This is a genomic window from Megasphaera geminata F0357, from assembly GCF_000239275.1.
Lineage (GTDB): Bacteria > Bacillota > Negativicutes > Veillonellales > Megasphaeraceae > Megasphaera > Megasphaera geminata.
On the sequence record NZ_JH417567.1, the window covers coordinates 6,510 to 64,180 of the forward strand.

Sequence of the window (57,671 nt, forward strand, 5' to 3'; positions counted from 1 at the left end):
CATTTCTTTTTATCGTGCAACATAATTGACTATAGTCCAAAGAAAATTAGATCCACCTTGCGCAATTATGATAGATACTTCGCATATCACCTTCATTGAAGGTTTATCTAAAACAGTCTGCCGTTTCCGTTTTTCTATCTATAGTATACCGATCATGCTCTGCTTTACTGCGTGCAACACACGCAGGATTTCTGTCAAACATACAAAAATTTTCCCACAAGTTTTCTAATTTTCACTTTTCCCATTGCAAACTCTATTGCAACATAGCCGTTCCTGACCCGGCAACACTCCTATCTTTTATCAATAACGTCCAATATTTCGCCGATAAAGACGATATGCGGCTGCCAGCCGCCTTCTCCGTCCGGATAGACGGCGGCGCCGGACGCATAATATGCTTGAACGTCGGATACAATATCTTCTTTTGTAAATTGATGCTGATATAACTTTCTGCAAACAAAGGTTAACTCCGCTTCTTCATAGGTCACTGAATTTCTTACGGCAACGGGCGTAAGGCCTGCCGCTTCCGCCTTATTTTCCGTCCGTCCCGAATGGGTCCCCATATAGGCCAAGGCGCTTTTTTGCGACTTAGGGAAAAAGCTGACCGTAAATTCTTCATTTTCTTTGAGAAATTCACTTGTATACCGGGCCGGATGCACGTATACAGTCACCGTCGACCTGCCGTCTCCCCATATATTGCCCAAACTCCCCCAACCGACGGTACAAGAATTAAACCGCTCTATCGTACCGGCCGTAACCAGAGCCCAGTCCTTTTCAAACATTGCAAACACGCGATAATCTTTTTCTTTATACGTCATGATGCTTCCCCTTACACTGCAACTATAATATACGCTCATCAATCATAAAAGCTCACGATCTCATAACCGCATTTAGTGCCGAAAAACACACTTTATTTACCGATAACCGACTACCGAGTCTGTCGCTTTACTTCTACCGGCAAGGCAGGCAACTCATATGTATATAGACTCTTCATCCAGCAAAAACTGTTCCACCCCTATATACAATATGCCGTTTTCATCCTTCCACGGTTTGATATAGTCACGGACCGCAACGATCTTACCGAAAGAATCAGGTATACGAATGAGGGAAGCTATCTCCTGCATTCGCTTTTCAGGTTCCGAAACAGACAGCGCCGACTGAATATAAAACCGCTGATTACCGCGGTTTACAACGAAGTCGACTTCAAGATGTTTTCGAACCTTTTTACCTTCTTCTGTTTTTATGTTCTGCTCGACAACTCCCACATCCACATCATAACCGCGACGAATCAAATCACAGTAAAGAATATTCTCCATAATATGCGATTCTTCCTGCTGTCGAAAACCGAGTCTGGCATTCCTCAGTCCTACATCCGTATAGTAATACTTCAGCGGCGTCTGCATGTACCTTTTTCCCTTTACGTCGTATCGGTGGGCTTCGCTAATTAAAAACGCCTGTGTGAAATAGTTAAGATACAATTCAATCGTCGCGGGACTGATACGAATCTGCTTTTCACTTAGAAATGTACGAGAAAGTTTCGTCGGATTCGTAAGGGACCCGACATTTGAAGCAATGATATGCAAAAGGTCTTCGAGGATACCCGTACCGTTTTGAATATTGTGCCGTTCAACCACATCTTTCAGATAGGTGCGCGTAAACAAATCTTTCAAATACCTGCTCTTCTCTTCATGGGAAGGAAGAGTCGGAACAACAGGCATTCCTCCATACGTATAATAATCAATCCACGCATTCCTCTGCTCACCTTCATACACCTCATAAAATTCAGCAAACGAAAGGGGATACACTCTGACTCATCGCCCCGATCCCGAAATTGCGTGAGAATATCCGAAGAGAGCATTTTCGAATTGCTGCCCGTAACATAAATATCCGCATTTTTTATTTTCATTAAACCGAGAATAACATCAATAAAAGTCAATTTCGCGTCATCATTCGGCACATACGGATTTTGAATTTCCGTAACAAACTGTATCTCATCCATCAACACATAATACTGCTTAGACTTATCAGTAATTTTTCCCCGGACATACTTGTCGAGCTCCAACGGATTTCTATACCTTGCATTCGCCAAGTCATCAAGGGCAAGGCTTATAATCTGAGCATCGTCAATGCCGTTTTTACGAAGATATTTGGTGAATAATTCAAACAAAAGATACGATTTCCCGCTTCGCCGTATTCCCGTGATAATTTTTACCCTGCCATTATGCATTTTGGTAAGCAATTTTTGCATATATTGATTTCGGTTAAATTCCATTTTATATTACCTCGAACTTTTTTTGCGGATTCCGCATTTATTTTTCGAGTTAATCATATCAAGTGAATAATTTTATTGCAAGTATGGTCAAATAGTTTTCGCGGATTCCGCACTTTTAATTTGGAACGGGAAATGCAGGTTTACAGGCTGTCCTGACATGAGCAGTCCCGTTGTCACCTCAGTCGCTTTGCTTCTACCGGCAAGGCAGGCGACTCACCCTACCGAACTCATGACCCTGCCGATGTAGTAAATGCCTCCTATGATGCCGACTGTAATCAACAGCCCTGCCAGAGAGGATAATGTCTTTAGAAACAATTTTTTATCTTTACGAAAGGTTAAAACAAGGACCGTAAGTTTTAATATTACGCCGACTGTCGCTATAGGCAAGCCACAGATGAATACAAATGAAATCATATAAAAGCCGATCTTCACACTTCCCATTCCCAGTGAAAAGCCTATGACAAAGGTTAAAATAAGAAACGTATCCAACCCTCTTGATACCCAGTACCTTCGTTTACTTTTATCCGCACCATTCCAGATTCGTTTTCCTGTATCTATCAGACATCTCATGAACTTCAAGTCGGGCACCTCCCTGCTTGAGCCGGCGCTTAGAGGAAATAAGGCCGAATTCCCATCTCTCAACACGGCAGGATTACTCGTTGATCTGCCGGCGGCCGTAACATTTTCCTCCAATACGGACTATGCAACCGGAGTCCTTCAGCGTATTGGTATATTTCTGAACAATTCTCCGTATTGTCCCAAGTCTTTCTCCCAAGGCTTCCTGTGAAATATCCGGTTCTTCTCTTAATATTTCTATAAGCCTAAGTATCATTGTACATTCCAAAGCACTGTCATTATCAGTGCTTCGGTGCATCGGGCTAAGCAATTAGCGCACTTTTAAGTGCCTTAAAACACAAGTGGATGCCATTTCCCAAATCCTCATAGCCAAGCAAGTCCGTCCCAAGTGCGCGACACTCATCGCAAATCTTCTGAATTCCGCGCCCCTATCTCTCTATGTAATCCATTCGGTAACATACATTCGCAATGTCAGGCAGTTCAATTTTGTCTCCGTCTTACCTATGTGTCAGCATTTTGAACCTGACGGCCAATTCCTGCGGATACAGCGGCACCATACTGCCATGTCCGCAATTCCTTATCTTTATTAATTTTGTACCGGAAAAATGCCTTTTTACGTATTGGATATCCCATGCGCGGTCTTTCTCTTCTTTATCCCCGTACCAATATTCCAGATGGCCGGAAATTTCCGGCACCGGGTCCGGCATCTTGTAATTATTGCAGGATTCAAAAGTACGCCAGATTGTCTTATAGCTCATAAAACGAAGCACCCCGGACAAGTACTCCAAATCTTCTTTACTGTACTCATCTGCGGAGAACGCCTTTTCCAGAATCTTCAGCCCGCCCGCTTTAGCCACGGATACCATCATAAAATCTCTGACGGCGATAAGACGGGTGATGAGCCATGGCAGCTGATAAGGCGTGATGGCTCCATCTGCAATCGCATTCTTAACGCGGACCTTGTGATCCGCCAGCATCCTGAGTACTACGCTGCCTCCCATAGAGCAGCCATACAGTATATCAACATCTTCTATTCCTTTTAATACAAGATAGTCCGATATCCGGGCGGAAATATCCTCAACGCTTGTAAAATCTTCATTCGGCGCTTCCCTGTCATAGCCGGGAAGCGCCGGAATAATCAGATGAAAATCTTCGCAAAGAAGCGGGCAGACGCGAGAAAAATAATCCCATGTGACTACAGAAGGATGAATCAACACTATGTTTCGATTATTTTGCTTGCCGTATTCATGAAACGTCATGTCATCCCCCCTTTTCTCATCTTTTAGACCCTATTCCTCATAACATAGAAAAATTATCCTGATAAACTTAATTACAGCAAAGTACATATTCCGGCGATTCCGAGAGAAAGCAGAAGAAATATAACGAGCCATTTCAAAAGCCAACCGAAAATTGTTTTCTGCGAGGGTAACCCGCTCTTATGTTTCGTTTTACGATTCAGACAATAAACCTTATCAGCAAAATGCTTCCTGTCTGCGCAAGTGAGAAAAGTGTACCCATGACGAACGGCCGCCGCAGAAAGTGTTCAAAATGTCCAATATGTTATGAGTATATGAGTCAGTCAGAATGTAGGATTACAATTGAAGGATCACGCTGCATATGTTACACCGGGGACTTTACTTTGTTTCCATTTATTGAACTGCCGCCGTTCTGTTTTATCACTACTTACTTCAGCCAGCGAATACATCTGGTCGGATAAAAAATCAATTCTATTACGGCTATTTTCTTCGTGAGATAACAGGCAATAACTGAAATTAACCAGGCAAGAAGGGTGACACCGACTATCATCAAGAAATAATCGGCAATCCCCGCTTTGACAAATACTGCCCTTATAGCAGATACGGCGGGAGCATGCACCAGGTAAATGATTAGAGAATCACGGCCGTACTTTCTAAAATAATTATGTATACGATTCTCCCTGAAATTAGAATAGATGTAGAAAAACACAGGAATGCTGGCCATTTTTGAAACAAATGTAACAAAAGTTAAGCCGTTTGTATCATACCGGTTTTCCCCACCGAATTGAATTTGCATGAGCCAGGATATTAACATAATCGTGAGTGCCGCGATAAAACTTTTGTTATAGGAAAAAGTTTTATGTTCCTTTATCAAGCGGCCGAAATTAAAAGTTACCGCCCATGTAAACATCAAATGCAAAAAAGCGGGAAATTCAATTAAGGAAGCCGCGACAAAGAGAATCAAACTGATACCGAATTGAACTTGCACATTGAACTTACACAGATCCAGAAAGTCGCTCAGTATATAAATTAAGACCAAAGCATATATATACCACAAATAGCTGATTGGGTGAGCAAAGATACCTAATAAGTCAGACCACGGATGAACAGCGTGTGTTGAACTTTCCGGAGAAAGATTTTGCATAAACACATACGCTGCTGAAAATATAATATAAGGAACAGCCAGGCTTACAATTCGTTTGAGCATATTTTTCCCATATTCCTCCCGGTTCTTAACTTCTTTATAAACAAGACCGGATAACGCAAAAAATATAGGCATAATGAAAGTAGCCAATAAAAATATCGTCCATTCTCCTACTTGCTGCTCTCCCCGGGCGAACACATTAGCATCATGCACACTTTTAAAGGCATGATAGATAACTACAAAAAGGATAGTCCATCCTTTCGCCCAGTCAATCCAGTCTATGCGGCCTTGTTTATCTGTTAAGACTGTACTTTTATTCATGAATATCCTCAACCTTTTATAGGAAATTTACCGATTTCATCACATCTGATGTGTAGTTTATCATGCCTGTCCCCCTCCTTAAAACCCTTCACCACGGAAGGCTGTATCAATCAACAACTGCACTATCGTCTTTTCCTGAGTGTTCCCTAATCAGTACGAGCCGTTTTTCCATACTGAGAGTATTTCCTTCTTTCCAAGAAACCACAGGTAATTCTTAAACCAATTTTACTTCATCCGCGACATCAAGGCCACGCACTCGACATGTGATTCATTGTCCAAACTCAATTCATACCCCTATCCAAAAAGAGTTCCTCTTCAACTTCACCATTCACATAAGAACATCTTTTCCCTGTCAAATTTTACCTTTTTTCTTCATTGTATTATGAATGTTTTTAATGTTTTACAAATATTCCTTTTCTACCGGCGCCAAGTTCTGTACCTGATATTCCCTTATATTCTTCAGTTGCTTTTTCGATTGCCTGCTTATGATTAATCGTCCCAGGACTCTGCAACACTTTTTCACCTGTAGTTTTTAAAACATTATCAAGGTACTTCACATAATCTGATATATACTACATATAGGCATGGCGCATAGCCTGAATTTCCGCAAAATCAAAGCGACCTGATACAACAATAGACTCACTACTCTTGAGAGCATAGTCAGCACTTGTTGCATAAAGGTTAAATACTTGTCGATACATAACTTTTTCTGACGAGCGGATATCTCGAATGCGGTCTAATAACTCTTTCCAGTAATTATCACCACCCAGATTTTTCAGTCTCTCATCATCCATTGTAAAGACTTTTACCATGTACTCTTTTAAGCGTTTAGTAGCTCATCACCGAAAATTTGTAGAAATTTTAGATTTTACTCTAATCACCTTTGAATTCTTTGTGTTGCAAGTTACTGCAACTTAAATTTTCTATTGTAAAGCTTCATTCTATGGTATTCACGAAAAATTTCTACCCATAAAAATCATATTTTGCAACTTACTACTCATTAAGTTCCCAAGATCCATCATTTCCAGTGCCTACATAAGATCAGTACCTTGAATCTATACTTTTCAAACACATAATTTTGAATTTGTTTATAAATAGCTTTACTCTCTGCACTTGTTAAGTCCATTTCATCAATCGGAAACTCTGCACTTATATGCTTTTTGAGTCCAGTTTGGAGAGTAGCGCCACGCACTCCACATGCCTTGAGACCCCATTATGAATGTCAAAAGTAAACGGAAATATATCTAAAATTATGCAGTAACAGCAAAAATATCATTATGTATATTTTATCATAGAAATACAAAAAGGCCCGTAGTTTTATCCTATAGGCTCTAAAAAATATTCGCTCTATATCTCCACTTTCAGATTGAAGTCCAGATTTAAATTCAACAACCGCTTTATTATCATATATGGTTATTTTTTCAATAAGCCTTCTAACCAGCGTATCTGAATACTCTGTAATGGCTCGTGTCTGCTCTTCAAAAAAAGAAAACATATCATTTATTCTTTTCTGAAGTTCTATGTTTTTTCTTTTCTAAGAGCTATGATTTCCTCTCCGATTTCATCAATTATTTTTTGTTCTTCACCTGCCTCAAGAAGTTTTATCTGTAGGGTCCTTTATCTTCATTTCCAACTTTTCCAAGCTTTCCTGTGCATCTTCATTTATAACCTCCCGAATACTCTCCATCAATATAGGAATGGTTTCATCTTTTTATTAAATGTATCATTTATTGCCGTAAGCACTGCTGCCTGCAAATCTTCCTCCCTTATCGTTTTAGCTGAACAAATCAATCCCAATTGTTTTATTAACCCGGCACACACACCTCCAAACCGTTGATTTGCATCCTCTGTTATTCCATTTTATTCTGCGGAATATATCTCCACAGTGACCACAAAAGACTATACTGGACAAAGCGTACTTTGAACCATAAATTCTTTTCTTTCCACCACTAAGTATATTTGCTCTTCTGTTAATCTCAGCTTGAATTCTTAAAAACACATCTCTATCAATAATTGCATCATGACCGCCTACTTTTGAATAATCCACTTAATATTCCCATTCACATTCCTCCTAATTTTTTGCAAAGAAAAGCACCTACCTTTCTTAGTAGATGCCTTAATCTAGTTAACATATTTTTATACGGTTACAGTTTTTCCAACTGTCTTGCCTGATCCATTTTTACATAGATAACAGCAATAATTTGGACTTCTTTCTTGTTATTATCAATCCAAAAGTAAATATAATGATTTTTTACTCGAATTTTTCGAAACCCTAAATCTTGCCACGGTTTTTCATCAATACACTTAATACGATGTGGCATAGTTTCCAAAGAGCGCATCTCGGATTTCAACAATTCAAGCATGTTCTTCGCAATACCGGGTTCTTTTAATTCTGTAGCAATATATTCTCGTATAAGTGTAAGATGCTCTTTTGCTTGTTTTGTAAGCTTTATCTTATACTTATCCATCACAGCTCTTTCTCAAGTTCTTCAAAGACATCATCTATATCATAAGAATCTCCTTGAATTGCCTGTGCGTAGCCATTTGCCATTAGTGAATTAAAAGCTTTTTCATCCATATTTTCTCTTACCAGTAAATTTTTAGGTATCTTCAAAGAAAATGGAATTCCATTATTTAAGATTATCTGTCTATAAAACATATCAATTGCTGTAGCTCTGGGAATGCCTATGGTATCTAAAATTTGTTCAGCCTGTTGTTTTATATTTTCCTGTATTCTCACATTTATATTTGCGGTTTTAGTAAGTGCCATGTCAATCACCCTCCTTTGAGGATATTATGCAATATTGTATCGCGTTTTGCAATACATACCGCTCATATAAAAAGTATCTCTCTGCTATCATAGACATTCTCTGTATTTTGATTACCACATTTAACGGCTCTTTTATATGGAAGTAACGATTCTATATAATTAGTAGTAGGCATATGAGATCGCATCCTTTCTTTAGGACTTAGACACTTTTATTGTAAAGCATGCGAGTCTCATATGCTTTTCTTTGCAAAAAAAGAATGCTGAAGTCAGCATCTTTCGATGCCGACCCCAACATTTATTATAGAACCTAAATTCTTCAAAATTTCAAGCCTTGGCTTCATCAATGACAACCAAGTGCTATGCTCTAAATTATCATCGTAATGCTCAAATGCTGATACCGTATTATACGGCGGATCGATATAGATACACTTAACCTGTCCTGCATACTTGCTCTCCAATGCTTTCAAGGCAAGCAGTTATCTCCGTGAATAATCATATTTTCCGTATTCCGGTCATTTGTGCAGTTGGATTTTTCTTTGTCTTCAATCAAAATCCTCGGCTCTATTTTTATTTCTTTCTCTTTACCAAGCCAGGTAAGCTCTAACTTGTTTCCCATTTTTTCTTATCCCTCCTGCACTATCATCCCAAAATGCTTCAGTGCATCCATGATAGCCTCTTCTTTTTCTTTCGGACACACCGGCACTACATAATTGTCCTTCTTGGATTTATTGTAATTTTCTCCAAGCTCAAGTCCACACTTCCTCTTAATTTGAGCTATATAAAGCGTTGAAACCTTAAAGCCATATTTGCCAAGGATATAATTCTTTGGTATTCTCATAAGTTCCTTTATTTTCCGCCTTGGTAACATCTTCCTCGTCAAGCTCCAATTTTACCTCAATACGGCTGTCGATATCTTTCCTGCACAAAAGTGCTACCGCCTCCACATGATGGGTCTGGGGGAACATGTCAACAGGCCGGATTTTTTCGGTTTTGTAGCCTCTTGTTCTCATGTAGGCCAGGTCTCTTGCCAGGGTCGCCGGGTTGCACGATACGTAGACAACGCGCTTCGGTTTGACGCTTGCAATGGCGTTCAGGACTTTTTCTTCACAGCCGGCTCTGGGCGGATCGATGACAATGACATCGGGTTTTATGCCGCTTTGCAGGAGTTCCGGCAGTTTGTATGCCGCATCGCCGCACGTGAAATGGGCATTGCGGATGCCGTTGTCTTTCGCGTTTTTAACGGCATCGCGAACGGCCGGCTCGACGATTTCTATGCCGTATACGTACCTGGCCTGTTTTGCCAGGAAGAGGGTGATCGTCCCCGTGCCGCAGTAGACGTCGACAACCGTTTCTTTGCCGGTCAAATTCGCATAGGACAGGGCCGTTTCGTAGAGTTTTTGTGCCTGTTCACTGTTGACCTGGAAGAAGGATTGAGCCGATATGCGGAAATTCAGGTCACCGATGGAGTCGGAAATGGTCAGGCTTCCGTATATGACCTTCGTCTTATTACCCAAGATAACGTTCGTATGGCGCGTATTAATGTTTTGCATGACGCTCGTAAGGCCCGGCACTTCTTTGCGCAGCATGTGTACGAGGTCCTTCATATGCGGTACGACGGGCACGGCCGTGACGATACAGACCATGATTTCTCCCGAATGGACGCCCGTTCGTCCCATAATATGGCGGACAATACCCGTTCTCCTGTCTTCATCATAGGCGGGAATCTTATAGTCCTTCATCCACTGCCGCACGACGGGAATGATTTGATTATTTCCGTCTTTTTGTATGGGACAGGCATCGATATCAATAATACGATGAGACTTTTCAGCAAAGCAGCCGATGTGAACGGTCTTCTTTTCGCCCCCTACGGGAAGCTGCATTTTATTTCTATAGTTCCACGGCCGATCGGAACCCAAGGTCGGTAAGACGGGAATATCTTTCAGCTTACCGATATGCTCTACGGCATCCTTCACCTGCCTCTGTTTTTCCACCAGCTGCCCTTCATAAGAAAGGTGCTGCAACTGACAGCCGCCGCAATCGGCATAGACCGGACAAGAAGGCTTCACGCGATGAGGTGAAGCCTTCTGTATGCGCTCCGGCCGGCCGACGGCATACTGCTTTTTTACATACGTAATACGTGCCGTCACGGTTTCTCCCGGCAGGGTCCCGTCGACAAAGACCGTGAAATTTTCCACCCGTCCTACACCTTCGCCGCCTGCACCGAGCCTTACTATATCAATGGTATATGTTTTCCCCTTTTCCACAGGGATCTTGAATTTCTCCGCCATGACAACTCCCGTCTATCCTTCTATGACTTCCCCGATTACAGACTCTTCTTCTACGTTTTTGCCCGCTTCAATGTGAAAGGCCTTACGAATGCGTTCCTCATAAGGCCTTATATCCGTACGTGCCGCAGCATAGACCGTACAGAGCGGGTCTCCTTCCGCTACGGTATCGTAAATCTCCTTATGAAGGGCAAGACCCGTATACAGCTCGATAGGGTCTTCCTTGCGGGCCCTGCCGGCGCCCAATTCCATGGCAATGGCTCCCAGGCCGCGTCCGTCGACGGCTGTAACGACACCGCTCTTTTCGGCTCGTATTTCACGCGTATTGACAGGCTCCGTCAGAGAGCGTACGCCTATAAAGGACGCATCGCCCCCCTGGGCTTCCAAAAAATCTTTGAATTTTTTAAGTCCCGAGCCGTCGTCGACATGAGCCTGTAAGATAGCCTTGCCTTCTTCTACGTTAGCCGCTTTTCCGGCGGCCTTCAGCATGTAGGCACCTATAGTGAGGACCACTGCCGTCAGCCTCTTACCGCCCGTCCCCGAAAGGACCTGAACGGCTTCGTCGATTTCCAGGCTGTTGCCGATACTCATGCCCAAGGGCGCATCCATGGACGTAAGGACGGCCGTCGTCGGTTTTCCGGCAAGTTTACCGATGCGCACCATGGCCCGGGCCAGTTCTTCAGCTTTCTTGCGAGTTTTCATAAAAGCGCCGTCGCCGTATTTTACGTCCAGGACGATGGCCTGTGCTCCGCCGGCCAGTTTTTTGCTCATTACGGAACTTGCAATAAGGGGAATGCTCTCTACCGTTCCCGTTGTATCACGAAGAGCGTACAAGAGCTTGTCCGCCGGCGCCAGTTCCGCCGACTGGCCGATGACGGCGATGCCGATTCGATTTACTTGGTTAAAAAATTCGCCTTTTGTCAAGGATATGCGAAAGCCCGGCACGGATTCCAGTTTATCCAGAGTCCCGCCCGTAAAACCCAGGCCTCGGCCGCTCATCTTGGCCCCCTTTACGCCTGCCGCCGCCACGAGAGGCGCCGTAATGAGGGTCGTCGTATCGGCGATGCCTCCCGTGCTGTGTTTATCTACTGTAATGCCCTTTATGGGCGACAGATCGACGACTTCCCCCGAATCGCGCATGGCCGTCGTCAATGCCGCCGTTTCTTCATCATTCATGCCCTTAAGATACACGGCCATGAGCCACGCCGCCGCCTGATAATCCGTCACGTTTCCCTGCGTATACTCTTTTATAAAGCGGTTGATTCGAAACGCGCTGTGCTCTTTACCGTCCCTTTTTTCTTCTATAAAGTCTACAGGCCACATAGTCTACCTCAGTTCTGCCAAAAACGACGTGCCGAATGCCAGCGTCCCCGCGTCAAAATTATCCATAACGGTCTGTCCCAGATCCGCATAGGTTTTGCGCGTTCCCAAGTCCGTACTTTGCGTAAGGCCCGGGCTGTACACGACGAGGGGGACTTCTTCACGCGTATGGTCCGTGCCCGCCGCCGTCGGGTCGTTGCCGTGGTCGGACGTGATCAGGAGCAGTTCATCTTCCCGTAGCTGCGGCAAAAATCCACCCAACATGGCGTCGAAGTCTTCAAGGCATTGCGCATACCCGGCGGGATCGCGGCGATGACCGTACATGCTGTCAAAATCGACGAAATTGGCCATGAGAAGTCCTTCCGTGTCTCTGTGACGCAGGAGTTCACGTGTCAAAACCTCCATGTCTTCCCGATTGTTCGCCGTGTGGTAACTTTCGGTCAAATCGATATGAGCATAAATATCGCCGATTTTACCGACGCCTACGACAGCATACCCCTTTTCTTTTAAATACGAAAAGACCATCTTTCTGTCGGGCAGGCGGCTGTAGTCCTGTCTGTCGCCGGTACGGACAAATTTTCCCGGCGCGCCCACGAAGGGACGGGCAATGACGCGGCCCACTTCATACGGGCCGACGCATACTTCCTTACGCGTCACTTCGCAAATGTGATAGAGCTCGTCCAGCGGGATGACGTCCGTATGAGCGGCAATCTGAAAAACGCTGTCCGCCGACGTATAGACGATAGGATTACCCGTCTTTATGTGTTCGGGCCCGAGGCGTTCAATGATTTCCGTTCCCGACGCCACTTCATTGCCGAGCCAGTCGCAGCCGGTCTTTTCCGTAAAGGTGTCGAGCAGCTCCTGCGGAAAGGCGTCATAAAATACGGGAAAGGGATTTTCCACGGGATTACCCATAAATTCCCAGTGTCCGCTCGTCGTATCCTTGCCGTTGGAAATTTCCCGCATTCTGCCGTATGAGCCGACGACGGCCGTACCGGTCGGGCGGATATGGGCCGCCTTTTCCCAGCCGAGACGGCGCAGGTTCGGCACCTTGAGTCCGCCCGGTACAGCTTCATCAATATGTTTCAGCGTGTCCGCACCGGCATCGCCGAAGCGGTCCGCATCAGGCGCGCCGCCGGCGCCGACACTGTCCGTAACGATAACGACAATCCGTTTAAATTTCATTGTCCCGCCTCCTTCAAAACAATCCGGGTATATCGAAATATTCAAATTAAGCAGCTACTGCCGACGATCCCCGCCGCCGTCTTCTTTTTTAACAATGCCGTTATCTACACAGGACACTGTTAAAGAGATATTTTAATATGTTAAATCCTTTCTCCAGCTCTTCCACACTGTCCGGCGAACAGACGGCCACGCGCAGGGCGGATTGTTTTATCATGCCGCCTACGAAAAAGCGTTCCGCGCAAAGCACTTCCAGTCCATGTTCTCCGGCAAGCCTTTCAAATTCATACCCGCTCCGTCCTTCCGGCAACGGTATCCATTGAAACAAAGCATGCGGATTGTCGGACGTATATTCAGGAAAAAACGTATAATAAAGAGCGTTGCGTTCTTTTGACAATTCATTTTTCCGTTTAATGATTTCTTCCGCATCCCCGCTCAAAATAAGTTCATCGGCAATTTCAGCATTAAACGGCGGGATGTGGACATTTATACTGTTGAAAGCGAGCAAAATCTCTTTAATAAAACGATCCGGCACAACCATATAGGCAACGCGCAGCCCTGTAAATAAAGCTTTTGACAGCCCGTGCACGTAAACCGTGTTCTCAGGGATCAGCGTAACTAACGGAGGCAACGGACTGCCGCCTGTAAACGCATATGTATCATCTTCAATTAAAAGAAGCCGATACTTCACGATAATTTCAACCAGAGCGGCCCGCCGCTTCGGGCTTAATGTGACGCCGGTCGGGTTATTGGACACGGGAATGAGGTAGATACCCTTAATCCGGCACTGCCCGCACTTTTTCAGCAGATCATCGGGACGTATTCCTTCATTATCGGACAGTAAGGGCACAAGCTCAATCTTGAACCGATGAGCCAAGGCAATAAAATTTATATACGTGAACGAATCCACAGCGATTTTATCGCCCGCCTGAAATACGGTCAAAAAAAGAAGTACCAAGGCATTCTGCGTTCCGTAAGTTAAAAAAATATTTTTTTCAGAGACGTTAAGAAAATATTTCTTCAACCAATACTGGGCCGTTTCTTTAAACCGCCCGCCGTCGGCAACAGTATTACCTCTCAACAGTTTATCAACAGACTGTCTTTGCAAAAGCCGTCCGGCCGCGTCGGATACTATGGAATTTAATTGCCTATACGGCCGCAGATTCCCGAAAGGAATAAGCGACCTGTTTTTCAGTAATCCCAGCGGCGTTACTTTATTGGGAGCTACAAAAGTCCCCTTCCCGATAACCGCATAAATAAGGCCTTTTCGCTCACAGATCTTAAACGCTCTTGTAACGGTGCTTAAATTAATATCCAGGAAATCCGCCAATTCCCGCTGCGGCGGCAATTGCGTCCCGGCACTCAAGTATCCTCCGGCAATATCTGTCTCCAAGAGCGTAGCCAGGCTAAGATACAGCGGCGCCTGCAACCGTTTTTTATCAGGTTTCCAGGTCATGGGATAATATTCAAACGAATTGACCGGCATGAATCTTTCCTCTAAATTGTCCTGCCTACAATTTTACGGGCACGGAAAAAACAATTTCTCTTTATAATAACAGTAATAGAATTGTACGCCTAAATTGTATCATACCGAAAAGGGGAAAATAAATGACCGATTTAACCGAAGGAAATGAATTAAAGACCATACTGTACTTTTCCGTCCCTATCTTTCTGGGAAACATATTTGAACAGTTATACAATGTAACGGATGCCGCCATTGTCGGGAATTTTATAGGTACGGAAGGTCTTGCCGCTGTCGGCGCCGGCGCTCAAATAGTCACGTTAACCGTATTTCTTTCCACAGGTATTTCAATCGGGGCAAGCGTGTTTATTTCCCGGCTCTACGGCTCGAAGCAATTTGAGGATATGAAGGAAGTGCTTGACACAAATTTGATCTTTACGGTACTGTTGGCCTTTATTCTGACCGTTTTGGGGATCCGCTGTTCCACGATCTTTTTAAAATGGTTAAGTGTCCCTCCGTCTCTGTTGTCCGATGCGGATACGTACTTAAAAATTATTTTTTCAGGACTGGTCCCGCTTTTTGCGTATAATACGCTGGCTAACAGTTTAAGAGGGGTCGGCGACTCCAAAACACCGACTTATATTCTAATAAGCTCCGTCTGCTTAAACGCTTTTTTAGACATCATTTTTATTGCCGTGTTCCGTTACGGCACTGCCGGCGCCGCCATAGCGACCGTACTGGCCCAGCTCTTTTCTTTTATCACTTGTTTACTCTATATGAATCGAAAATATCCGGAACTGGCGCTCCATATATTTCACTTAAAATGGAACCTGAGGAAATTATGCTCATCGTTAGCTGTCGGCATACCCGCCATGCTGCAGCAAACTTTTATCGGTTTCGGCTTTCTCGTCATTCAATTTCTGGTCAACAGTTTCGGAACAACGGCTATCGCGGCGTATACGGCGGCCTCTAAAGTAGATACTATCGCGGAAATGCCGGCCGTAAACCTCGGGCAGGCTCTGATGAATTTTACGGCGCAGAACAACGGCGCGGGAAAACCCGAGCGAATCCAAAAAGGAGGGAAGAACACCTTAGTTCTTTCAGTCATTATATCCGTTTGCACTTCGATTATCGTTTATATTTTTTCACCGCTGTTCATCTCTATTTTCGACCGGAATGCGGCAGTTATACAAATCGGCCGGCAATATTTGCATATCGTGTCCGTCTTTTACTTAATTTTCGGCGCGATGCAGGTGCTTAACGGATTATTACTGGGTTACGGGAAATCGGTACTGCCTTTGATCGCCTCCATCACCACATTCTGTCTTCTCCAGGTTCCCCTGGCCGTCCTGTTATCCCGCACCTCACTGGGTTTTAACGGCATCTGGCTGGCCACGCCGTTCGGCTGGACGGCAGGGTTTCTGATGCGTTTAATTTATTTCCGCTATATTTCAAAAAAATAAGCCGTTTATTTTACCGCCAGTTATGATACAAAGCCGTAACACGACTGTCCGGCGTTTTCCGCCTTTTATAATCCGGGTAAATACTTACGCGCCTTCTGAAAGCAGGCAATGGTCTTGGCATCGATGATTTCGTCGGCGTCGATCATGGCTTCCACTTCCTGTGGCGTATAGTATTCGATATTCATAAATTCATCTTCATCAAGATGCTGCATTCCCTTTTTCAAATTCCGGGCAAGATAGAAATAAATTTTTTCATTACAGAACCCGGGTGATGTGTAACTGTAGCCGAGTGAGATGAGTTCTCCCGTAACGCCGGCTTCTTCTTCCAGTTCACGGGCGGCGCAACAATCGGGCGATTCACCGTCCCGGTCGATTTTTCCGGCCGGGATTTCCAGCATGACCGTACCGGCGGCATAGCGATATTGGCGCACAAGGATAATTTTACCGTCCTCCGTTACCGGCATGATCGCACAAGCTCCTTTGTGCCAGACCACCTCACGCGTCGAGGTCCTGTCCGTACCGTTAATGCGGACCGTATCCACTGTCACATGCAGGATATTCCCGTCCATAATTTCCTTACGCTCTATCATTTTTTCACTGCTGATACTCATTTTTTTATTCTCCCCCTGTAAAAAAAGACGCCTGCCGCAGTACACATCATACTGCAGCGCGCCTTTTTCAGCTCTCCTATTTTCCCGTGCTGCCGATGCCGCCGGTACGTATCCCCGCGGCACTGTCATCGTCAACAGTAAGGTATTTCATGAAAATGCCCTGGCCGATACGTTCCCCCTTTTCAACGTGGTACGGTGTATCTGCCGTATTGTAATACGCAATCATATGTGCCCTTCATTGTCGGGATTGTTGTAGTAATCGCTGTCTACGATACCCGTACCGTTTGCCAGCATAAGCCCCTGCTTGAAGGCCAGTCCGGAGCGGATGAAAATCGACAGGTACTCGTCTTCTTCCATATACGCTTTCAATCCCGTCGGCACGACCGTAACCGCATGCGGTACGAGGACGACGGAAGCGGCCGCTTCCAGGTCATAACCGGCGCTGGCTTTTGTCTTACGCTGAGGAACGGTAATCCCCCGGCCGGCATAAGCCGTAACGATTTCAAATCCTCTTTGTCTCATAGCTTATCTCCGATGCCCGTTCCTGCGGTCACCGCGATCATTGCGGTCGCGGCTCTTGAAATCACCGTCTTCACCGGTAAGCACAACCTTGCGGGAAAGATTGATACGGCCCTGGCTGTCGATTTCAACGCATTTAACCATGATCTCGTCGCCGATGCTGACGACATCCTCCACTTTTTCGACCCGCTCAACGGCAAGCTGCGAAATATGCACAAGCCCTTCCTTCCCCGGCAATACTTCAACAAATGCGCCGAACGTCATAAGGCGTGTAACCTTACCGAGATATGTCTGTCCGACTTCAACATCTTTCGTCAGGCTTTCAATCCAGGCCTGTGCCTTTTGACCGCTTTCGCCGTCAACGGAAGCAATATATACGAGGCCCGAATCGTCGATATCTATTTTCGCACCCGTTTCTTCCGTAATCTGCTTGATTATCTTGCCGCCGGGCCCGATGACATCACGAATCTTGTCGGGGTTAATGTACATTGTAATAATACGCGGGGCATAAGGAGACAATTCCTTGCGCGGAGCATCAAGGACCTCCAGCATCTTATCCATAATATGGAGACGGCCTTCATGAGCCTGTTTGAGCGCCGTATCCAGAATTTCACGGCTGAGGCCTTTAATCTTGATGTCCATCTGGATGGCCGTCACGCCCCGTTTAGTGCCGGCAACTTTAAAGTCCATATCGCCGAGAGCGTCTTCCATACCCTGGATATCCGTCAGGATCGTAAAATCGTCGTCTTTCGTAACAAGTCCCATAGCCACCCCCGCGACGGGAGCCTTGATAGGGACGCCCGCATCCATGAGCGCCAGGGTCGAACCGCAGACACTGCCCATGGAACTGGAACCGTTCGATTCAAGGACCTCCGAAACGACACGGACGGCATAGGGAAATTCTTCTTCCGACGGCATAACCTGTACAAGCGCGCGTTCAGCCAGCTTGCCGTGGCCGATTTCACGGCGTCCCGGTCCGCGGGAAGACCGTGTTTCGCCGACACTGAAAGAAGGGAAATTATAGTGATGCATGTAACGGCGGTCCGTTTCCAGGCCTACGCCGTCGATATGCTGTGATTCCGACAGGGGCGCGAGCGTGGCAAAACTCAAAATCTGCGTCTGCCCGCGTGTAAAAAGGCCCGTGCCGTGCGTACGCCTGAAGAGACCGGCTTCACAGGAAACGGGACGCACTTCATTGACTTTACGGCCGTCCGGACGTATTTTATCAACAGCTATCATGTGGCGGACGATTTCCTTGATCATCTTTTGCGTAACCGCGGCCACATCGTTTTGATTATCGGGATATATGGAGGCGAAGTGCTCATAAATGTCCGTCTCAACGGCATTCATTTTTTCTTCCCGTTCCATCTTATCCGGCTCAAAGACAGCGTCCTTCATCTTTGCTTCGCCGTATGCATGTACCGCTTCCGCAATATCGGCGGGAACTTCTTTTTCAATAAATTCCTGTTTCGGTACGCTGATCTCGCCTAAGAAGGACAGCTGGAATTCGACAACCTTTTTGATTTCTTCATGAGCAAACATGATGGCGTCGAGGATGTCCGCCTCGGGAACCTCTTTGGCACCCCCTTCAACCATGAGGATAGCGTCCTTTGTGCCGGCTACGACGATGTCCATATCGCTGGCTTCACTCTGTGCGACTGTCGGGTTAATAACGAGCCGGCCGTCCACGCGGCCTACGCGTACGCCGGCGATCGGGCCGGCAAAGGGAATATGCGACATGCAAAGAGCAACGGAAGCGCCGATCATGGCGGCGATTTCCGGCGCGTTGTCGTGGTCGACGGCAAAGTCATAGGCCACGACGTGCACATCGTAACGATATGTCTTCGGGAAAAGCGGCCGGATCGGACGGTCGATGAGACGAGCAAACAATGTTGCCGATTCGGGCGGCTTGCCTTCCCGTTTGATAAAACCGCCGGGGATTTTACCGACAGCGTATAATTTTTCTTCATAGTCCACTGTCAACGGGAAAAAGTCCGCATCTTCACGCGCTTCTTTTGCCCCCGTAGCCGATACGAATACGGCCGTGTCACCGTAGCGGACCAACGCGGCACCGCTCGACTGTTTTGCCAGTTTGCCCACTTCAACGGTGAGCGGCCGGCCGGCAAAATCCATTTGGAATTTCTTTTCTTCCATTCCCTTTCCTCCTTAGAGCTTCTATCCAAAAAAGAGGCTGATGGTCTATACATCAGCCTCATTTCGTGCAATTATTTACGCAAATTGAGTTTTTCGAGAATAGCGCGGTAACGTTCCAAATTATGTTTTTGCAAGTATGCGAGCAAGTTACGGCGCTGACCGACGAGTTTCAATAAGCCGCGGCGGGATGCATGATCCTTTTTGTGGCTGCGGAGATGTTCCGTCAGATAAAGGATACGGCTCGTAAGGAGCGCGATCTGTACTTCCGGAGAACCCGTATCATTTTCATCCGCACCGAATTTGGTAACGATAGCCTTTTTTTCTTCTGCACTTAACATTATAATTCCTCCTATTAAAACAGAACCTTCACAAAGTACTGCGTGTTCGTCGGAGTGATCGACCCACCCGGTACCCGTATGACAGGAATCATTATAACACTACAGGCCTCTCCTGTAAAGAAAGAACCTTGTTTTCGCACGGTCAACGCAGCTTTGCGCCTAATTTCTCCTGTAATTCATCAAGGATCCCCTGAATCGGTTCCTGAATATCCTCATCCGATAACGTCCCTTCCGCCGAGCGGAACGTCAAGGCGAAGGCAAGGCTTACGTAACCGCGCGGCACCTGTTCTCCCGCATACATATCAAAGAGGTGTACGCCTTCCAGGTTTTTGCCGCCCTTTTTGCGAATAACGGCAAGTATATCTTCATGTCTTGTGCTGATCGGCACAAGGACCGCCAGATCGCGTGTAAGCGCCGGGAATTTGCCGACTTTATGGTAATCCGGGATAAGGTTGACGAGAGGCAGTATATTCTTCAAATACATTTCAAAAATATATACGGGGCCGGCAACATCATAGTTGTCGACAGCTTCGGGATGAAGTTCGCCGAAACGGCAGAGAACCTTTCCGTCTTTCACGTATTCCGCAGCCTTGCCGGGATGAAGGGGCGCATAGTCGGAAATCTGAAGTCCCGCTTCAATGCCCAGGCTGTCTAAAACGACTTCAACAAGGCCTTTCACATCGTAAAAATCGTAGTCTTCCGCCGTATACGGCCAGTTTGCACGGTGGCGTTTACCGTAAATAAGGCCGGCTACTTCCGTTTCTTCAGCCGGGAGTTCCGTAATCGGCAACGCTTTCGGACGATACGTCGCGGCAATTTCATAAATACCGACGGCATCATTCTTCACCGCCTGGTTACGGACGAGTACCTCCATAAGGGACGGCAACAGCGTCGTACGCATGAGCGGGAATTCTTCCGTAATGGGATTTAAAATGGGAACGGCCGTATAGTGCGCGTCCCCTTCCTCAAAAAGGAGTTTTTGCAATGATTCGTTGTTCATAAAGCTGAAAGTAACGGTTTCATTAAGGCCGCTGCGGCTGAGGACCGACGAAATATGCTCACGGACGGCATGTTCAAATCCTTCCTGCCCTTCAGAAATATTGCTGAGCGGACGGGTTGATTTAATGCGTTCATAGCCGTAAATACGAGCCACTTCTTCGGCAATATCGGGCATTTCCGCACAGTCCACACGCCAGGTCGGGACTGTTGCCGTCACGCTCTCACCCTGCACTTGCGTCGTAAAGCCGAGTGTTTCCAGAACGGCAATCATTTCTTTTTCTGAAATATCCGTGCCGAGGAAGGCATTGACCTGTTCGGCCGTAAACGGGATCCGGCGCACCTCCTGCGGGCGTACGTATTCATCGACGACGCCGGCGGCCACTTCACAGGCGCCCGTTTCCTGCAAGAGCTGAGCTGCCCGGTCCAGGGAGTGCACGCACCCTTCCGAATCGAGGCCGCGTTCGAAACGGGCCGAAGCTTCCGAACGAAGGCCGAGCGCGCGGCCGGTTTTACGGATGCCCGAACCTTTGAAAGAAGCGCATTCCAGGACAACCGTCGTCGTATTCTCCGTCACTTCCGAATCAAGGCCGCCCATAATACCGGCTACACAGGCAGCTTTTTCAGCGTCCGCAATGACAAGCATATCTTCCGTCAGCTCACGCGTTACATTATCCAACGTCGTAATTTTTTCACCCTTCCCGGCACGGCGGACAATGAGTTCATGTTCCGCCAGTTTATCATAATCGTACGCATGAAGCGGAATGCCGAATTCAAGCATCGTGTAGTTCGTGACATCAACGATGTTATTAATCGGACGCACGCCCGCCTTACGCAGGCGCTGCTGCATCCAGAAAGGCGACTTGCCCACTTTCACATGATAAAGAAGACGCGCCGCGTAACGGGCGCATAATTCGGGGGCGGCGACAGAAACCTTGAGTTTGCCGTCGATTTTTTCACGGCCTTCGGCAACGCGGGTCTTCGGCACGTGCGCTTTTCTGCCGCTCAAAACGGCGAATTCACGACTCAGGCCGACCATGCTGAAACAATCGGCACGGTTCGGCGTCAGTTCATATTCATAAACGATGTCGCGCAGGCCGGTCTGTTCGACGGCATCCGCCCCGAGAGGCGTGTCTTCCGGGAGGATCCAAATGCCCGTACGTTCTTCCGGCAAAAGCAGGCTGTCGTCAAGCCCCAATTCATGGGCAGAACAGAGCATGCCTTCCGACAATTCACCGCGGAGCCTGGATTTTTTTATTTTCACGCCGCCGGGCAGCACCGCACCGTGTACGGCAACGGGAACAACCTGCCCTTCGCGGACATTCGTCGCACCCGTTACGACGGTCAGTGCTTCAGTCCCCATATCAAGAGTGCAAATAACGAGCTTATCCGCATTGGGATGAGGCATGATTTTCGTAATCCTGCCGGTAATAATATTTTGAATGTCCCTGCCCCAGTATTCCACCCGTTCGACGGGAATCCCGGAGACGGTCAGCACGTCCGCGAATTCCTGAGGCGTGCGGCTCCTATCTATTTCTACATAGTCCTGCATCCATTCAAGTGAACTCTTCATCTTCCGTACCTCCTAAAACTGATTCAAGAAACGCATATCATTTTCGTAGAACAGGCGCAGGTCATCAATACCGTATTTGAGCATGGCAATGCGTTCCACTCCCATACCGAAGGCAAAGCCGTTCACCTTATCCGGATCATAGCCGTTCAAACGCAATACATTCGGGTGCACCATACCGCAGCCGAGGATTTCGAGCCAGCCCGTATGTGAGCACACACGACAGCCTTCACCGCCGCACATGACGCAGGAAATATCAACTTCCGCACTCGGTTCCGTAAAAGGGAAGAAACTGGCACGGAACCGGACATGTGTCTGCTGTCCGAAAATTTCTCTGAGAAAGTCTTCCAGCATGCCTTTCAAGTCGGAGAAACGGATATTTTCATCGACAATAAGCCCTTCCATCTGATGGAATACGGGCGAGTGAGTCGCATCATAATCCCAACGATAGACTTTGCCGGGAACGATGACCTTGACCGGTTCATTCGGGGTATGAGCCTGCAGTGTACGGGCCTGCATCGGCGACGTATGCGTCCGAAGGAGGATTTTTTCCGTAATGTACATGGAATCCTGCATATCCCGCGCCGGATGGTCATCAGGAAAATTGAGGCACCGGAAATTGTAGTAATCATCTTCGATTTCAGGGCCTTCGGCAATGGAGAAGCCCATGTGCAGGAAGGCCTGCTCCATTTCCCGGCGGATCAGATGCAGCGGATGTTCATGCCCTATGACAGGTTTCCTGCCGGGCAACGTGATATCGACTGTCTCCGCTTCGATCTTTGCCGCCATGGCCGCAGCTTTTAATTCTTCCATCTTTTTGTCCAGACATTCTTCAATAGCCTCCCGTGCCGTATTGACCATCTGGCCCACCTGCGGCCGTTCTTCCGGCGAGAGGTCCTTGAGTGTCTTCATAAGGGATGTGAGTTCGCCTTTTTTCCCTAAATACCTGACGCGAATATTCTGAACGTCCTGCAAGACGGTGCTGTCATTAAGTTGTTCATTAACGGCCGCTTTAATCGCTTCAATCGTATCCTTAATCATACAATACCTCCTGAAAAAATAACGGACCTCCGCCCGGAAAGGGGCGAAGGTCTCGCGGTACCACCCTAATTGTATCTCTTCTCTTCTATAACGGGAAGACCCGCTCCGCCTACTGGTCGGTTCAGCAAAGAGCTCAAAAGGGAATCATACGACCTATCGCGCGGCACTCTCAATCATTGATGCCGCTTCCTGTAAACGATATTCCGTCATATGCTGTCTTTCTCATAGCCGTTTATTCAAATTAATATATGTATTGTATCAATAGAGCGTTTTATTTGCAATAACCAATCGTTGAATCTGGTTCGTGCCTTCATAAATCTGCATGATTTTTGCATCGCGCATATATTTTTCTACAGGATATTCTTTCATATATCCGTAGCCGCCCATAACCTGCACGGCATCGACGGTAACCTGCATAGCCACATCGGAAGCATTGCACTTGGCAATAGCGGCTTCACGGCTGAAATCCAGTCCCTCGTCTTTCATCCAGCAGGCACGTTGCACAAGCAGGCGCGCACCTTCAATCTTCATAGCCATATCGGCAATCATGGCCTGAACCATCTGGAAGGAGGCAATCGGTTTATCGAACTGTACACGTACTTTCGCATATTCCGAGCAAGCGCGGAAAGCCGCTTCGGCAATACCGACAGATACGGCACCGACGAAAGGACGGGCCGCATCAAGCGTGTTCATGGCGATACGGAACCCCTGGCCTTCACGGCCGAGCCGGTTTGCCACAGGCACGAAGCAATCCTGAAAAATAAGTTCCGTCGTGTTGGAAGCGCGAATTCCCATTTTATTTTCAGCTTTGCCTATTGTAAAACCGGGCGTTCCCTTCCTGACAATAAAAGCCGTCAAGCCCCGGATACCGCCGCCTTTGCGCGTATTGGCGAAAACCACGAACACTTCGGCAAGAGCGCCGTTGGTAATAAAGCACTTCGTACCGTTTAACAGGTACCCGCCGCCGTCCTCCGTCTTACGGGCCTGCGTCGACACGGAGCCCGCATCGGAGCCCGTACCCGGTTCAGTCAACGCAAAAGCGGCCAGGTGATCGTTGTTGATGATGTCAAAATAACGTTTTTTCAGGCCATGATTGCCGGCAATAATAACGGGATACGAAGCAAGCGCATTGGCGGCGACAGTCGTTGCCGTGCCGGCACAGCCCTTGCCCAACTCTTCATAAATGGCGGCAATAGTAACCGCGTCAAGGCCGGAACCGCCGAATTCTTCGGGGATAGCAACGCCGAGCAAACCCTGGGCTGCCAGTTTATCCAGCAAGCCTTCGCGAAGCGCTTCCGTTTCGTCCATTTCCAAGGCGTACGGTTTGATTTCCTTTTCCACCAAATCACGCACGACTTTGATAATTTCCTTTTGTTCGTCGTTATAAGCAAAATCCATGTCGTTACCCAACCTTCCGTTTTAAATACTACTGTTCACCCGGTTTCTTCAAGATGTAAAACGATGCGCGCCCTTTGACGACAATCCGGCCGTCAGCGTCATAAATGACCGCTTCCGTCAGATTGGTATCGTCGCCTTCCCGCACGACAGTCCCTACACCGCGGATACATTCACCGGCACGTACATGCCGCACGTAATTCATGTTAATTTCCAATGTCGTTACACTGTATCCCAGGGTACGGCAGCTAAATCCCATGAGCGTATCACAAAAAGCCATCATCAATCCCGGTGCGGCGACGCCTTTGGCATCACAAAAGCGCTGCTCGACAGGGAAATCTATCGTTACTTCACCGCCGTTTAAATCCGCGACCTGACAGGGCAAATTCTGAAAATACGGAGTCCCGTCGTATATTTGTTTGAGCGTTGCCAACAGGATACGTTTCTCTTCGGCAGTCAATGTTTTTAAGGCCATTTTCCATTTCCTGTTCTTCCGGTGACGAGAAATGTTCCCTTGCCGTGTGCCAAATAGCGATTTTTATTGTCATAAAAATCGCAGAGGAGCACCGCTGTCGTACGGCCGCAGTGAATCGCCGCCGCCCTGACGATTATATCCGTACCGGCAATCCCCGGCCGCAAATGATTTAAGGACATATCAAGCAATCTGACCTTCCGGCCTGCCATGAGACACGCTTTTTCCATAGCCGACGCGGCCATGCCGTAAAAAACGCCGCCGTAAAGGGTGCCGTTCGGATTATCCCATGCGGAGCCGTTATTATGAAAAACAAGAGTTACGGCCGTCTCGTCGGCTTCTTCAATATGAAATTCCATATAGCGGTCAAAAAAGCTTTGCTGCCGGTCGTATTCCGCCGCATTTAGTGGGCGAGTCATAAAAAAACATTGCCGCCTTCCTGCAAATATTATAAATACGTTTATTATTTTACTATAGCCTTCTTTGTTCGTCAAACACGAAAAAGGCTTAACTGTCCCGATTATGACACAAAAAAGAACTGCCGGAGCAGTTCTTTTCGTAAAACACGCCTGACCTGGTTTTTACCCCCACACTCGCCTGCCGGAGGGTTCGCTCGTAAACTGCCGTTCCCCACTACTGCCTCTCTCGCTTTTCGCGGCAGGTCTTACTTCTAGGCCGCACTATGATCAGGCCCGTATCGGAGCCCTTACGTGGATCGCTTTGCCTGCGGCTGGCATCGACTTTCAACCACAGCACGTGTCAGTTTATTATAACACATTTATACTCATGCCCGGAAAGAAATATATTTCTAAAACTTATCCCATAATGAAAGGCCTGTTGCCCTTTACAAAAGAACAACATACAGAACCGCTCTCAAAACAATCGCACGGACCAGATTGGCGGAACCGTTACAGCAGATTTTCATTTACAAAAATCCCCCTGCCGTATATAGCAAGGGGACAGTTCTTTCAAGCTTATTTCGCATAGTCGACCATACGTGTTTCTCTGATGATGACAACCTTGATCTGACCGGGATATTCCAATTCCGCTTCGATACGTTTCGCCACTTCGTGGCAGAGAATCGTGCAATCGTCTTCATTTAATTTTTCCGGTTTTACCATAACGCGGATTTCTCTGCCCGCCTGAATAGCAAAACACTCTTCTACGCCGTCAAAGGATTTGGCGATTTCTTCAAGTTTTGCCAACCGCTTCAGATAATTTTCCAACGTTTCACGACGCGCTCCCGGCCGTGCCGCCGAAACGGCGTCGGCTGCAGCAACTAAGACAGCTTCCACAGACGTTGCTTCTTCATCGCCGTGATGGGAAGCAATACAGTTGATTACGGCCTTTGACTCGCCGTATTTTTTTGCAACATCGATACCGATAGATACGTGCGTGCCTTCCAAATCATGATCCAGCGCTTTTCCGATATCATGAATCAAACCGCCGCGACGGGCCAGGTTGACATCAACACCCAATTCGACCGCCATAATACCGGCAAGCTGCGATACTTCAATGGAGTGCCGCAGGACGTTTTGCCCGTAGCTTGTACGATAACACAAACGGCCCAACGTCTTGATCATTTCCGGATGCAGTCCGTGTACTCCCGCTTCATACGTCGCCTGTTCACCGGCTTCGCGAATCTTCTGACTGATTTCTTTACGGGCTTTCTCCACCATTTCTTCAATGCGCGCCGGATGAATCCGTCCGTCGACGATGAGTTTTTCCAAAGCCAGGCGCGCCACTTCGCGACGAATAGGATCGAAGCAGGAAAGGATAACCGCTTCCGGCGTATCGTCGATAATCAAATCAACGCCCGTAAGGGTTTCGATGGCACGAATATTACGGCCTTCACGGCCGATAATACGGCCTTTCATTTCATCATTCGGCAGGGATACAACGGAAACCGTCGTCTCCGCCACATGATCGGCGGCACAACGCTGGATGGCAAGAGAAATGATTTCGAGGGACTTCTGCTCCGCCTCTTCCTTCGCTTCTTCTTCAAGACTCTTGATAAGCTGAGCCGTTTCATGTTTTATTTCATTTTTAACGTCGGCAAGAAGCAGTTCTTTAGCATCGTCATAAGACAATCCGGAAATACGTTCCAACTCCGCCAGCTGCTGCTCGTGCAAGCGGTCGATTTTCTCCTGTGCCTTAGCGACTTCCCCCTCTTTACGGATGAGGGATTCTTCCTTTTTTTCGATAGAATCCGTTTTCTTGTCCAGGTGTTCTTCTTTTTGGAGCAGCCGGCGTTCCAAACGCTGCAATTCGGAGCGGCGTTCTTTATTATCACGTTCCGCGTCAGCGCGCAACTTATGGATTTCCTCTTTACCTTCCAGGATAAGTTCTTTCTTCTGAGCTTCTCCATCTTGCTTAGCCGCGCCGATAATACGGCTTGCTTCCGCTTCAGCACTGCCCAATTTGCTTTCCGCAATCTTCAGACGGTAAAAGTAACCGGCGCCGAGACCGATAACACCGCAGCCTACAGCTGCGACAATAACTTCCGTCATTATAAATATTCACCTCCTTTTCACAAAAAAAGCCGAACCCGTGTCCGGCTTTTCTAGGATGAGAGTCTCATAATTTCATCATTTTTCAAAAAACCATCATGATCGCATATAAATACCAGTATAATGTACCGGTCACGTTTATTGTAAAATTTTTTCACTCTTCTGTCAAGGTAACAAAGTCGGCCAAAACGGCTTGTACAGCCGTTATCGAAAACCCCCGGTTCTGTAAAAAACGAGCGATTTTCCGTTGATCCGCGCCGCCGTTTTTAAATGTTTTCCTCGTCAGGGCAAGGGCCGTCACCGTCTCGTCAAAAGGTTCCCGTTCGTCCGGAACGGACAGGTCCCGCAAACGTAATCTGTTGCAAATATAGGCATGTCCGTACTGCGCTTTTTTTACATAGTAACGGTAAACTGCTTCAGCCAGCCTTTCGTCGTCAATAAACCGCTCTTCTTTGAGTTTTTCTACGACTTCATCAATGACGGCTTCCGGCATCCCGCGGCGCAAAAGCTTGCGCCGCAGCTCGTTTTCGCTGAGAAAACGCACGTTCAAAAGACGTAAGGCCGCGCCGTAACATTCTTTATATTCCATAGTTTTATTCGGCGTCATCATCAAGACGGGGCTGATCCGCCAGAACTTCGTCAAACTTTTCCGGTTCCGCCACGAGTGTATCACGGATAATTTGCTCGATTTCTTCCGCCACTTCGGGATGTTCTTTAAGGAACATCTTTACATTTTCTTTCCCCTGTCCGAGCCGTTCACCCTTATACGAGTACCAGGTACCGCTCTTTTCAAGGATTTCCATGGACGATCCCAGATCAAGAAGCGTGCCTTCTTTGGAAATGCCGGTACCGTACATAATATCCACTTCACAATTGCGAAACGGCGGGGCCACTTTATTCTTGACCACTTTAACGCGCGCCCTGTTGCCCATGACGTCGCCGCCGACTTTAATCGCCTCGCCTTTACGTATTTCCATGCGGACGGATGCATAGAATTTCAGAGCGCGCCCGCCTGTTGTCGTTTCGGGGTTGCCGAACATGACACCCACTTTTTCACGAAGCTGGTTAATGAAGATGACAATGGCTTTGGACTTGGCAATGATACCTGTCAGCTTCCGCAGCGCCTGGCTCATAAGCCGCGCCTGCAGACCGACGTGCGAATCACCCATTTCGCCCTCTATTTCCGCTTTCGGCACAAGCGCCGCTACGGAGTCGACGACAATAATATCCACCGCGCCGCTGCGGACGAGCTCTTCCGTAATTTCCAGAGCCTGTTCGCCGTTATCGGGCTGAGAGATAAGGAGATCCGCCGTATCGACGCCAAGATGGCGGGCATAAACCGGATCAAGCGCATGCTCCGCATCAATAAAGGCCGCTATACCGCCGGCCTTTTGCGCCGACGCGATGGCATGGAGCGCCAAGGTCGTCTTGCCGGATGATTCGGGGCCGTAAATTTCGATAACGCGGCCGCGCGGATAACCGCCGACACCGACGGCCAGATCAACGGCAAGCGACCCGGATGAAATAACTTCCAGATTCATTTTTTCCGCCAAATCGCCAAGCCGCATAATCGCGCCCTTACCGAAATCTTTTTCAATTTTTTTCATGGCATTTTCCAATGCCGTCTGCTTCGCTTCCATATGGTTCCTCCTTACGAATATTCCGACAGATACTGCGCAAGACATAGAAGACAGCCTTCATGGCCGCCCGTTCCTTAACTTCGATTCTGTTGCCGGGAAAGATATTCTTATGCACTGTCGTCCCCCACGGCCCGTCAACCCCTATATACACAAGGCCTGCGGGCTTTTCGGCCGTACCGCCGTCGGGACCGGCAATACCCGTCGTGCTGACGGCAATGTCGCTATGGTAAAGAACACGGCTGCCGCGAGCCATTTCGGCAGCCGTTTCTTCACTGACCGCCGTATAAAGACGCAATGTTTCTTCCGATACGCCCAATACGCTTACCTTGACCCTGTCCTGATAGGTTCCGGCAGAGCCGAGGAAATAGGCCGAGCTGCCGGCAATATCCGTTATATAGGAACCGACGAGACCGCCTGTGCACGATTCGGCACCGCTCACAGTCAGGCCTTTTTTCAGAAGGACGCGGCCGAGAGCCGCCGCAACGGACTCATCGTCATAGGTAACGATGACATTCGGCAAGCGGCTGCACAGTTTTTCCCGCATCGGCAGGACAAGCGCTTTTGCCGCCTGTTCATCCGCCGCTTTTGCCGTAATGCGCACTTCCACGAAGCCGATACGCGCATACATGGCGATGGTCGGATTGGACTGCTCTTTAACGAGATCCATAATCGTGTCTTCAATGCGCGCTTCACCCATGTCGTAAATTTTCATATACGACGAATAAATATATCCCTGCGAGCCGAAAAGACGCTGTAAATACGGTTTCACCCGATAATCGAAGACCCAGCGCATTTCCGCCGGCGGGCCGGGCAGGTGGATGAGCAACTTGCCGCCCTTATAAAGGGCCGTTCCGGGTGCCGTGCCGGCGCCGTTCTCAAGGACTTCCGCCCCTTCGGGAATCATGGCCTGCCGGCGCTGATTACCCGTCAGATCCCGTTCGGGATGCCGCAGCTTGATCCATGAGGTGACGGTCTGCATGACATCCTCGCGAAAGACAAGAGGCACTTCCATGACTTCGGCACCGACAAGTTTCGTCATATCGCCCTGCGTCGGTCCCAGACCGCCTGTAGTAATCACAATATCTGTGCGTGCCAAGGCGGTTCGCAACACACTTTCCATGCGGGCGGGATTATCGCCGACCGTGGTCTGATAGACGACGGAATACCCCATCTGGTTGAGTTGCTGCGACAGATAGCGCACATTTTCATTTATAATTTCACCGAGCAGGAGCTCCGACCCGGTAGTTACAAGTTCAACCAACAATTTTTCTGCACCTCTGTATCATACCCGTTCGGCAATGACCATCATACGCAAATCCCTGGACGACTTTAACGAGAATAATGTCACCCGCATTCAGTTCCTCGCCGTTTTCGACATAGGTCAGGCCGTCCACCTCGGGAGCCTGAATATCCAAACGTCCCACGGCCTGTAAACGGCCGCCTTCTTCTGTCAGTTCTTCCACGATAAAAGGATGAACCGTTCCTTCCAGTTCTCTGTTGCGTTCTTCCGAAACCTTCGCCTGAATTGCCATCAGCCGATGGTACCGTTCTTCTTTGACTTCTTCAGGAACCTGGTCCGCCATCTTGGCAGCCGGCGTGCCTTCTTCCTGTGAATAGGTGAATACGCCTACTGCATCGAACTTCGTCCGTTCCACAAAATCACAAAGTTCCCTGAATTCTTCTTCCGTTTCACCGGGAAAGCCGACGATAAAAGTGGAACGAAGCGCAAGTTTACGCCCCCGCTGCGTCAATTTCCCGACAAGTTTCAATACGTCCGCCTTTGTATCACGACGATTCATGCGTGTCAGGACGTCCTGCGAAATATGTTGAAGCGGCAAGTCGACGTAAGGACAGATTTTATCTTCCTTAACGATAAGCTCCATCAGTTCATCCGTAAAATAATGCGGATAGAGATAAAAGAGGCGGATCCATTTGACGCCGTCAATTTTAACAAGCTCTTTTAAAAGCTCCGCCAACAAGGACTTGCCTGCCAAATCGACACCATAGCTCGTTGTATCCTGGGCGATAAGATTGATTTCCTTCACGCCGTTTGCTGCCAAGCGTTTCACTTCCGTTACAATCGATTCTGTCGGACGGCTGTAAAGAGGCCCGCGCACATGCGGGATGATACAAAAGGTGCAGCCGTTATTACAACCCTCGCCGATTTTAACGTATGCGCTGTACACGGGCGTCGTTAAAACCCGGCTCGTATCCTGGTCGTAAAGATGGCTTACGTCATCCATAAAACAAGCCCGTTTACCCGTTTTTGCCGCCGTAACGGCTTCCCAAACGCGATCCCATGACCCCGTCCCCAAAAGGGCATCCACTTCGGGCAATTCTTTCATTAATTCCTGTTGATACTGTTGACTGAGACATCCCGTGACGATGAGGATTTTACATCTTCCTTCCGTCTTATAACGGCCCGCCTCAAGAATTGCCTGAACGGACTCTTCTTTCGCCTTTTCGATAAATGTACATGTATTGACAATAATGATATCCGCATCGCGCATGTCTTCAGTCATGCTCATGTGATGATCCCGTAAAATCCCGAGCATGACTTCTGTATCAATTAAGTTTTTTGAACAGCCCAGGCTGACAAACGCTAATTTCTCCATTAACCGTCCCTTCCAAATCTGATCGTCCGTATCCACCAGTCCTGCATGGCTCTGCGGTCTTTATCATTATAATGCTTCACTGTTTTGAAAAATACCGGTCCCTGTTGCTTCGAATCTGCCTGTACGGCAATAGCACTGTTGGCAAAATTGAACTGCATGCGATTTTTCCGCAACACGTCCGCCGCCTCAAGAGAAAGAAGCCAATCAATAAACTTGCCCGTTTCTTCCTCGTCGGAGCACCATCTGGTCGCCGCTGCACCGATAAGCCAGTAGGCCGTGCCGTCCTGCGGGTAAACCACAAAAACGGGCGCACCGTCGAAACGATATTGACGCGCCGTCACGGCATCGACAACACCTGCCTGCGCCTCACCGCCGGCGACGCGATGCATGACGGGCGCCATTGTCTTGGAATAAGCGCCGATACGGGTCTGAAGACTGCGGAAATAAAGTTCCGCTCTTTCCTGCCCGTGAAGTTCCACATATTCACAAAGGAAACGGCCCGCAATATCCGTCGCCGCCAAATCGGGAAAACTTATAACCATATTGGCGTCAGTTAAAAGATCGCTCCACGTATTGATATTACTGCCGCCCATATTATAGTAATCACGGTTAATGACAAAGACGAGCGGATCATACCAAAGGCCGATCCAGGCACCGGCATCGTCCTTTAATTCATGCGGCACTTCATCCGTTACATACGATGTATACGGAATGAACGCGCCTTGAAGACGGCCTGCATAAAGTGTGTCCTCCGAAGCAATAACCGCATCGGGAAGCCGATTTTCCTTCGGGTTTCGGATAGCGCGCTGTAATTCATCTTCCGTCATGGTCATAATATAGGCGCGTAATCCCGTGTCTTTGTAAAAGGCTGCCGCCAGATCCTGATTAACTTGTCCGGGCATATCCGAATAAACGACGAGGTGCCGTTCTTTCTCATACATTTCCCGGGCAGCCAGCTGTTGTTGCCGTTCCTGCTGTATGTACACGCCGGCCCAGAGAACGGCGGCTATAAACACTATCATCCCTATAAAGGGGATATATCGTTTCATTCGTTCTATCTCCTGCATATATCGTTTCGACGGTGCGTTTCACGAGTATTTTCATCCTGTACATATCGACTTCAGTCGTCACGCGTCCTTTATACCGTTATACAACAAATCCGACATGACGGTCTCTTTCTTTCGGATGCTTACGGTTTATGACTCCGGACGCCTGTGTACGGTCCGTCTCTAAAAAATAAACCGCGCCATAAGCAGGATAAAGAGAACAAGGCCGCCGATAATGGTAATCTCGGGCCATCTCGTCTGTTTACGGCGCCGTTTTCTCCCGGCCGCCGCGAATTTCGGCGCACCGATTCTGCGCCGTTCGGGTACGGGCGGCTCCGGGGCCGTATGACGAAGATATGTTTCAATCAGTTCTTCTCCGTCCAGTCCCAAAAAACCTGCATAGGCCCTGATGAATCCCTTTACGAAAACCGCACCGGGTATGCTGTCGTAGTTATCCGCTTCCAGGGCCGACAGATACTCCGTCTTGATGTAAACCGCGGCGGAAACTTCCGTCAATGTCCGTCCCTGCGCTTCCCGCTCGCGCTGCAAAATTTCACCTATTGAAGACAACTCCTCCGTCCTCCGTTATCTTTCCCCGCCTGAATCAGTGCGAGAAATATTTAGCCTGTACCTGGTCGGGCGTCATCAGAATATCACGAGCCTTACTGCCGTTGGAAGGCCCGACAATCCCCATCTCTTCCATCGTATCCACCATGCGGGCGGCACGGGAAAACCCGATGCGGAAACGGCGCTGCAGCAACGAAACCGAGGCTTGCCCCGTTTCCATGACCATCATGATAGCCTTATCCATGAGCTCATCTTCAAAAAAGTTACGGCCGCCTTCGTTATGTGAATCTTCCCTTTGTGCCGCTGCAACGGCTTCATTATATTGCGGCTTGCCTTGCGCTTTAATATATGCAACGACTTCATCAATTTCACCGTCGGATATAAAAGCGCCCTGTACGCGTACCGGTTTCGACGCCCCCATGGGATAAAAGAGCATATCGCCCTTGCCGATAAGTTTTTCCGCACCGGCCATATCCAAAATTGTACGCGAATCGATCTGGCTGGATACGGCAAACGCAATACGGCTCGGCACATTGGCCTTAATAAGGCCCGTAATGACATCCACGGACGGGCGCTGCGTCGCCAGGACGAGATGCATCCCGCAGGCACGGGCTTTTTGCGCCAACCGGCAAATAGAGTCCTCCACGTCACCGGCTGCGGCCATCATAAGATCGGCCAATTCATCGATAATAATAACGACATACGGCATGGCTTCCTGCGGTCGGAGTTCATTATACCGTTTAATATCGCGGGTCTTCGTCAAAGCGAAGCGTTTATACCGTTCATCCATTTCGCGGACAGCCCAACGCAAAATATTGGCGGCCTTTTTCGGATCCGTAACGACTGGCGTCATCAAGTGAGGGATCCCGTTATAGTTTGAAAGTTCGACCACCTTCGGGTCTATTAAAATAAGCTTAACGTCTTCCGGGCGCTGCTTGAAAAGAATGCTTGAAATAAGCGTATTGATGCACACGCTTTTACCGGAACCGGTCGAACCGGCGCCGCGCATATGAGGCATTTTCGTCAAATCGGCAACAACAGGCGTGCCGGCAATATCCTTACCGAGACCGACGGGAACGCCGCCCGCCGCATTCCGGAAAACTTCCGTATCAAGAACATCCCGCAAACATACGGGCGTAACTTTTTTATTCGGCACTTCAATACCTACTGCCGCTTTACCGGGAATAGGCGCTTCAATACGGATACCCGTAGCCGCCAGTTTCAAAGCGAGATCGTCGGCAAGATGAACAATCTTACTTACCTTGACGCCCGCCGCAGGTTCCAGCTCATATCTCGTGACGGCAGGACCGCGACTGGCCGTAAGCATTTTCGCATCAATATTGAAACTCTTCAAAGTATCCTGAAGAATTCGGGCATTCTGCCGCACTTCATCACTGAGCCCCGCTTCATGGGAAGAGCCGCGATGCAGGAAAGAAACGGACGGCAAACGGTATGTCTTTTCTCCTGCGGCCGTCGGTACGGCGGTCTGCCCTGCCGGCCCCACCTCCGCCGTACCTGCCGTAAGTTCCGACTCAAGAGGTTTCAGGCCTTCAAGCAGCGGCGGCACGGCGGGATCGCGGGGCGGCACGGCGGTATACGCGGCCGGTTTCGTCCTGTCCACAACCGCTTCGACAATGCCGTTGCCGTCATAATCCGCCGTTTCCGGGGCTTCTTCCTCATCTGCAAAGCATTCCTCCGGCTCATACCCGCGGTCGTCACGTTCCGCCCCGATACCCTCATCGGCAGCAGCGTCGTAATCCGCCGCTTTATCGCCCCGTAGCGTGCGTTCGTGTGGATCGAAAGACAATTCGTCGGCGGACGACACTCCAGAAACGGCGGACATCGCCGTCCCGTCCGGAGAATTGTCAAGAGCGGATTCTTCCCGTTCAATATCAAAAATTTTCCGGTCTTTACGCTGCTGCCAGGAATTCTGTACAGCCTGTGAAGCGGTTTGAATGCCCGTTACGGCTTTTCCGGAAATGCGCGCCACTTCTTCCGTCGTCACTTCCTGGGCAAACGCTACGGGCTTTGATATGGATACCTTTTTCCAAATCATGAGAACAATAACAAGCGCCCCGAAAAGAACGAGTACAGCCCCGAAAGAGCCCAGGGAACCGCGCAGAAAGGAGGCAGGCACGGCTCCGAAAAAGCCGCCGCCGAGACGAAGGGAACCGGGCAGGAATTCTTCCCCCTCTCCCGTAAAAAGAAGATGCCAGAGACTGAGCACAAGTTCGCATGACAAAGCGCCCATTACCCAGTTTCCGGTAAAGCGGCAAGGCCTTCCGTTTCACAATATATTGCAACCCCGCTATAATCAGTGCGACAGCGACGATAAGCCGTCCCGTCCCGAAAATATAAGCAAACACATCGTCAAGGGCATAGCCTATTTGTCCCGTATCCACCCCGACCATACCGACGGTGGAAATATACCCGCTACTAAAAAGACAAGGCCGAGGATTTCATACTTCAGCCAGGGTGTACCGCTCTTTTTGCCGCGCCTTGCCGCACTTTTCCTCGTACCGCCTGCTGCGGAGCGTTTTTTCGCGGCAGCCGTCGTGCTTGCGCGGCGCCGTTTACGTTCGGCCAACTTCTTCACCTACCAACAGTAATCCAACCTTTATGAACAGGCTTTCGCCCGTTCATTTGTTTGGTTCCGTGACCATATAGAAAGCCGCCAAGCTAACTTAGCGGCCGCATAATCAACGATTACGATTCAAAAAAAAGCCCCACCATGCCGTCTATAACCGAGTTTTGAGCCTGCCGAAGCAGGTGGGTGTCCTCCTATAGAGCTCAACAGTCCAGTAAAGGCATTGTCTTACCGAAATAGAGTCCGGACCCCCTATGTAAAGGTGTTGGTTCAAAACTTCGAGACCATTTACGTACACAGTAGGGTTTTCTCTTGCATTCAGTAAAGAAAATCACCAAAAAAATCAAGTCATACCGCCTCTTTATCCATATCCGTGCTGTATACGGCCCTAAGGGCGGGAGATATACTTATTCGGACGGCCTCAGAATATGGCATCTCATATAGGGACGAAGTACTTCCGGAATGATGACGGAGCCGTCCTCCTGCTGATAGTTTTCCAAAACGGCCGCAACTGTACGGCCGACGGCAAGGCCCGAGCCGTTCAACGTATGCACGTATTCAGGCTTGGATTTCGCATCACGACGGAAACGGATATTGGCACGGCGCGCCTGAAAATCTTCCGTGTTCGAGCAAGATGAAATTTCTCTGTATTTGCCCTGAGCCGGGAACCATACTTCTATATCGAAGGTCTTGGCCGCAGAGAAACCGATATCGCCGGTGCAGAGGCAAACGACACGGTACGGCAGGCCCAGCTCCCGCAGAATCATTTCAGCGTTTTCCGTCAGCTTGTCAAGTTCATCATAGCTTGTTTCGGGAGCCACGTATTTTACCATTTCCACCTTGTGGAACTGATGCTGACGGATGAGGCCGCGCGTATCCCTGCCGGCGGAACCCGCTTCGGCGCGGAAACACGGAGTCACGGAGGTAAAGTAAACGGGCAGTTCGGCGCCGTCAATGATTTCGCCGCGGTAGTAGTTCGTCAAAGGGACTTCCGCCGTCGGAATCATGAACATCTCCTGTCCTTCGATACGGAACATGTCGTCATAAAACTTCGGCAGCTGTCCCGTACCGATCATGGAATCGCGGTTGACAATATACGGCGGAATAACTTCCGTATATCCGTCCGTTTCCGTATGGCGGTCGAGCATAAAATTATACACGGCACGTTCCAGGCGGGCGCCGGCGCCGAGATAAAAATAAAAACGCGAACCGGCTACTTTACCTGCCCGTTCGGCATCGAGAATGCCGAGATGTTCACCGATTTCCCAGTGATTTTTAGGGATAAAGGAGAAGGCCGGCGTTTCCCCCCATTTACGAACTTCCGGGTTGTCACTGTCGTCTTTACCGACGGGAACGGACGGATGGCACATATTGGGAAGCATGAGACGGATCTCCAGCATCTTGTCTTCCGTTTCTTTTACCCGGCCGTCGAGGGCGGCTATTTCATCGCCGAGCGCTTTCATCGCCGCGATTTTTTCGTCCGCATTTTCTTTACTGCGCTTTAAAACGCTGATTTCTTTCGTAACCTCATTGCGGCGGCTCTTCATGGCTTCCACCCGGCCCAGCAATTCGCGGCGCCTTGCGTCCAATTTGATAAAGGCGTCCACATCGACACGGGCATTGCGATTCTTCAAATTCGTTTTTACGGCTTCCAAGTTTTCACGTATAAATTTTGTATCCAACATCGTTTTACTGTTCTCCTTTCACCTGACAGCTTTTTATAATCCTTTTTGTTCGATTCCGCTGAAAAGATACCCCAAATGGTTCGTCGAATTAAGCAGTACCAGACGCCACAGGCCGTTTTTCTCTTCCAGCACGTTGATGCAGGCGTTGTCCTGCTTAATCTGCCAAAAACACTTTTGCGACATACCGAGAAGGTCGCAGATGAGCGCTTTGTTGACGGCATCATGAGCGGCTGCAAGGACGGTTTTACCGGCCCACCGCGTCGCATAATCATCAAAAGCGGCACGGGCGCGGGCACACACATCTGCTAACGATTCGCCGCCCGCCCCGGGCATTTGCACCGTATGAGGCGCCGTGTGCCAGGCTGCAAATTCGCGCGGATAGGCGGCTTCAATTTCACCGGCCAGACGGCCTTCCCAGTCACCGTGGTCGATTTCTGTCAGGCGCGGATCTTTTTGAACTTTTTCACCGTGCAGTTCCGCACAAAAGGACGCGGTCATAAACGCCCGTTCCAAAGGACTTGAAATAAACGCGTCAATATGCACGTCTTTTAAGCCCCGCGCCAACAGTTGCCCCTGTTTCAACCCGCGCTCGCTGAGGTGTGTATCTTCCCGTCCCTGATAGCGGCCTTCAATATTCCACTGTGTTTCGCCGTGACGTACCAAGATAATGCGTACCATCGATTACCTCCTATTGATTCGGTTCACAATGAATAAGTTTCATATCCAAAATGCCGTCAATCGCTCTGAGCTTGAGCATGACATCATTGGGAATATCATTTTCCACGGCAACCGCCATAATATTGGTCCCCTTCTTCGTCATCTTCCCTACTTGCATACCCGTAATATTGATCTGCGCTTCGCCGAGGATTGTCGAAATCTGGCCGATCATGTTCGGCCGGTCGATATGGGGCGCTAAAAGAAGGTAATTTTCCGGCGTAAAGTCGACACGATATTCATCGATCTGTACTATTTTAGCTTCCGTGCGATTGAAACAGGGTGCCGACGATGCTGTGCCCGCCCTTCGGGGTGACGATACGGACCGTTACGGCACCGACAAAATTACCGGTATCACTCGATTTCACTTCCTTGACAGAAATATGGCGCTGTTTAGCGAGATCCGGCGCATTGACGAAGTTGACCGAATCCTGGAGAATGGGATTTAAAGCGCCTTTCAATACGGCCGTCGTCAAAAGGGCGGTTTCCGTTTCCGCCAGCTCGCCGGTATACTCGACGCTGATTTCCTTCATCGGTCCCTCAGCTAAATATACACCCAGAATCCCCATACGTTCCATCAAATCAAAATAAGGGCGAATGGTCGTATAGACATTTTGTGCGACAGGCGCCATGTTGACGGCTGTCGGTACGGGTTCACCGCGAAGACCCGCCATAATCCCCTGCGCCACGTCAACGGACACGCCTTCCTGGGCTTCAACGGTCGAAGCGCCGATGTGCGGTGTAACGACAACATTTTCCAGTCCTATGAAGGGGTTAATATCCGTAGTGAGCGGCTCTTCCGGGAAAACGTCAACAGCCGCGCCGGCTACTTTACCGCTTTTCAAGGCTTCCGCCAAAGCGTTAATATCCAAAACCGCACCGCGAGACACATTGATAACGCGCACGCCGTCTTTCATCCTGGCAAATTCTTCCGTACCGATCATACTGCGCGTTTCTTTGGTAAGCGGCGTATGGAGCGTAATATAATCCGATTCCCGAAGGAGCGTATCCAAATCGACAAGCTCACAATTTAGCTGTTTTCCCCGTTCTTCCGGAATATACGGGTCATACCCGATAGTACGCATTTCCATAGCCTGCATGCGTTTGGCAATACGCGAACCGATACGGCCGACACCGATGATGCCTATGGTCTTATCTTTAAGCTGAATGCCGGTGAATTTCTCACGCTTCCATTCGCCCGCCATGAGCGAATCGTGAGCCTGCGGAATATGTCTCGTCACGGCAAGAATCATGGCGCAGGTATGCTCCGTCGCGGCAATCGTATTCGATGTCGGCGCGTTGACGACAATAATGCCGCGGGCTGTCGCCGCCTTAAGATCGATACTGTCGATACCGACCCCGGCCCGGCCGATTATTTTAAGTTTCTTCGCCGCCGTAATAACATCGGCGGTCACATGCGTCATGGAACGGGTAATCAATCCGTCATAGTCTCCGATGCAGTCAATAAGACCGACTTCGTCAAGATTGGTTTTAACGTCCACCTGATACCCCTTTTCACGTAACAAGGCGACGCCCTTTTCCGATACGTCATCGCTTACTAAAATTTTCATCTTATCTGCCATTGTCCTATCCTCCGAATTTTTTAGTGACTGCGGCGAAACCGCTCCATAAAACCGGCTAATTTTTCACAGCCTTCCAACGTAACGGCATTATATATGGAGGCGCGGCAGCCGCCTAAAGACCGGTGCCCTTTCAAACCGATCAGCCCTTCCGCCTCGGCTCCGTCAATAAATTCTTTTTCCAGCTCCGCCGTTGCCAAGCCGAAGGTTACATTCATCAGGCTGCGTGAATCTTTAACGGCATGTCCCCTGTAAAAACCGTTGCTTTCATCAATTGCCGCATAAACAACTGCGGCTTTTTCTTTGTTTTTTTGCTCCATAACTGTCAGGCCGCCGTTCTCATCAAGCCAGCGGAGAACCTTGTTGACAAAATAAATACAAAAAACGGGCGGCGTATTATATGTCGAATCGTTAGTAAAGAACGTATCGTATTTGAGCATAACAGGCAGGTCTTCCCTTGCCGCGGCCAAAAAAGATTGCTTTATGATGCCGACGACGGCCCCTGCAGGGCCGACATTCTTCTGAATTCCCGCATAAAGGAAATCAACTTGGCTCATATCAACGGGACGGGCGAGAAAATCACTGGAGGCGTCACAAATAAGAGGTACGTCGAAAGCCGGATAATCACGCCACTCTGTACCGTGAATCGTATTGTTCGAGGTAATATACACATAATCCGTACCGTCTTGTACGACAAAGTCCTCTTCTTGCGGAACATATGTAAACGTCTTTTTCACTGGACGCCACATCGTATACATCACCGAAAAATGAAGCCGCTTCCTTCGCCTTACGCGACCAGACGCCCGTATTGATATAGCCGCCCTTGCGCTTCAGAAAATTGGCGCCGTGCATGAGAAACTGCATGCTGCCCCCGCCTTGCATAAAGGCTATCAGATAATCGTCGGGAATATTCAACAGCTTTCTCAATAACGCAACGGTTTCATCCTGCATCCGTTGATATGCTTCACTGCGATGACTTGTTTCAACAATACTCATTCCCGTACCGGCAAAATCCAGAAATTCCTGTTGAACCTGTTTCAGCACGGTCAAAGGCATAGCCGACGGACCGGCATTAAAATTGTATACTCTTTTCACCTTTGCTTCACTCCCCTGCATAAAAAACAAAACGGAGACGCAGTCCTATTGGGACGAGCCTCTCCGTATCTCGCGGTACCACCCAACTTGCCGTAAGCCGAGAAAAAAAGCTCCCGTCCCGAACAGGGACGAGAGCATACTCCCGCGTTGCCACCCAACTTGCCTTACGGCCGTCTTTAGACGCTGTATCGGGCGTACCCGTCAAATTCTTCATTTGCCGCTCCGGAGCGGAACGCCTCACAGCCCTGTCGCCTCTCACCGTCCGGCGGCTCTCTGAAAAGGGTCTCTGATTTGCTTCTCCATCAATGCGTTTCATATGATTTAAATTATCCATAGTATACGTATTTTCGTACGCCCTGTCAAGACAAATTCTTCCTGAAGCATATTCACTTTTTCAGTTTTCTTTTACATAAAAACTTTCATTTCTGACTGCCGTTCCCGTTTCTAACAAATTTGTAATCTGGACAATTTCAGTATTATTTGTTATGCTTTTTATATGATAATTATTATTGCTTTGTAAAAGGAGGTTTTACCATGGCATATACACTGCCTGATCTGCCGTACTCGTATGCGGCGCTGGAACCGTACATTGACGAAGAAACCATGCACTATCATCACGACAAACATCATCAGACATATGTAACGAATTTGAACGGCGCAATAGAAAAACATCCGGAACTTTTCTCTAAAACGGTGGAAGAATTGATTTCCGATTTAAACGCCGTTCCCGAAGATATTCGCACGGCTGTCCGCAACAACGGCGGTGGCCATGCCAATCATTCCCTCTTCTGGAAAATCATGGGGCCCGACGGAGGAAAAATAAGCGGTCCCGTCGCCGACGCCGTCACCGAAGCCTTCGGCAGTGTTGAAGAATTCCAAAAACTATTCGCACAAGCTGCTGTCAGCCGCTTCGGCTCCGGCTGGGCCTGGCTGGTTGTAAATAAGGGCAAGTTGGAAATCCTGTCCACAGCCAATCAGGATTCGCCGTTAAGCGAAGGAAAAAAACCTATCCTTGCCTTGGACGTATGGGAACATGCTTATTACTTAAAATATAAAAATGCCCGGGCCGACTATATTTCCGCTTTTTGGAACGTAGTCAACTGGAAAGAAGTAAACAATTACTTTGAAGCCGCAAAATAAGAACCGTGCATAAAAGCGACCGCCTTCGGGCAGTCGCTTTTATTTTTTGCCGAATCCGTATAATTTTATATAAAAACCGATAATACAATCTGATACAAAAACAATATCCCTCTTTGGATAGGTATGAGAACGGCTCCCAGAACATTCGTCATTAATAAAGCAATGAGAATTAAAAAAGAATACCGTTCCAATCCCGCCAGTTTATAGGCCCATTGCCCGGGCAACAGGGCGGCCAGAATCCGGGAGCCGTCCAATGGCGGGAGGGGCAGTAAGTTAAAAACGGCAAAATTGATATTATACAGCACAATCAACTGCAATACAAAAATCATGCCGTCCGATAAAGAAATATGGAAACGGCCGAGTACGGCAATGACCGACATGGCCAGAAAGGCGGCGATAAGATTGGCTCCCGGGCCGGGGCAAAAGCGACGAGGATTTCCCCTTTCCGCCAATTGCGGAAATTTCCCGGATTGATCATAACCGGCTTGGCCCAGCCGAATCGGGCGACAAAAAGCATGATAAGGCCGACAGGGTCAATATGCGCAATCGGGTTCAACGTCAGCCGCCCCGCTTGCTTCGGCGTATCGTCTCCCATAGCAACGGCCGCGCGGGCATGCGAATATTCGTGAACAACCATAGCGATAATTAACCCGGGAATGCCCGCCACCATGGCAAGTATATCATAATTAAACATGAAAACCTCCAAGTATGAAACTTATATACGCGTCGGAACACATATATACAAAGTATATCATACTTGGAAAACACAACAATATGTACATGATAAAATCTGCAACAGATACTTTTTAAGAAGGATGTCTCATCGGGGCCGGTCTTTACCACATTGCACAAAAAAAAAGGAAGCAATCTTACGTAAGTCTTTTCTTACCGGTCTCATGCCGCATGCGCTCCATATTTTTCCGGAATCCGTCCGAATCGGCCATAGTTATGCGAGTATAAAGCACCTCACCTATGTCCATATGAACCATGCGGGACGTTCCGGCTTCAGTCGAATAATTAGCTTCCCGTCCTATGCCGTGCAGACAAATATCGGCAATTTTCGCCAAGGGCGACAGGATGTGACCGGTTATAACGATAACGGCCGCCCCTTTCTTCTTTGCGATCCCCGCGTACCGAAAATACAATGTTTTTCATTTACAAGCCGTATATATGATATATCTTTATCACTTATATGAAACTGTATCCGCCGGACTGCCGGGAAGGAACAGCACGGAAAAAGGCCGGAAACATTATCCGGCCTTTTTTCAAAGAGAAAATTGTTATGTGACTCCTGCCGCATATACGGCATATATATTTTATCCCGAATTTACGGAAGCAGACTCGCATAAATGCGTTGGAGGTTGGTCTTCATCCGTTCTAAATAGGTCTTGCCGTCCTTATTGCTTTCTATCGTATCAAGGAGTTCAACCTTAGCCCCCACCTCTTCCGCCAGGGCTTTCGATACGGACGGGCTTACCATTTCTTCCGCAAAAATCGTCGTGACATGGTGTTCCTTCGCATATTCCGCAAGTTCCGCCAACTGTTTTGGACTCGGTTCTCCTTCTGCAAAGACATCTTCTACGCTCATCTGCGTGAGAGCGAAGTCACGGCAAAGATATGCGAATGCCGCATGACCCGTCACGAACTCGCGACGCGGGGCGTCCTTAAAACGGCCTTCATACTCTTGCTGCAATTCATTCAACTGAGCAATGTATTCACGTGAATTCTGTTCGTAAAACTCTTTATTGTCCGGATCCGCCTTACCCAGAGCCGCCGTAATGTTTGCAACTTCCGTCGCCGCATTGCGCAAGCTGAGCCATGTATGGGGATCGTATTCACCGTGTTCTTCCACTTCTTCAGGATCCGTATTTTTGATAGCGTCCACACCCTTGGATGCCTCTACTTTTACGAGTTTGTCATTATGTGCGGCTTCAACAGCTTTTTCTATCCACGGCTCCATACCCATACCGTTATAGACAAGCATATCGGCTGTCGCCAAAGCTTTCATCGAATCCGTCGACGGCTCAAATTCGTGCGGCTCCGTACCGGCAGGAATGATAGTAATAATATCTACTTTATCCTTTCCCACGGCCTTCACAAATTCCGCCATTGCGTCGAAGGTAACAGCCACTTTCAGCTTGCCGTCCTTTTTCGACTCTTCTTTCTGAGTCGTACCGCAGCCTGCGAGTATGGTTACTGCCAGAATCGCACTCATTGCTACTGCTAACCATTTTTTCACTATATCCACTCCTTCTTGAGCAAATGCAAATCATCTGCATTAAATCAAAAAAAGGATAGCATAGCGCCCCCCTTCTGTCAATCTTATGAAGATGTGCTGATTTGTCACACCCTATGCGGAATACAAAAAAGCGCCCCGAAAATCCCGGGACGCTTTTTACCGAACACTATAACGTATCGTTATCCTTTAACCGCTTCAATAATGCGATATATACCGTCGACGAAGAAGCCCGCGGCTACGATATATACTGCCGCTACAATAGTCGCCATCGGATTGAAGAGGACGAGAATCCCGAAAATGAGGGAAATGATACCGAAGCCAAGCGAGGCTTTTCCCACCGCCGGTACGTACTCTTTCAGATGAAGTCCTTTGGCAAACACAAACATGCCCTCCACCACAAGCCAAATGCCCAAAAGGATCGGCATCACGATCGGCAGCGCAATATAGCCGACACTTACAAAGTACCCGGCAATAATAACATTGAGAACGGCCGACAGCAAAAATGAAACATGCCGCAGTTCTTTGGAAACGGAAAAATACGTGACAACCTGTGCGAGCGAATTAATAAGAAAAGCAACGGAAATCAACCAGCTGTACACAATAAGATTGGCAATCGGCTCTATACAGAGGAAATAGGACACGACTATATACAACAGCCCGGAAATAACAAGAAATGCTCTGCTTGATGTTTTCATAAAAAGACATCTCCTTAAATTATAAAAAACTCTGCGTCTTTCAAATATATTTCTCAAGGTACGCGCTCCATACATCCAAGCCGTCTGCCCGTACCGTACAGCCGGTTTGGTACCCGTCAGTCTATATGTATTTCCGCTTCCGAATAGAGAGCGGCCTTACCGGCCATAAAGATTTTTTCACCGGCCACCCTGCAATATATAGTGCCGCCGCGACGGGAAGCCTGATAAGCGACGATTTCGTCTTTACCTAGCCGCTCGGCCCAATAGGGAACAATATGACAATGCCCGGAACCGCAAACCGGATCTTCCTGTACGGAAAGTTTCGGCGCAAAACTGCGTGATACGGTATCCGCAACCTTCCCCCGCGCTGTTACATGCACGAGAAGCCCGTCCAAGGTTTTGACCTTTGCAAAATCAGGCGCCATCGCCTCTATGACCGCCCCGTCGTCATAGACGCAAAGAAGATCGCGACCCATGTACGCCGCTGCGGGACGCACGCCAAGAGCTTCTTCCATAGCATCCGTAACATCCACTTCATGCAGCGTATATTTCGGAAACTCCATTTCGTAGAGGTCGTCTTTTCTCGCAACGGTCAAAGCGCCGCTGCGCGTAGAAAAAGTAATAAACTTCGCATCTTTTTCATAAAAACGGAAAAGCACGTAAGCGGCGCCTAATGTAGCGTGGCCGCAAAGATCGATTTCTCCGCCCGGAGTGAACCAGCGCAGACGATAAATATTTCCTTCTTTTACGGCAAATGCCGTTTCAGACAGATTATTCTCCCGTGTAATATTCATCATCAGTCCATCGGAAATCCATTCATTCATAATGCAGACTGCCGCGGGATTACCGGCAAACACCTTATCTGTAAACGCATCGACTACATACTGTTTCATTTCCTTTCCTCCTGATACATAGAATTATCGGACGGTTTCAGAGATTCGTCCTGCCTCGGAAAATCTGTTTATAAATATCCGCGTCCGTATCCGTAAAAACATTGAACAGAACCTTGATTTTCTTATCCTTATGTTTGTTCAACCATTCCGTCACCGTCCTCACCGCAATTTGTGCCGCTTCCTGTGCGGGATAGCCGAAGACTCCCGTGGAAATGCAGCAGAAAGCCACGCTGTCTATGTTTTTTTCGGCACATAAATCAAGAACGTTCACATAACAGGCCCGCAAATCTTTACGGCTTGCTTCCGTCGGTGTACGGCCGCCCACAGCCGGACCGACGACATGGATGACATGCTCCGCCGGCAGATTATACCCTTTCGTCAATAAGGGAACGGCCACGGGCGAACTGTATGTACCGCTGCGGAGAAGCGCTTCCACGCCTTTTGCGCATTCTTCGCGCAACTGCACGCCCGCTGCCGAATGAATGCAATTATCAATACAGTTATGGAGCGGCACGAAACAGCCGAGCATCCGCTGATTGGCCGCATTAACGATAGCTCCCACAGCAAGCCTCGTAATATCGCCCTGCCAGAGATATACCTCATCGGCCCACGCTTCATTACGGGAAAACTCCTGAGCGACTGTATTCATATACCGCAAAAGGACAACGCCCTTCTTATTATTTTCTTCCCGCAAATATTCGTCCTGAATTTTGAGAATCTTCTTATCCGTTTTCTTCGGAGGACGCACATTAACCAAGGCACGGAGAGTATTTTTCTTTTCATCTTCACTTTCGCCTTCAGCCGGTACCCCGTGATCGGCACAGCCTTCTTCATCGGAAAAATAAGCAATCAATGCATCTAACCGTTCCTCTTGTGTCATTACGCATTTCTCCCTTTTCGTATTCTATACCCGTATTATACACTATTTTTCATATATTCTTCCATAGGCTTCCTTACCGTTCTTACACAGCTTTTCCATGAAAATAAAAAGCTGCAAGCATCTTGCTCACAGCTTCTTTATTTCCGTCAGTCAGTTCCAAATAGCCTTCATAAGCGGCCGGTACGATTCTTCCAGATGCTGAATAATGACATCAAAAAGGACCGATAAGATATCTCCGTCCACATCATCATTACTGATATAGCACATATCAAGAAGAAGTGCCCCTTCTTCATCAATACAGTACTTGAAGGACTTGTACGTGCGGTTGTATTCGTTTATCAATTGATAGACAGCCATTTCGTTCCCGTCCTTCAATACTTTCGGGGCAATGAGAACGCGGATACTGCCGTACAAAGTGTCGTCAAGGACAAAAATCAGAGGCAATTTTGTCCCCTGCGCCTCAATAAATGTTCTGAAAATAACAGTATGCAGTTCGTCATCATGCATGTCTTCCATTTCAAACGCTTCTATTCCGGCCTTCTTTAAATATGTCCGGAAGGCCTTGGCTTTCTTATTCATCTCTGTATCACTCCGTTCTTACCGGCCGAATCCGTCAGGCGAATAATCATTCTATCCCCTCGTTCCTCATTATACAGAGATTGCGAAAGCCTTGCAAAGCCGCACTTATACTGATATTCGATGACTTTTGCCCGTAGCATAATCGATTTCGATACCGGGCTGATTATTATACACATAAACATTGAATTTTATACCGGCACCGTCGTCTTCCACGGAAAGGGCTTCCATCTGCACGCCGGAAGCGACGAGGTTTTTCCCCTCAAAAACGGGAGTCACCCTGTAAAGCACATGGTTTTGCGTTTCTTTGATGTAATCATGGACCATGTTTTCAAAAGGCAGCATGCCCTGTACATTTAAATAACGCGTGCCCGTAATGAGGTTTCTCGGGTTTGCGTTTTCCGCCGTCAGCTGGTAACCGATAAGATGGCAACGATTGTATAAATATTTACCGTCAACATTATCATATTTTGTCGTCTGCCAACCGGTCGGCTTGACCGAGCCTATGGGTTCCCGTTTTTTCGTCGGCATCAGGTCCGTCCCTATATTGGCGAAGGCGGGACCGCAGCGGCCGAGCGGATCGAGGTCGCTATAGCGTTCGGTCGACGCGGCAGTCATTTCCTCCTTGCTGAAAGAAGGCTCATTATTGTTGACGATAACAAAAGGTTTGCCGTTAAATGCCGGTACAGACGCCAAATCGACGACGGCACGGCCGCTCTCATTCTGCCCGTTCTGCACGGCAACAGGCCGTGTATCCGTCTCGGCTCCTTTTTCAACGACACTGCCGCAAGCCGCAAGGAGCAGGCCTATCGCTGCAAAAAGGACGAGAACCGACTTTTTCCACTGTATCATCTTCTATATACCTCTTCCGTTATTTTATCATGTGACGAGCCGGCAAAGTCTTCACTCCCGTCAAGGTGCCACGGCGCTTTATCCACAGGCAGGTCAAAGAAGAAATCGCCCGGGTAGGCGCGGTTCCATTTGTAAAGGACGACCGATTTCGCCGCGTCCGCCACAGCCCGTACACTCACATCTTCAATAAAGCAATAGGCCCCGTCGGCGGCCTGTTCCAGAAAATGTTCATCTATATGGAGCACGATGTCAACACCGTCAAAAAGAGTCGCCGAAAAAGGACTCACCCACAGTTCCCCGTTACAAAGGGAGGCGATACGTTCGTTAAGGACGCCGTCTCTGCTCTGGCGGCGCCCGTTAAAAAGCAGGCCCATCCTGTCGTCTACAGCCGCTACGATATGCATGGTTTCCTCCTCTAATAGGCCATTGCCTCTTCCGGGGTCAGCCAGTAATGAATGCCCGTCGTTGAATCGAACCAGCGATCTTCGTTAAAATTTCCGACTTCCAGCCACTGCCCGACGCGATAGATAAAGTTCGGATCGACGAGGGACACGGCTTCATCATACGAACGGCTGCCGTCAAAATTTTTAATGGACAGGACTTTCGCCTTATTTGTCCGACAAGAATGCAGGGTCGCCGATGTGCGTTTGGCGTCGGCCGGAATGAGAAGTTGCACGAGAAGATCATTAAAGCACTTTTTATACCCCAGGAAAGCGCCCGTTGCCGGCGGATAAAGGCGGAAGAATTGCGTCCGCTCATCATCAACAATGCCGTCAAGACGTGCATGTTCCAAATTGGCGCTGTACAGGTTGGCCCCTTCGATGTGAGCATTATGCAGATCACAGCCGCGTAAAGCGGCTCCACTTAAATCGGCATCACGCAGATTGGCAGCAGCAAAAGACGTATTGACACAGCGTACATTGGCAAGATTTACGCCGGTCAAATCGGCGCCGGCAAAGGAGACGTCTTCAAAATCGGACCATTCCATATTGAGCCCCGACAAATCAACACCGGCCAGATTAAGATGAGAAAAGCGGGAACGGCTGAAATCCAGCTTTTCCCGTTCTTCCCGCGGCAGGCCGACAAGTCTGTCAATATCCTCTCTTGCAATATCTTTCATACAATCACCTTCTTCGTTAAAGACGCGTGATTTCTTTATACCGCGGTTTTACGACCCACGCGCCGCGTACATCCATGACCCCGTAAAGACCGTTGACTTTAACGATAGAAAGGCCGTTATTAAAGAGCGTTACGCCGCTGATGTCACCTTGCGTATCCGTATAAAGAACACGGCCCGCCTTATCGATAATGGAATATTTCTTATCGACGTTCATCCAGGTGTACTCGTCGCCGAATACATATATGACCGCTTTTTCAGGGAACGTCGCAACGATAGCCCCTGTCGTTCCGTCAATAAGATACTGCACTTTATTTTTTGTGACGCTCAATCGGTCGGCGCTCAGGAAAGTCACATTATCATACGCGAAATCAGTCAGCTGCACGCCGTCGACGACACTGAAGATGGCGTACTTTCCTGTTTCCTTATCCTTCAAGGCCACATTACCGTTAATATCGTCCCAGGACTCCTTGCTGACATCGTAGTTGCCGGGCGCGATAATATAACGCCCCTGCCGGTTCACATAACCGAGTTTCCCTTTATTCTTAACAAAGGTGCCGAAATCGGAGATCGGCCATACTTCATCATTTTTACTGTCAATGACGATCGCGCCGGTGCGATCAATATAACCGCGCTTAATACCGTCATAAGAAAGAGACAGCTCCGGCCCGTAATAGGTGCCGTGATCAATAACGCCGCCGAGCACCACCCCTAAAACGCCGCCCCAGTTAAACTTGTGTACGGCCCGATGATATTCGGCGAGACCCTTACGGTAAGCGAAAAGTTCATCATACGGCACATCAAAAAGCTCCCGGCCCGTCGTATCGACGGCAACCTTTTTCCCCTTGCCGTTACGTACGAAGGCGATGCCTTCACTGAAAGGCGCAAGGACTTCTTTATAAACGGGCGGCAAGAGAATCTTGTCGTTACTGTCTTTAAAGCCGTATTTACCGTTTTCATGGAACGGGCGAATACCGTCATCTCCGTCGATATGCACTTTTTTCTGAGGTGTATCGGACGGTAAAATCCGGCCGGTTTTGTCAATGAGGATACGGTTTTTCTTCTCTTTCGTCCAGAATTGGCCCGCATTGGCAGCGGCCGTGATCTCTTTATACTGCGGCTGTACCAAAACGGTTCCGTCCGTACCGAGAAGGCCGTATTTCCCATTATCCTTGAATGTGCCGAGAACTCCGGCCCGATAGTTTTCATCATAACGTCCATGTATCTTGCCGGCGAGGCCGGACGGCGCCCGGTGGTCCCGGATCTTCGGTATGAAAATCTCGCCGATACCGGAATTAACAGAGGCTCCTGCACGTTTCTCCGTTGACTTTGTCCTTTCAACACTTGTCGTCTGCGATGTTGTCACCGTCGTTGACGCCTCTTCACGATGTGTATGTTCGTAAATATGGGCCGGCTCCTCTGCCTGTACACCGATTGTGACGGCAATGGACAGGGCTGCGGCACTTAGTACGGATTTTATTATTTTCTTTTTCATTTTATTCTCTCCATATACTTTATTCAGCCTCAAACAGAGGCAATGTTTCCAGGAAGATGATATCGTCGCGTTTAGCCGCATCCCCCTCGGCAAGTATGGCCGCTTTGGCAATAACAGCCGCACCGGCCTTATCGGCCAATTCCATAAGCGCCTTTAAGGAACCGCCCGTGCTGATAACGTCATCGACAATAACCGTTTTCTTGCCCTTGATGAGAGCCACATCCGCATCAGACAGGCAGAGCATCTGTTTCCCCTTTGTTGTAATCGATTCGTCATCGACAACAAGGGGATTTTCCATGTACGCCTTAAAATCCTTGCGTGCCACGACATAATGCGGCATGCCAAGAATACGCGCCATCTCAGCCGCCAAGGGTATACCTTTCGTTTCAGCCGTCATAATGATTTCTGCATCGGACGGGATCCTTCCGGCCAGTTCGGCCGCCGTATTGACCGTAAGTTCTGTATCGCCGAGAATGACGAAACCCGCTATAGCGAGCGTATCGGTTACATTCAGAATCGGAAGCTGCCGCGTACAGCCGGCGACGCGAAGCTTATAATATTTTTTTGCCAACGTAAACACCTCAATAGGCCCTTATGAGGGCGTTTTAAATTTTCAAATCAATGACGGCCGATACACCGACGCCCTGAATGCGCGACGCTCCGGCCGGATTGGCACTGTCAACGGGAACGAGCCCTTTAGCACGAGCAATATTATTGAAACTCCCCTCCACTTGAGCGACAGCTTTAACACGTTCCACTTCCGCTGTCGGCCCCGTTACCTGAGCGGCCCCGACACGGCTGCCGTTACCGAGGCTGACAATAGGGACAACCTTTGTCGCATAAGTTGTTCCCAAGTTTTTCTGGTTAAGCAGTTTATTTAAAAAACTGTTAATGGACGGGCCGTATTTATCCACGCCCACACCGACAATACCGCCTTTGATGAGTCCGCCCAAGCCGATAGCTTCTACGGGAAGCGCGGCACCGAAAGAAGCAATGCCGAGAGAAATGGCCAGAGAGGCCGCAATCAGTTTCTTTTTCATCATAATCCTCCTATAACATCGTATATGTATATTATATCAAGAGCCCACGGTCTGTGAAACCCCTCATAAAAGGTTACGACAAGACATAAAAGATTCCTTTCTCATATGAATATGGTATATAATAGCGTCATATCATTATTTCGGAGGTACGTATGTTAAAATACCGACTTCAAAAAACAGGTTCCCGTATATATATGCTGTTTAAGCAAGACCCCTTACTGCATGTACTGATTTTTCTCTTTGCAGGCCTTATTTGTTTCTTTCCCGCATCGCCGTCCGTCACCTGTACGGGCCTCATTCTCATGTGCGGTCCGGCTGTCCTCTTGCAGACCTATGTGCTGCGCCGCCGGCGTTTCAGAACAATCAGCACCGTAACGGGCCTCATCGCTTCAGCAGCCATGTATACTCTTTCAATAACGGCGGACAATACGGGCGTTTCTGCCGTCTTACTCAACCTGTCCGCTCTTTGGCTCTTTACCGTCCTTTTACAATACGTAACCTGCGATGCGACGGACAATGCCGTTTCCGCCGTTTACGAAAGATTCCTGCAATTTATAAAGAGCGGTGCCGTGGCGACTCTCATTTGCATCTTGCTCGCTGTCATCCTTCTTTTTACGTCCCTTATTTTACCTTCAGGCATATACTTCGACATCGTCAGGGGGGTAATTTCTGCCTGGCCTTATGGATCCTTCTTTTTTTCATCGTCCTTTTTTCGTACAACGGCAAACCGTCCGCCCCCGGCAGGCTCTACACCCGTATTTTTAAGACCGTCGTTCCAAAATTTTCCGTCTTTTCGGGAATTCTGGCCGTTATATACCTCTTTTTAATACTCATCGACGTTCGTCCCGACGCCCGTTTTCTCTATACCTACTATCCGTACGTGACCTTGTACTATCTCTTCTTTCTGGCAAGCTTTCGTATTAAAGAAAAGGTGCCCGAACAGCCGCTCATTCTGGTTCTTTTCTCGGCGCTTACCGCCCTATGCCTCATCCTAACGATTAAACGAGTCTACGTCGATTCATCCCTTATCCTCGGTGCCGTTTATATCATCCTCTTCAACGGCCTTTTTCTGCTTCACAACCTGTACCTATTCACCCGCAGGACAGGCCCGGGGCCGCATACGAAACTCCTGGCTCTCGTCATGGGGCTCATTATGTTCATGCCCCTTATCGGCTATACGTCCTTTATCCGCTTCGTTACGTATACACACGAAGCCGATACGTACGTGCCGCATTTTTCCGTCGTCGGTCAGTTTGACGGCTCTATAGAAAAAGCACAAGCCGAGGCGAACCGTGAAGAGACGGCAAGGCGGAGGCAAGGCGAGCAACAGCCGGAAAATACGGTAATCTTCCGCCCTCGCGCCAAGAAACAGGTTTCTTACGACATTGCTCCGTACACTGCGGCCATCTTTAATCTCAACCTGTCTCTTTCGGATGACTCGTCACACAGCACTCACGCCGACAAGGGCTTCACCTTTGCCCTTGCCGATAAGGGAAACATCCTTGTCATTACGGCGCCTGACGGAAGTACGGAGCGATACGACCTGCCCGATACGGTAAGACAAAACGAAAGCCTTGACGAACATACGTCCATCATCGTACAAACGGACACGTCCCTTCTCGTCATCAGCCAGTACTTCAACAACGGCACGACGGCAACCGTCACCTTCGACTTCTTCGGGAAGTAAAAGAGGCTGTGAAAACAAAAACTGCACATTATACAACAAAAAGACGGCCCGGGCCGTCTTTTTGCATATCCCCTAAGGGTATAGGAATTTATACTTACTTATATTCAGGGAACCACTTCTTCAGGGAACCACTTCAACGTATCAACGTTGTGCAAAGCTTCCGCTTCGCTAAATTTGCTTTGCCCTGTACGCACCGCTTCTTTGGCTACGGCTACGGCCACGGTGTGAGAGAATTCGGTCAGTTTATCGACAGGCGGTAAAGTAGCCGCACCGGGCTGCGTCGTATCAATAATACCGCCCAAGGAGTGCGCGGCCGCTGAAATCATTTCGTCCGTCAGGAGCTTTGCTTCCGAAGCTAACACGCCCAATCCCAGGCCCGGATAGATGAGAGCGTTATTAGCCTGCCCGATGTAGTACATAATGCCCTTATACATGACGGGAGCAGCCGGAATACCCGTAGCGACCAGCCCGCGGCCGTCCGTCCATTCGATGAGGTTTTCCGCTTTCGCCTCAGCCAGTTTTGTGGGATTACTGAGTGGGAAAATGAAAGGGCGTTTCGTCGTATCCGCCATATGACGGACAATTGATTCCGTAAACGCGCCGGGAACGGTAGACGTGCCGACGAGAACAGTCGGATTCACGGCTTTTACAGCCGCTTCAAGCGTCGTCAGTTCATGAGAGTTCACAAATTCTTCGCGCTTACGCGTAAATTCTTTTTGCTCCGGCGTAAGTCCCGGTGTGTCATCGAAGAGAAGCCCCTGCCTGTCGACCAAATAAAAATGCTTTTTCGCTTCTTCAGGCGACAACCCTTGCGCCACCATTTCCGAATACACGCGGCGTGCAATACCGCAACCGGCCGTACCTGCACCGAAGCACATATACACCTGATCGATCAGCTTTTCTTTCGAAATTTCCAGACCGCCCAAAATGCCGGCCAAGGTGATGATCCCCGTCCCTTGTATATCATCGTTAAATACGGGATAAATCTTATTGTACTTTTGAAGCAAAGCGGCTGCATGATCTCTACCGAAATCTTCAAAGTGCAAGTACAGTTTCGGGAAGAGTCTTTCTACCGTTTCTACAAAAGATTGGAGGAAGTCGTAATATTTTTCTCCCGTCACCCGTTCATGACGATTACCCAAGTATAAGGAGTCGTCCAAAAGGGCCTTGCGATTCGTACCGCAGTCCAGGATAACGGGCAATACCTGCTCGGGATTAACGCCGGCAGCTGCCGTATAGACCATAAGTTTGCCTACGGAAATATCGACACCGTTCGTCCCCCAGTCACCGATACCTAAGATTTCTTCCGCATCGGAAACGACGACAAGACGAATATCCCGTCCAGCCGCACCGCTTTTCAAGGATTCCTCAATATCTTCGGGCCGGTCAATAGACAAAAACACGGCATTTTGAGGGTTGACGAACAATTCGCTGTATTCTTCAATATTTTCGGCAATAACCGGATCATAAACGACAGGCATAAATTCAGCTACATGTTCACTGAATACCTTATAAAACAAGGTTCGATTCGTATCGAACAACTGCATGAGAAAACGCCGTTTTTCAATACCCGCATCTTTACGGCAAATATGTTCATATGCCTGCTGCGCCTGTTCTTCAAGAGACTGTACGCGAGGCGGCAACAAACCGACCAACCCGTATTCCTTACGTTCTTCGTCCGTAAAGGCCGTCCCTTTGTTCAAAAACGGATCGTTTAATAAATCGTACCCTGTTTTTTTCATCGTTACTCCTCCCTTTCGGGCAAACCGAAAACCAAATATTTTTATATGAGTAGTTAAATATTATATCATAATTCAAAGAAAATTCTCCCCGAAAAGACGATATCCTATCCGATTACACTACAGTCTGCTCGCTTTCATAGTTATTTTTTATACTGCATTTTGAGAAAGAAGCAGTATAACGAAAGCGTTTGGATATTTTATTCCAAAGAATTTTATGTTGAATCAATTTTATAAAATGCATCCACATGAGAAGGAAGATATGGCTATTACAGGTTTAATTATTAGGTATTTTAGCAGGTGTTATTTTGCAACAAGGCCAGTTTTGTATTTCCGGACAACTAGGCATATATTGTTCAGTCCCGTTTGCTTGCGGCAGCGGCTCCTATTGCCGTTGCCGTCGCCATCCAAATGGTAGGTTTTTACGTCTTGTCCGAGTACGGATACATTACGATCCCGTCCTCGCCCATGCCGTTCCTGGCAACGCTTGCAGGCGCTTTATTGTTCGGCCTGAGCATGGGTATTACCGGTTGTTGTTTGACGGGACAGCTCTTCCGAGCCGGCCAGGGCCTCATTTCGGCAACATACAAGTACATTTAAAATTTGTGGTCTCAGTAGGAAAACTTCGTATTTCCAAGCTTCCCGGAAAATCATGAGAGTGTTTTGCTTTTCAGACCCTCTGCACAACATCGCCGTAAGATATCTCAAAGGCCCCTTTTCTACGTCATTACGGAGCAACCGCATATGTTCTGCCGTTCCATGTGAGGCGTGCTAAGCCGTAAATACCATTGCGGTGCGCCTTCTAATGCTTTCTTTACTTGACTGACAGACGAATTGCTTTGTATTACATCAAGAGTTTTTTCACAGCTACATTTGCCGTGAAAAAACCGACCTACGTCAGTCGTATTTTCCGGTTCTGACTGACGTAGGCCGGTTCCATGCCAATTCACTGTCAAGTTTTTTACTTTGCTGTCAATACATATTACGTATTATTGGCCACAACCGCCCCTACTACTGCCCCTATCACAAAGGCGGCCGCTTCATTGCCGTGACCGGAATCATGATGAGTTTTTTTTGGTTTGGGAGGCGGCGCTTCATGATGAGCAGGCGGCTCATCCGGCGGCGGCGGAGCGGCATAAACCATAGCCGTACCTGCAGTAAATGTCATAAACGAAGCCGCGACCATTATCATTTTCATCTTCTTGGACAAGCATAACATAAGTGTCACACCCCTTTCATCAACCTTTCGTTGATATCCGAATTATATGAAAACTCATCATCAATTTCAAGTACCCGGAGAGAATTGGCATTATACTGTAGAAATCGCGAAAAATATCTGTCAAATATAACCGGCAGAACACACCTCGAGTCGTTTTTCCTTTCCCGTTCCATCTGTCCTGTGAAGAACCCTGTATAATATGAAACCGGCGCAGCACATATGGGCCGCACCGGTCGTTTTATCAGTAGAGGCTTTGGTAGATTTCCAGGTAATCCCCTTCTTTTAAGGGAACAAAGTTATTGTCTGTCAGTCGCTTTTGATTGGTTGCCACGGAATTGGCAAAACTTTTTAAGTCGCTTTCTTTTACTCCGTATTCATGTAGGGGCTTTTTCGGCAAAATAACATTAAGAAGAGTTTCCAGTTCTTCATAAACCCGATCCGTCGTCGTATCCAGAAGGTTCGCTATAAAAGCATTGAGCCTGGAAATTTCGCCGTCTTGCCGGCGCTGCATGTAGGCTTTCATCACTCCTGTAAACATGGCGTAATTCGATTCGCCGTGGGCTACGTGATACATAGCGCCCAAAGGATAAGACATGGCATGTACGGCCGCACAGCCGGCATTACCGAAGGCTATGCCCGCATAGGTTGAGGCCATAAGGAAGTCTTCCTGTAAAGGAAAGCGGGCATCAATACCGCGCTCCCTAATCTGTATGTAGCCGCCGATGATCTTCTCAATGGCCTTATAGCTGAATATTTTTGTCGTTTCCGAGGCCTTCGGCGAAAGAGCCGATTCAACGGCATGAACGAGGGCATCAATGGAGCTCGTCGCAAAAACCTTGGACGGGAGCGTCTGCAAAAGTTCGGGCACAAGAATAGCTTTATCCGCATAAAATGCTTCTACGGCAAGACCCTTTTT

At 48.4% G+C, this 57,671-nt stretch carries 61 protein-coding genes, 1 other RNA gene and 2 pseudogenes (1 of these 64 only partly in view); 5 read left to right on the top strand and 59 right to left on the bottom strand.

The genetic code is table 11. From position 1 onward, the window contains the following. Positions 1-290: 290 nt before the first annotated feature. The 16 genes and pseudogenes from HMPREF0080_RS00845 to HMPREF0080_RS00920 form a co-directional block, all read right to left on the bottom strand. On the bottom strand, positions 291-818 hold the full coding sequence (locus tag HMPREF0080_RS00845) for a flavin reductase family protein (RefSeq protein WP_156795271.1): 528 nt from the start codon (positions 816-818) through the stop codon (positions 291-293). 150 nt (positions 819-968) lie between these two features. Then, complete coding sequence (locus HMPREF0080_RS10370) at positions 969-1,667, bottom strand: ATP-binding protein (protein WP_006789189.1); 699 nt, start codon at positions 1,665-1,667, stop codon at positions 969-971. Further along, positions 1,664-2,164 (bottom strand): AAA family ATPase, encoded by a 501-nt coding sequence (locus HMPREF0080_RS10375; protein WP_245527179.1) that lies wholly within the window; start codon positions 2,162-2,164, stop codon positions 1,664-1,666. The genes HMPREF0080_RS10370 and HMPREF0080_RS10375 overlap by 4 nt, the downstream gene beginning before the upstream one ends. 318 nt (positions 2,165-2,482) lie before the next feature. Continuing rightward, on the bottom strand, positions 2,483-2,839 hold the full coding sequence (locus HMPREF0080_RS00855) for a hypothetical protein (RefSeq protein WP_006789191.1): 357 nt from the start codon (positions 2,837-2,839) through the stop codon (positions 2,483-2,485). 503 nt (positions 2,840-3,342) lie between these two features. Next, positions 3,343-4,104: an alpha/beta fold hydrolase gene (locus tag HMPREF0080_RS00860; RefSeq protein WP_006789193.1), complete on the bottom strand. Its 762-nt coding sequence runs from the start codon at positions 4,102-4,104 to the stop codon at positions 3,343-3,345. Positions 4,105-4,528: 424 nt separating this feature from the next. Beyond that, the gene (locus HMPREF0080_RS00865) at positions 4,529-5,566 is read right to left on the bottom strand and encodes an acyltransferase family protein (RefSeq protein ID WP_006789194.1); all 1,038 of its coding nucleotides are present in this window, start codon (positions 5,564-5,566) and stop codon (positions 4,529-4,531) included. Positions 5,567-5,958: 392 nt separating this feature from the next. Further along, a complete protein-coding gene (locus tag HMPREF0080_RS10110) occupies positions 5,959-6,123 on the bottom strand; it encodes a hypothetical protein (RefSeq protein WP_006789195.1) in 165 nt (54 codons plus the stop codon). A gap of 15 nt (positions 6,124-6,138) precedes the next feature. Then, positions 6,139-6,390: pseudogene (gene rhuM, locus HMPREF0080_RS10115) on the bottom strand (RhuM family protein); the annotation flags it as partial. A gap of 1,320 nt (positions 6,391-7,710) precedes the next feature. Beyond that, a complete protein-coding gene (locus HMPREF0080_RS00880) occupies positions 7,711-8,034 on the bottom strand; it encodes a type II toxin-antitoxin system RelE/ParE family toxin (protein ID WP_006789200.1) in 324 nt (107 codons plus the stop codon). Then, positions 8,034-8,336, bottom strand: a complete 303-nt coding sequence (locus tag HMPREF0080_RS00885) for a type II toxin-antitoxin system RelB/DinJ family antitoxin (protein WP_006789201.1) — start codon at positions 8,334-8,336, stop codon at positions 8,034-8,036. Before HMPREF0080_RS00885 ends, HMPREF0080_RS00880 begins: the two co-directional genes overlap by 1 nt. Before the next feature lie 266 nt (positions 8,337-8,602). Then, positions 8,603-8,803 (bottom strand): DNA methyltransferase, encoded by a 201-nt coding sequence (locus tag HMPREF0080_RS11595; RefSeq protein ID WP_006789203.1) that lies wholly within the window; start codon positions 8,801-8,803, stop codon positions 8,603-8,605. Further along, positions 8,800-8,952: a hypothetical protein gene (locus HMPREF0080_RS10125; protein WP_006789204.1), complete on the bottom strand. Its 153-nt coding sequence runs from the start codon at positions 8,950-8,952 to the stop codon at positions 8,800-8,802. The genes HMPREF0080_RS11595 and HMPREF0080_RS10125 overlap by 4 nt, the downstream gene beginning before the upstream one ends. 178 nt (positions 8,953-9,130) lie before the next feature. After that, complete coding sequence (gene rlmD / locus HMPREF0080_RS00905) at positions 9,131-10,624, bottom strand: 23S rRNA (uracil(1939)-C(5))-methyltransferase RlmD (RefSeq protein ID WP_006789206.1); 1,494 nt, start codon at positions 10,622-10,624, stop codon at positions 9,131-9,133. A 12-nt stretch (positions 10,625-10,636) separates the two neighbouring features. Further along, positions 10,637-11,944 carry a thymidine phosphorylase gene (locus HMPREF0080_RS00910; RefSeq protein WP_006789207.1) on the bottom strand — a complete coding sequence of 436 codons (1,308 nt, stop codon included), beginning with the start codon at positions 11,942-11,944 and terminating at the stop codon, positions 10,637-10,639. 3 nt (positions 11,945-11,947) lie between these two features. Then, positions 11,948-13,126 carry a phosphopentomutase gene (locus tag HMPREF0080_RS00915; RefSeq protein WP_006789208.1) on the bottom strand — a complete coding sequence of 393 codons (1,179 nt, stop codon included), beginning with the start codon at positions 13,124-13,126 and terminating at the stop codon, positions 11,948-11,950. 100 nt (positions 13,127-13,226) lie between these two features. Beyond that, entirely contained in the window at positions 13,227-14,609 is a 1,383-nt protein-coding gene (locus HMPREF0080_RS00920; protein ID WP_006789209.1) for an aminotransferase-like domain-containing protein, read from the bottom strand. 122 nt (positions 14,610-14,731) lie between these two features. On the opposite strand from HMPREF0080_RS00920, the gene HMPREF0080_RS00925 reads away from it, so the two are divergent. Continuing rightward, the gene (locus tag HMPREF0080_RS00925) at positions 14,732-16,048 is read left to right on the top strand and encodes an MATE family efflux transporter (RefSeq protein ID WP_006789210.1); all 1,317 of its coding nucleotides are present in this window, start codon (positions 14,732-14,734) and stop codon (positions 16,046-16,048) included. 65 nt (positions 16,049-16,113) lie between these two features. Here HMPREF0080_RS00925 and HMPREF0080_RS00930 read toward each other — a convergent pair whose 3' ends face one another. The 26 genes and pseudogenes from HMPREF0080_RS00930 to HMPREF0080_RS09830 form a co-directional block, all read right to left on the bottom strand. Beyond that, positions 16,114-16,659 carry an NUDIX hydrolase gene (locus HMPREF0080_RS00930; protein WP_040346764.1) on the bottom strand — a complete coding sequence of 182 codons (546 nt, stop codon included), beginning with the start codon at positions 16,657-16,659 and terminating at the stop codon, positions 16,114-16,116. Between the two features lie 76 nt (positions 16,660-16,735). Continuing rightward, positions 16,736-17,181, bottom strand: a pseudogene (locus tag HMPREF0080_RS00935) (dCTP deaminase/dUTPase family protein). Between the two features lie 3 nt (positions 17,182-17,184). Beyond that, positions 17,185-19,332: a polyribonucleotide nucleotidyltransferase gene (locus HMPREF0080_RS00940; protein WP_006789214.1), complete on the bottom strand. Its 2,148-nt coding sequence runs from the start codon at positions 19,330-19,332 to the stop codon at positions 17,185-17,187. Positions 19,333-19,403: 71 nt separating this feature from the next. Then, positions 19,404-19,670: a 30S ribosomal protein S15 gene (rpsO, locus tag HMPREF0080_RS00945; protein ID WP_006789215.1), complete on the bottom strand. Its 267-nt coding sequence runs from the start codon at positions 19,668-19,670 to the stop codon at positions 19,404-19,406. Positions 19,671-19,812: 142 nt separating this feature from the next. Further along, positions 19,813-22,239, bottom strand: coding sequence for a phenylalanine--tRNA ligase subunit beta (pheT, locus tag HMPREF0080_RS00950; RefSeq protein WP_006789216.1), 2,427 nt, complete (start codon positions 22,237-22,239; stop codon positions 19,813-19,815). 12 nt (positions 22,240-22,251) lie between these two features. Beyond that, positions 22,252-23,277, bottom strand: a complete 1,026-nt coding sequence (pheS, locus tag HMPREF0080_RS00955; protein WP_006789217.1) for a phenylalanine--tRNA ligase subunit alpha — start codon at positions 23,275-23,277, stop codon at positions 22,252-22,254. A gap of 258 nt (positions 23,278-23,535) precedes the next feature. Continuing rightward, a complete protein-coding gene (locus HMPREF0080_RS00960) occupies positions 23,536-24,675 on the bottom strand; it encodes an acyl-CoA dehydrogenase family protein (RefSeq protein ID WP_006789218.1) in 1,140 nt (379 codons plus the stop codon). Positions 24,676-24,703: 28 nt separating this feature from the next. Beyond that, positions 24,704-25,147: a PaaI family thioesterase gene (locus tag HMPREF0080_RS00965; protein ID WP_006789219.1), complete on the bottom strand. Its 444-nt coding sequence runs from the start codon at positions 25,145-25,147 to the stop codon at positions 24,704-24,706. Continuing rightward, positions 25,138-25,563 carry a PaaI family thioesterase gene (locus tag HMPREF0080_RS00970; protein WP_006789220.1) on the bottom strand — a complete coding sequence of 142 codons (426 nt, stop codon included), beginning with the start codon at positions 25,561-25,563 and terminating at the stop codon, positions 25,138-25,140. The genes HMPREF0080_RS00965 and HMPREF0080_RS00970 overlap by 10 nt, the downstream gene beginning before the upstream one ends. A gap of 555 nt (positions 25,564-26,118) precedes the next feature. After that, entirely contained in the window at positions 26,119-27,654 is a 1,536-nt protein-coding gene (rny, locus tag HMPREF0080_RS00975; RefSeq protein ID WP_006789222.1) for a ribonuclease Y, read from the bottom strand. Positions 27,655-27,808: 154 nt separating this feature from the next. Next, positions 27,809-28,297, bottom strand: coding sequence for a regulatory protein RecX (locus HMPREF0080_RS00980; protein ID WP_245527180.1), 489 nt, complete (start codon positions 28,295-28,297; stop codon positions 27,809-27,811). After that, positions 28,248-29,294, bottom strand: a complete 1,047-nt coding sequence (gene recA / locus HMPREF0080_RS00985; protein ID WP_006789224.1) for a recombinase RecA — start codon at positions 29,292-29,294, stop codon at positions 28,248-28,250. Before recA ends, HMPREF0080_RS00980 begins: the two co-directional genes overlap by 50 nt. Beyond that, positions 29,248-30,558, bottom strand: a complete 1,311-nt coding sequence (locus tag HMPREF0080_RS00990; protein ID WP_050808793.1) for a competence/damage-inducible protein A — start codon at positions 30,556-30,558, stop codon at positions 29,248-29,250. Before HMPREF0080_RS00990 ends, recA begins: the two co-directional genes overlap by 47 nt. Then, the gene (gene rimO, locus HMPREF0080_RS00995; RefSeq protein WP_006789226.1) at positions 30,548-31,909 is read right to left on the bottom strand and encodes a 30S ribosomal protein S12 methylthiotransferase RimO; all 1,362 of its coding nucleotides are present in this window, start codon (positions 31,907-31,909) and stop codon (positions 30,548-30,550) included. Before rimO ends, HMPREF0080_RS00990 begins: the two co-directional genes overlap by 11 nt. Beyond that, entirely contained in the window at positions 31,909-32,958 is a 1,050-nt protein-coding gene (locus tag HMPREF0080_RS01000) for an ABC transporter substrate-binding protein (protein ID WP_040346722.1), read from the bottom strand. Before HMPREF0080_RS01000 ends, rimO begins: the two co-directional genes overlap by 1 nt. Positions 32,959-33,138: 180 nt before the next feature. Then, positions 33,139-33,525 (bottom strand): helix-turn-helix domain-containing protein, encoded by a 387-nt coding sequence (locus tag HMPREF0080_RS01005; protein ID WP_040346725.1) that lies wholly within the window; start codon positions 33,523-33,525, stop codon positions 33,139-33,141. Positions 33,526-33,559: 34 nt separating this feature from the next. Next, positions 33,560-35,773: a DNA translocase FtsK gene (locus HMPREF0080_RS01010; RefSeq protein WP_006789229.1), complete on the bottom strand. Its 2,214-nt coding sequence runs from the start codon at positions 35,771-35,773 to the stop codon at positions 33,560-33,562. A gap of 132 nt (positions 35,774-35,905) precedes the next feature. Next, positions 35,906-36,109, bottom strand: coding sequence for a hypothetical protein (locus HMPREF0080_RS10130; protein ID WP_083817894.1), 204 nt, complete (start codon positions 36,107-36,109; stop codon positions 35,906-35,908). A gap of 132 nt (positions 36,110-36,241) precedes the next feature. Continuing rightward, a non-coding RNA gene (ssrS, locus tag HMPREF0080_RS09350) (6S RNA) lies at positions 36,242-36,418 on the bottom strand. A 98-nt stretch (positions 36,419-36,516) separates the two neighbouring features. Then, positions 36,517-37,794, bottom strand: a complete 1,278-nt coding sequence (serS, locus tag HMPREF0080_RS01015) for a serine--tRNA ligase (RefSeq protein WP_006789231.1) — start codon at positions 37,792-37,794, stop codon at positions 36,517-36,519. 33 nt (positions 37,795-37,827) lie between these two features. Next, positions 37,828-38,472: a histidine phosphatase family protein gene (locus HMPREF0080_RS01020; protein WP_006789233.1), complete on the bottom strand. Its 645-nt coding sequence runs from the start codon at positions 38,470-38,472 to the stop codon at positions 37,828-37,830. 10 nt (positions 38,473-38,482) lie between these two features. Beyond that, positions 38,483-38,683: an ACT domain-containing protein gene (locus tag HMPREF0080_RS10380; protein ID WP_006789234.1), complete on the bottom strand. Its 201-nt coding sequence runs from the start codon at positions 38,681-38,683 to the stop codon at positions 38,483-38,485. A gap of 82 nt (positions 38,684-38,765) precedes the next feature. Continuing rightward, entirely contained in the window at positions 38,766-40,091 is a 1,326-nt protein-coding gene (gene serA, locus HMPREF0080_RS01030) for a phosphoglycerate dehydrogenase (protein ID WP_006789235.1), read from the bottom strand. Positions 40,092-40,111: 20 nt separating this feature from the next. Next, the gene (gene serC / locus HMPREF0080_RS01035; protein ID WP_280959812.1) at positions 40,112-40,825 is read right to left on the bottom strand and encodes a 3-phosphoserine/phosphohydroxythreonine transaminase; all 714 of its coding nucleotides are present in this window, start codon (positions 40,823-40,825) and stop codon (positions 40,112-40,114) included. Then, entirely contained in the window at positions 40,713-41,183 is a 471-nt protein-coding gene (locus HMPREF0080_RS11200) for an aminotransferase class V-fold PLP-dependent enzyme (protein ID WP_280959813.1), read from the bottom strand. The genes serC and HMPREF0080_RS11200 overlap by 113 nt, the downstream gene beginning before the upstream one ends. 7 nt (positions 41,184-41,190) lie before the next feature. Then, positions 41,191-41,424 carry a hypothetical protein gene (locus tag HMPREF0080_RS09830; RefSeq protein ID WP_156795269.1) on the bottom strand — a complete coding sequence of 78 codons (234 nt, stop codon included), beginning with the start codon at positions 41,422-41,424 and terminating at the stop codon, positions 41,191-41,193. 293 nt (positions 41,425-41,717) lie between these two features. On the opposite strand from HMPREF0080_RS09830, the gene HMPREF0080_RS01040 reads away from it, so the two are divergent. Next, positions 41,718-42,323, top strand: a complete 606-nt coding sequence (locus HMPREF0080_RS01040) for a superoxide dismutase (protein WP_006789238.1) — start codon at positions 41,718-41,720, stop codon at positions 42,321-42,323. 65 nt (positions 42,324-42,388) lie between these two features. Here the strand turns inward: HMPREF0080_RS01040 and HMPREF0080_RS10385 are convergent, their stop codons facing one another. The 14 genes from HMPREF0080_RS10385 to HMPREF0080_RS01105 form a co-directional block, all read right to left on the bottom strand. Continuing rightward, complete coding sequence (locus tag HMPREF0080_RS10385; protein WP_006789239.1) at positions 42,389-42,652, bottom strand: site-2 protease family protein; 264 nt, start codon at positions 42,650-42,652, stop codon at positions 42,389-42,391. Continuing rightward, positions 42,649-43,017 carry a site-2 protease family protein gene (locus tag HMPREF0080_RS10390; protein WP_006789240.1) on the bottom strand — a complete coding sequence of 123 codons (369 nt, stop codon included), beginning with the start codon at positions 43,015-43,017 and terminating at the stop codon, positions 42,649-42,651. Before HMPREF0080_RS10390 ends, HMPREF0080_RS10385 begins: the two co-directional genes overlap by 4 nt. Before the next feature lie 175 nt (positions 43,018-43,192). Continuing rightward, on the bottom strand, positions 43,193-43,468 hold the full coding sequence (locus tag HMPREF0080_RS01050) for a MurR/RpiR family transcriptional regulator (protein WP_006789241.1): 276 nt from the start codon (positions 43,466-43,468) through the stop codon (positions 43,193-43,195). A 182-nt stretch (positions 43,469-43,650) separates the two neighbouring features. Then, on the bottom strand, positions 43,651-44,565 hold the full coding sequence (locus tag HMPREF0080_RS01055) for a metal ABC transporter substrate-binding protein (protein ID WP_040346771.1): 915 nt from the start codon (positions 44,563-44,565) through the stop codon (positions 43,651-43,653). Positions 44,566-44,741: 176 nt separating this feature from the next. Next, positions 44,742-45,257, bottom strand: coding sequence for an HdeD family acid-resistance protein (locus tag HMPREF0080_RS01060; RefSeq protein ID WP_006789244.1), 516 nt, complete (start codon positions 45,255-45,257; stop codon positions 44,742-44,744). 116 nt (positions 45,258-45,373) lie between these two features. Next, positions 45,374-46,150, bottom strand: coding sequence for a PhzF family phenazine biosynthesis protein (locus HMPREF0080_RS01065; RefSeq protein ID WP_006789245.1), 777 nt, complete (start codon positions 46,148-46,150; stop codon positions 45,374-45,376). A gap of 37 nt (positions 46,151-46,187) precedes the next feature. Beyond that, a complete protein-coding gene (locus tag HMPREF0080_RS01070; protein ID WP_006789246.1) occupies positions 46,188-47,030 on the bottom strand; it encodes a protein-ADP-ribose hydrolase in 843 nt (280 codons plus the stop codon). A gap of 150 nt (positions 47,031-47,180) precedes the next feature. Next, positions 47,181-47,609 (bottom strand): YbjN domain-containing protein, encoded by a 429-nt coding sequence (locus tag HMPREF0080_RS01075; RefSeq protein WP_006789247.1) that lies wholly within the window; start codon positions 47,607-47,609, stop codon positions 47,181-47,183. Between the two features lie 105 nt (positions 47,610-47,714). Continuing rightward, a complete protein-coding gene (locus HMPREF0080_RS01080; protein ID WP_006789248.1) occupies positions 47,715-48,458 on the bottom strand; it encodes a DNA/RNA non-specific endonuclease in 744 nt (247 codons plus the stop codon). Beyond that, positions 48,455-48,862 (bottom strand): hypothetical protein, encoded by a 408-nt coding sequence (locus HMPREF0080_RS01085; RefSeq protein WP_006789249.1) that lies wholly within the window; start codon positions 48,860-48,862, stop codon positions 48,455-48,457. Before HMPREF0080_RS01085 ends, HMPREF0080_RS01080 begins: the two co-directional genes overlap by 4 nt. An 11-nt stretch (positions 48,863-48,873) precedes the next feature. Further along, positions 48,874-49,578 (bottom strand): pentapeptide repeat-containing protein, encoded by a 705-nt coding sequence (locus HMPREF0080_RS01090; RefSeq protein WP_006789250.1) that lies wholly within the window; start codon positions 49,576-49,578, stop codon positions 48,874-48,876. 16 nt (positions 49,579-49,594) lie between these two features. Continuing rightward, the gene (locus HMPREF0080_RS01095; protein ID WP_006789251.1) at positions 49,595-51,070 is read right to left on the bottom strand and encodes a WG repeat-containing protein; all 1,476 of its coding nucleotides are present in this window, start codon (positions 51,068-51,070) and stop codon (positions 49,595-49,597) included. A gap of 19 nt (positions 51,071-51,089) precedes the next feature. Beyond that, entirely contained in the window at positions 51,090-51,641 is a 552-nt protein-coding gene (locus HMPREF0080_RS01100) for a phosphoribosyltransferase family protein (RefSeq protein ID WP_040346773.1), read from the bottom strand. A gap of 34 nt (positions 51,642-51,675) precedes the next feature. Beyond that, a complete protein-coding gene (locus HMPREF0080_RS01105; RefSeq protein ID WP_040346728.1) occupies positions 51,676-52,110 on the bottom strand; it encodes a hypothetical protein in 435 nt (144 codons plus the stop codon). 152 nt (positions 52,111-52,262) lie between these two features. Here HMPREF0080_RS01105 and HMPREF0080_RS01110 point away from each other — a divergent pair, with 152 nt between their 5' ends. Continuing rightward, positions 52,263-52,937, top strand: coding sequence for a hypothetical protein (locus HMPREF0080_RS01110; RefSeq protein ID WP_040346731.1), 675 nt, complete (start codon positions 52,263-52,265; stop codon positions 52,935-52,937). Between the two features lie 53 nt (positions 52,938-52,990). Then, entirely contained in the window at positions 52,991-53,797 is an 807-nt protein-coding gene (locus tag HMPREF0080_RS01115) for a hypothetical protein (protein ID WP_006789255.1), read from the top strand. A 104-nt stretch (positions 53,798-53,901) separates the two neighbouring features. On the opposite strand, the gene HMPREF0080_RS01120 is transcribed toward HMPREF0080_RS01115, so the two are convergent. After that, positions 53,902-55,539, bottom strand: a complete 1,638-nt coding sequence (locus HMPREF0080_RS01120; RefSeq protein WP_006789256.1) for a malolactic enzyme — start codon at positions 55,537-55,539, stop codon at positions 53,902-53,904. Positions 55,540-55,902: 363 nt separating this feature from the next. Between HMPREF0080_RS01120 and HMPREF0080_RS01125 the strand changes: the two genes are divergently transcribed. Continuing rightward, positions 55,903-56,136 (top strand): YeeE/YedE thiosulfate transporter family protein, encoded by a 234-nt coding sequence (locus tag HMPREF0080_RS01125; protein WP_006789258.1) that lies wholly within the window; start codon positions 55,903-55,905, stop codon positions 56,134-56,136. Between the two features lie 382 nt (positions 56,137-56,518). On the opposite strand, the gene HMPREF0080_RS01130 is transcribed toward HMPREF0080_RS01125, so the two are convergent. Together HMPREF0080_RS01130 and HMPREF0080_RS01135 are read right to left on the bottom strand one after the other, a co-directional pair. Beyond that, positions 56,519-56,728 carry a hypothetical protein gene (locus HMPREF0080_RS01130; protein WP_156795270.1) on the bottom strand — a complete coding sequence of 70 codons (210 nt, stop codon included), beginning with the start codon at positions 56,726-56,728 and terminating at the stop codon, positions 56,519-56,521. A 268-nt stretch (positions 56,729-56,996) separates the two neighbouring features. After that, positions 56,997-57,671: the 3' portion of a 4-hydroxybutyrate dehydrogenase gene (locus tag HMPREF0080_RS01135; RefSeq protein ID WP_006789261.1), read on the bottom strand. 438 nt of this gene lie beyond the right edge of the window; 675 of the gene's 1,113 nt are visible here — the last part of the coding sequence; its start codon lies off the right edge, out of view — the gene reads right to left on this strand; the stop codon is at positions 56,997-56,999.

Coding starts and splice junctions, on each gene's coding strand:
- HMPREF0080_RS00855 (WP_006789191.1), bottom strand. CDS start 2,839: ATGAGATGTCTGATAGATACAGGAAAACGAATCTGGAATGGTGCGGAT.
- HMPREF0080_RS00860 (WP_006789193.1), bottom strand. CDS start 4,104: ATGACGTTTCATGAATACGGCAAGCAAAATAATCGAAACATAGTGTTG.
- HMPREF0080_RS00865 (WP_006789194.1), bottom strand. CDS start 5,566: ATGAATAAAAGTACAGTCTTAACAGATAAACAAGGCCGCATAGACTGG.
- HMPREF0080_RS00880 (WP_006789200.1), bottom strand. CDS start 8,034: ATGGATAAGTATAAGATAAAGCTTACAAAACAAGCAAAAGAGCATCTT.
- HMPREF0080_RS00885 (WP_006789201.1), bottom strand. CDS start 8,336: ATGGCACTTACTAAAACCGCAAATATAAATGTGAGAATACAGGAAAAT.
- HMPREF0080_RS10125 (WP_006789204.1), bottom strand. CDS start 8,952: ATGGGAAACAAGTTAGAGCTTACCTGGCTTGGTAAAGAGAAAGAAATA.
- rlmD (WP_006789206.1), bottom strand. CDS start 10,624: ATGGCGGAGAAATTCAAGATCCCTGTGGAAAAGGGGAAAACATATACC.
- HMPREF0080_RS00910 (WP_006789207.1), bottom strand. CDS start 11,944: ATGTGGCCTGTAGACTTTATAGAAGAAAAAAGGGACGGTAAAGAGCAC.
- HMPREF0080_RS00915 (WP_006789208.1), bottom strand. CDS start 13,126: ATGAAATTTAAACGGATTGTCGTTATCGTTACGGACAGTGTCGGCGCC.
- HMPREF0080_RS00920 (WP_006789209.1), bottom strand. CDS start 14,609: ATGCCGGTCAATTCGTTTGAATATTATCCCATGACCTGGAAACCTGAT.
- HMPREF0080_RS00925 (WP_006789210.1), top strand. CDS start 14,732: ATGACCGATTTAACCGAAGGAAATGAATTAAAGACCATACTGTACTTT.
- HMPREF0080_RS00930 (WP_040346764.1), bottom strand. CDS start 16,659: ATGAGTATCAGCAGTGAAAAAATGATAGAGCGTAAGGAAATTATGGAC.
- HMPREF0080_RS00940 (WP_006789214.1), bottom strand. CDS start 19,332: ATGGAAGAAAAGAAATTCCAAATGGATTTTGCCGGCCGGCCGCTCACC.
- rpsO (WP_006789215.1), bottom strand. CDS start 19,670: ATGTTAAGTGCAGAAGAAAAAAAGGCTATCGTTACCAAATTCGGTGCG.
- pheT (WP_006789216.1), bottom strand. CDS start 22,239: ATGAAGAGTTCACTTGAATGGATGCAGGACTATGTAGAAATAGATAGG.
- pheS (WP_006789217.1), bottom strand. CDS start 23,277: ATGATTAAGGATACGATTGAAGCGATTAAAGCGGCCGTTAATGAACAA.
- HMPREF0080_RS00960 (WP_006789218.1), bottom strand. CDS start 24,675: ATGGATTTTGCTTATAACGACGAACAAAAGGAAATTATCAAAGTCGTG.
- HMPREF0080_RS00965 (WP_006789219.1), bottom strand. CDS start 25,147: ATGGCCTTAAAAACATTGACTGCCGAAGAGAAACGTATCCTGTTGGCA.
- HMPREF0080_RS00970 (WP_006789220.1), bottom strand. CDS start 25,563: ATGACTCGCCCACTAAATGCGGCGGAATACGACCGGCAGCAAAGCTTT.
- rny (WP_006789222.1), bottom strand. CDS start 27,654: ATGACGGAAGTTATTGTCGCAGCTGTAGGCTGCGGTGTTATCGGTCTC.
- recA (WP_006789224.1), bottom strand. CDS start 29,294: ATGGAAGCGAAGCAGACGGCATTGGAAAATGCCATGAAAAAAATTGAA.
- rimO (WP_006789226.1), bottom strand. CDS start 31,909: ATGGAGAAATTAGCGTTTGTCAGCCTGGGCTGTTCAAAAAACTTAATT.
- HMPREF0080_RS01000 (WP_040346722.1), bottom strand. CDS start 32,958: ATGAAACGATATATCCCCTTTATAGGGATGATAGTGTTTATAGCCGCC.
- HMPREF0080_RS01010 (WP_006789229.1), bottom strand. CDS start 35,773: ATGGGCGCTTTGTCATGCGAACTTGTGCTCAGTCTCTGGCATCTTCTT.
- serS (WP_006789231.1), bottom strand. CDS start 37,794: ATGTTGGATACAAAATTTATACGTGAAAACTTGGAAGCCGTAAAAACG.
- HMPREF0080_RS01020 (WP_006789233.1), bottom strand. CDS start 38,472: ATGGTACGCATTATCTTGGTACGTCACGGCGAAACACAGTGGAATATT.
- HMPREF0080_RS10380 (WP_006789234.1), bottom strand. CDS start 38,683: ATGATCGGCCAGATTTCGACAATCCTCGGCGAAGCGCAGATCAATATT.
- serA (WP_006789235.1), bottom strand. CDS start 40,091: ATGGCAGATAAGATGAAAATTTTAGTAAGCGATGACGTATCGGAAAAG.
- HMPREF0080_RS01040 (WP_006789238.1), top strand. CDS start 41,718: ATGGCATATACACTGCCTGATCTGCCGTACTCGTATGCGGCGCTGGAA.
- HMPREF0080_RS10385 (WP_006789239.1), bottom strand. CDS start 42,652: ATGATTTTTGTATTGCAGTTGATTGTGCTGTATAATATCAATTTTGCC.
- HMPREF0080_RS10390 (WP_006789240.1), bottom strand. CDS start 43,017: ATGTTTAATTATGATATACTTGCCATGGTGGCGGGCATTCCCGGGTTA.
- HMPREF0080_RS01060 (WP_006789244.1), bottom strand. CDS start 45,257: ATGAAAACATCAAGCAGAGCATTTCTTGTTATTTCCGGGCTGTTGTAT.
- HMPREF0080_RS01065 (WP_006789245.1), bottom strand. CDS start 46,150: ATGAAACAGTATGTAGTCGATGCGTTTACAGATAAGGTGTTTGCCGGT.
- HMPREF0080_RS01070 (WP_006789246.1), bottom strand. CDS start 47,030: ATGACACAAGAGGAACGGTTAGATGCATTGATTGCTTATTTTTCCGAT.
- HMPREF0080_RS01075 (WP_006789247.1), bottom strand. CDS start 47,609: ATGAATAAGAAAGCCAAGGCCTTCCGGACATATTTAAAGAAGGCCGGA.
- HMPREF0080_RS01080 (WP_006789248.1), bottom strand. CDS start 48,458: ATGATACAGTGGAAAAAGTCGGTTCTCGTCCTTTTTGCAGCGATAGGC.
- HMPREF0080_RS01085 (WP_006789249.1), bottom strand. CDS start 48,862: ATGCATATCGTAGCGGCTGTAGACGACAGGATGGGCCTGCTTTTTAAC.
- HMPREF0080_RS01090 (WP_006789250.1), bottom strand. CDS start 49,578: ATGAAAGATATTGCAAGAGAGGATATTGACAGACTTGTCGGCCTGCCG.
- HMPREF0080_RS01095 (WP_006789251.1), bottom strand. CDS start 51,070: ATGAAAAAGAAAATAATAAAATCCGTACTAAGTGCCGCAGCCCTGTCC.
- HMPREF0080_RS01105 (WP_040346728.1), bottom strand. CDS start 52,110: ATGAAAAAGAAACTGATTGCGGCCTCTCTGGCCATTTCTCTCGGCATT.
- HMPREF0080_RS01110 (WP_040346731.1), top strand. CDS start 52,263: ATGTTAAAATACCGACTTCAAAAAACAGGTTCCCGTATATATATGCTG.
- HMPREF0080_RS01120 (WP_006789256.1), bottom strand. CDS start 55,539: ATGAAAAAAACAGGGTACGATTTATTAAACGATCCGTTTTTGAACAAA.
- HMPREF0080_RS01130 (WP_156795270.1), bottom strand. CDS start 56,728: ATGATAATGGTCGCGGCTTCGTTTATGACATTTACTGCAGGTACGGCT.